The organism is Streptomyces sp. NPDC047515, from assembly GCF_040643055.1.
In the GTDB taxonomy this organism is placed as follows: domain Bacteria; phylum Actinomycetota; class Actinomycetes; order Streptomycetales; family Streptomycetaceae; genus Streptomyces.
Genome location: NZ_JBEYTM010000008.1, coordinates 112,306 through 168,517 on the forward strand (window position 1 = coordinate 112,306; position 56,212 = coordinate 168,517).

Annotated in this window: 51 protein-coding genes, 5 pseudogenes and 2 riboswitches; of the genes and pseudogenes, 30 read left to right on the top strand and 26 right to left on the bottom strand. The window is 69.9% G+C overall.

Features of this window, described 5'->3' with window-relative positions; genetic code table 11:
• Positions 1-261: 261 nt before the first annotated feature.
• Both ABZ826_RS09400 and ABZ826_RS09405 read right to left on the bottom strand, forming a co-directional pair.
• Complete coding sequence (locus tag ABZ826_RS09400; protein ID WP_361444685.1) at positions 262-1,710, bottom strand: amino acid permease; 1,449 nt, start codon at positions 1,708-1,710, stop codon at positions 262-264.
• A gap of 109 nt (positions 1,711-1,819) precedes the next feature.
• Positions 1,820-2,281 (bottom strand): universal stress protein, encoded by a 462-nt coding sequence (locus tag ABZ826_RS09405; protein ID WP_361444688.1) that lies wholly within the window; start codon positions 2,279-2,281, stop codon positions 1,820-1,822.
• A 165-nt stretch (positions 2,282-2,446) separates the two neighbouring features.
• Between ABZ826_RS09405 and ABZ826_RS09410 the strand changes: the two genes are divergently transcribed.
• Entirely contained in the window at positions 2,447-3,289 is an 843-nt protein-coding gene (locus ABZ826_RS09410) for a polysaccharide deacetylase family protein (RefSeq protein ID WP_361444691.1), read from the top strand.
• Between the two features lie 85 nt (positions 3,290-3,374).
• On the opposite strand, the pseudogene ABZ826_RS09415 reads toward ABZ826_RS09410, so the two are convergent.
• The 4 genes and pseudogenes from ABZ826_RS09415 to ABZ826_RS09430 all read right to left on the bottom strand — a co-directional run.
• Positions 3,375-3,515: pseudogene (locus ABZ826_RS09415) on the bottom strand (class F sortase); the annotation flags it as partial.
• A gap of 160 nt (positions 3,516-3,675) precedes the next feature.
• A complete protein-coding gene (locus ABZ826_RS09420) occupies positions 3,676-4,209 on the bottom strand; it encodes a hypothetical protein (protein ID WP_361444694.1) in 534 nt (177 codons plus the stop codon).
• Positions 4,210-4,390: 181 nt separating this feature from the next.
• Positions 4,391-5,158, bottom strand: a complete 768-nt coding sequence (locus ABZ826_RS09425) for a hypothetical protein (protein WP_361444697.1) — start codon at positions 5,156-5,158, stop codon at positions 4,391-4,393.
• A 15-nt stretch (positions 5,159-5,173) separates the two neighbouring features.
• A complete protein-coding gene (locus ABZ826_RS09430) occupies positions 5,174-5,305 on the bottom strand; it encodes a hypothetical protein (protein ID WP_351084420.1) in 132 nt (43 codons plus the stop codon).
• A gap of 600 nt (positions 5,306-5,905) precedes the next feature.
• On the opposite strand from ABZ826_RS09430, the gene ABZ826_RS09435 reads away from it, so the two are divergent.
• The 3 genes from ABZ826_RS09435 (at position 5,906) to ABZ826_RS09445 (ending at position 9,601) form a co-directional block, all read left to right on the top strand.
• A complete protein-coding gene (locus ABZ826_RS09435) occupies positions 5,906-6,211 on the top strand; it encodes a hypothetical protein (protein ID WP_361444701.1) in 306 nt (101 codons plus the stop codon).
• A 400-nt stretch (positions 6,212-6,611) separates the two neighbouring features.
• Entirely contained in the window at positions 6,612-7,430 is an 819-nt protein-coding gene (locus ABZ826_RS09440) for an SAM-dependent methyltransferase (protein WP_361444704.1), read from the top strand.
• Complete coding sequence (locus ABZ826_RS09445) at positions 7,427-9,601, top strand: EAL domain-containing protein (RefSeq protein WP_361444707.1); 2,175 nt, start codon at positions 7,427-7,429, stop codon at positions 9,599-9,601. Before ABZ826_RS09440 ends, ABZ826_RS09445 begins: the two co-directional genes overlap by 4 nt.
• A 49-nt stretch (positions 9,602-9,650) precedes the next feature.
• Here ABZ826_RS09445 and ABZ826_RS09450 read toward each other — a convergent pair whose 3' ends face one another.
• The 5 genes from ABZ826_RS09450 to ABZ826_RS09470 are packed head-to-tail and all read right to left on the bottom strand — an operon-like array spanning position 9,651 to position 13,273.
• Positions 9,651-10,541 carry a LysR substrate-binding domain-containing protein gene (locus tag ABZ826_RS09450; RefSeq protein WP_361444710.1) on the bottom strand — a complete coding sequence of 297 codons (891 nt, stop codon included), beginning with the start codon at positions 10,539-10,541 and terminating at the stop codon, positions 9,651-9,653.
• 9 nt (positions 10,542-10,550) lie between these two features.
• A complete protein-coding gene (locus ABZ826_RS09455; RefSeq protein ID WP_361444713.1) occupies positions 10,551-10,697 on the bottom strand; it encodes a hypothetical protein in 147 nt (48 codons plus the stop codon).
• 12 nt (positions 10,698-10,709) lie between these two features.
• Positions 10,710-11,504 (bottom strand): MerR family transcriptional regulator, encoded by a 795-nt coding sequence (locus ABZ826_RS09460; RefSeq protein ID WP_361444716.1) that lies wholly within the window; start codon positions 11,502-11,504, stop codon positions 10,710-10,712.
• A 12-nt stretch (positions 11,505-11,516) separates the two neighbouring features.
• Positions 11,517-12,311 carry an ABC transporter permease gene (locus ABZ826_RS09465; protein WP_361444719.1) on the bottom strand — a complete coding sequence of 265 codons (795 nt, stop codon included), beginning with the start codon at positions 12,309-12,311 and terminating at the stop codon, positions 11,517-11,519.
• A complete protein-coding gene (locus ABZ826_RS09470; RefSeq protein WP_361444722.1) occupies positions 12,308-13,273 on the bottom strand; it encodes an ATP-binding cassette domain-containing protein in 966 nt (321 codons plus the stop codon). Before ABZ826_RS09470 ends, ABZ826_RS09465 begins: the two co-directional genes overlap by 4 nt.
• Before the next feature lie 252 nt (positions 13,274-13,525).
• Here ABZ826_RS09470 and ABZ826_RS09475 point away from each other — a divergent pair, with 252 nt between their 5' ends.
• From ABZ826_RS09475 to ABZ826_RS09485, 3 genes are read left to right on the top strand one after another with little or no spacing between them, the layout of a single operon-like run.
• Complete coding sequence (locus tag ABZ826_RS09475) at positions 13,526-14,233, top strand: succinate dehydrogenase (RefSeq protein ID WP_361444725.1); 708 nt, start codon at positions 13,526-13,528, stop codon at positions 14,231-14,233.
• A 1-nt stretch (position 14,234) separates the two neighbouring features.
• Positions 14,235-16,184: a fumarate reductase/succinate dehydrogenase flavoprotein subunit gene (locus tag ABZ826_RS09480; protein WP_361444728.1), complete on the top strand. Its 1,950-nt coding sequence runs from the start codon at positions 14,235-14,237 to the stop codon at positions 16,182-16,184.
• Positions 16,181-16,927 carry a succinate dehydrogenase/fumarate reductase iron-sulfur subunit gene (locus ABZ826_RS09485; RefSeq protein ID WP_361444731.1) on the top strand — a complete coding sequence of 249 codons (747 nt, stop codon included), beginning with the start codon at positions 16,181-16,183 and terminating at the stop codon, positions 16,925-16,927. Before ABZ826_RS09480 ends, ABZ826_RS09485 begins: the two co-directional genes overlap by 4 nt.
• Before the next feature lie 72 nt (positions 16,928-16,999).
• Here ABZ826_RS09485 and ABZ826_RS09490 read toward each other — a convergent pair whose 3' ends face one another.
• The 3 genes from ABZ826_RS09490 to ABZ826_RS09500 form a co-directional block, all read right to left on the bottom strand.
• Positions 17,000-18,763, bottom strand: coding sequence for a glycosyl hydrolase family 18 protein (locus tag ABZ826_RS09490; RefSeq protein WP_361444734.1), 1,764 nt, complete (start codon positions 18,761-18,763; stop codon positions 17,000-17,002).
• Between the two features lie 238 nt (positions 18,764-19,001).
• Positions 19,002-21,425, bottom strand: coding sequence for an excinuclease ABC subunit UvrA (locus ABZ826_RS09495; RefSeq protein WP_361444737.1), 2,424 nt, complete (start codon positions 21,423-21,425; stop codon positions 19,002-19,004).
• A gap of 284 nt (positions 21,426-21,709) precedes the next feature.
• Positions 21,710-23,101 (bottom strand): polysaccharide pyruvyl transferase family protein, encoded by a 1,392-nt coding sequence (locus ABZ826_RS09500; protein WP_361444740.1) that lies wholly within the window; start codon positions 23,099-23,101, stop codon positions 21,710-21,712.
• Positions 23,102-23,360: 259 nt separating this feature from the next.
• On the opposite strand from ABZ826_RS09500, the gene ABZ826_RS09505 reads away from it, so the two are divergent.
• Positions 23,361-24,440 (top strand): hypothetical protein, encoded by a 1,080-nt coding sequence (locus tag ABZ826_RS09505; RefSeq protein WP_361444743.1) that lies wholly within the window; start codon positions 23,361-23,363, stop codon positions 24,438-24,440.
• Between the two features lie 12 nt (positions 24,441-24,452).
• Positions 24,453-24,941, top strand: a complete 489-nt coding sequence (locus ABZ826_RS09510; protein WP_361444746.1) for a hypothetical protein — start codon at positions 24,453-24,455, stop codon at positions 24,939-24,941.
• Between the two features lie 67 nt (positions 24,942-25,008).
• Here the strand turns inward: ABZ826_RS09510 and ABZ826_RS09515 are convergent, their stop codons facing one another.
• On the bottom strand, positions 25,009-25,224 hold the full coding sequence (locus ABZ826_RS09515) for a dodecin (RefSeq protein WP_351084395.1): 216 nt from the start codon (positions 25,222-25,224) through the stop codon (positions 25,009-25,011).
• A gap of 201 nt (positions 25,225-25,425) precedes the next feature.
• Here ABZ826_RS09515 and ABZ826_RS09520 point away from each other — a divergent pair, with 201 nt between their 5' ends.
• The 3 genes from ABZ826_RS09520 (at position 25,426) to ABZ826_RS09530 (ending at position 28,578) form a co-directional block, all read left to right on the top strand.
• On the top strand, positions 25,426-26,682 hold the full coding sequence (locus ABZ826_RS09520; protein ID WP_361444749.1) for an extracellular solute-binding protein: 1,257 nt from the start codon (positions 25,426-25,428) through the stop codon (positions 26,680-26,682).
• A 193-nt stretch (positions 26,683-26,875) separates the two neighbouring features.
• On the top strand, positions 26,876-27,694 hold the full coding sequence (locus tag ABZ826_RS09525; protein ID WP_361444752.1) for a GNAT family N-acyltransferase: 819 nt from the start codon (positions 26,876-26,878) through the stop codon (positions 27,692-27,694).
• The gene (locus ABZ826_RS09530; RefSeq protein WP_361444755.1) at positions 27,691-28,578 is read left to right on the top strand and encodes a 1-acyl-sn-glycerol-3-phosphate acyltransferase; all 888 of its coding nucleotides are present in this window, start codon (positions 27,691-27,693) and stop codon (positions 28,576-28,578) included. The genes ABZ826_RS09525 and ABZ826_RS09530 overlap by 4 nt, the downstream gene beginning before the upstream one ends.
• Here ABZ826_RS09530 and egtD read toward each other — a convergent pair.
• The 4 genes from egtD to egtA are packed head-to-tail and all read right to left on the bottom strand — an operon-like array spanning position 28,521 to position 32,888.
• The gene (egtD, locus tag ABZ826_RS09535; protein WP_361444758.1) at positions 28,521-29,483 is read right to left on the bottom strand and encodes an L-histidine N(alpha)-methyltransferase; all 963 of its coding nucleotides are present in this window, start codon (positions 29,481-29,483) and stop codon (positions 28,521-28,523) included. The two genes, ABZ826_RS09530 and egtD, sit on opposite strands and share 58 nt — an antisense overlap.
• The gene (egtC, locus tag ABZ826_RS09540; protein WP_361444761.1) at positions 29,480-30,235 is read right to left on the bottom strand and encodes an ergothioneine biosynthesis protein EgtC; all 756 of its coding nucleotides are present in this window, start codon (positions 30,233-30,235) and stop codon (positions 29,480-29,482) included. Before egtC ends, egtD begins: the two co-directional genes overlap by 4 nt.
• Positions 30,235-31,575 (bottom strand): ergothioneine biosynthesis protein EgtB, encoded by a 1,341-nt coding sequence (gene egtB, locus ABZ826_RS09545; protein WP_361444764.1) that lies wholly within the window; start codon positions 31,573-31,575, stop codon positions 30,235-30,237. Before egtB ends, egtC begins: the two co-directional genes overlap by 1 nt.
• Complete coding sequence (egtA, locus tag ABZ826_RS09550; RefSeq protein WP_361444767.1) at positions 31,572-32,888, bottom strand: ergothioneine biosynthesis glutamate--cysteine ligase EgtA; 1,317 nt, start codon at positions 32,886-32,888, stop codon at positions 31,572-31,574. Before egtA ends, egtB begins: the two co-directional genes overlap by 4 nt.
• 150 nt (positions 32,889-33,038) lie before the next feature.
• Between egtA and ABZ826_RS09555 the strand changes: the two genes are divergently transcribed.
• Complete coding sequence (locus tag ABZ826_RS09555) at positions 33,039-33,875, top strand: TIGR02452 family protein (protein WP_361444770.1); 837 nt, start codon at positions 33,039-33,041, stop codon at positions 33,873-33,875.
• Here the strand turns inward: ABZ826_RS09555 and ABZ826_RS09560 are convergent.
• A complete protein-coding gene (locus ABZ826_RS09560; RefSeq protein WP_361444773.1) occupies positions 33,860-34,327 on the bottom strand; it encodes a type II toxin-antitoxin system PemK/MazF family toxin in 468 nt (155 codons plus the stop codon). The genes ABZ826_RS09555 and ABZ826_RS09560 overlap by 16 nt on opposite strands.
• A gap of 267 nt (positions 34,328-34,594) precedes the next feature.
• Between ABZ826_RS09560 and ABZ826_RS09565 the strand changes: the two genes are divergently transcribed.
• Together ABZ826_RS09565 and ABZ826_RS09570 are read left to right on the top strand one after the other, a co-directional pair.
• Positions 34,595-35,617 (top strand): LacI family DNA-binding transcriptional regulator, encoded by a 1,023-nt coding sequence (locus ABZ826_RS09565; protein WP_361444953.1) that lies wholly within the window; start codon positions 34,595-34,597, stop codon positions 35,615-35,617.
• A 63-nt stretch (positions 35,618-35,680) separates the two neighbouring features.
• On the top strand, positions 35,681-35,986 hold the full coding sequence (locus ABZ826_RS09570; protein ID WP_361444776.1) for a hypothetical protein: 306 nt from the start codon (positions 35,681-35,683) through the stop codon (positions 35,984-35,986).
• 79 nt (positions 35,987-36,065) lie between these two features.
• On the opposite strand, the gene trxA is transcribed toward ABZ826_RS09570, so the two are convergent.
• Positions 36,066-36,437 carry a thioredoxin gene (gene trxA / locus ABZ826_RS09575; RefSeq protein ID WP_361444779.1) on the bottom strand — a complete coding sequence of 124 codons (372 nt, stop codon included), beginning with the start codon at positions 36,435-36,437 and terminating at the stop codon, positions 36,066-36,068.
• Positions 36,438-36,552: 115 nt separating this feature from the next.
• Between trxA and ABZ826_RS09580 the strand changes: the two genes are divergently transcribed.
• Positions 36,553-37,995 (top strand): NAD(P)/FAD-dependent oxidoreductase, encoded by a 1,443-nt coding sequence (locus tag ABZ826_RS09580; protein ID WP_361444782.1) that lies wholly within the window; start codon positions 36,553-36,555, stop codon positions 37,993-37,995.
• Between the two features lie 174 nt (positions 37,996-38,169).
• Here the strand turns inward: ABZ826_RS09580 and ABZ826_RS09585 are convergent.
• The 3 genes and pseudogenes from ABZ826_RS09585 to ABZ826_RS09595 form a co-directional block, all read right to left on the bottom strand.
• Positions 38,170-38,314 (bottom strand): annotated as a pseudogene (locus ABZ826_RS09585) (1,3-beta-glucanase); the annotation flags it as partial.
• Positions 38,315-38,480: 166 nt separating this feature from the next.
• Positions 38,481-40,805, bottom strand: a complete 2,325-nt coding sequence (gene metE, locus ABZ826_RS09590) for a 5-methyltetrahydropteroyltriglutamate--homocysteine S-methyltransferase (protein WP_361444785.1) — start codon at positions 40,803-40,805, stop codon at positions 38,481-38,483.
• A gap of 163 nt (positions 40,806-40,968) precedes the next feature.
• Positions 40,969-41,188: riboswitch (cobalamin riboswitch) on the bottom strand.
• 25 nt (positions 41,189-41,213) lie between these two features.
• Positions 41,214-41,843: a histidine phosphatase family protein gene (locus ABZ826_RS09595; protein ID WP_361444788.1), complete on the bottom strand. Its 630-nt coding sequence runs from the start codon at positions 41,841-41,843 to the stop codon at positions 41,214-41,216.
• Positions 41,844-41,965: 122 nt separating this feature from the next.
• Positions 41,966-42,059: riboswitch (adenosylcobalamin (AdoCbl) riboswitch) on the top strand.
• A 45-nt stretch (positions 42,060-42,104) separates the two neighbouring features.
• Between ABZ826_RS09595 and ABZ826_RS09600 the strand changes: the two genes are divergently transcribed.
• Both ABZ826_RS09600 and ABZ826_RS09605 read left to right on the top strand, forming a co-directional pair.
• Positions 42,105-42,320, top strand: coding sequence for a CbtB-domain containing protein (locus ABZ826_RS09600; protein ID WP_361444791.1), 216 nt, complete (start codon positions 42,105-42,107; stop codon positions 42,318-42,320).
• Positions 42,321-42,348: 28 nt separating this feature from the next.
• Entirely contained in the window at positions 42,349-43,119 is a 771-nt protein-coding gene (locus tag ABZ826_RS09605; RefSeq protein WP_361444794.1) for a CbtA family protein, read from the top strand.
• Positions 43,120-43,432: 313 nt separating this feature from the next.
• Here ABZ826_RS09605 and ABZ826_RS09610 read toward each other — a convergent pair whose 3' ends face one another.
• Positions 43,433-43,942, bottom strand: coding sequence for a GNAT family protein (locus ABZ826_RS09610; protein WP_361444797.1), 510 nt, complete (start codon positions 43,940-43,942; stop codon positions 43,433-43,435).
• A gap of 123 nt (positions 43,943-44,065) precedes the next feature.
• On the opposite strand from ABZ826_RS09610, the gene ABZ826_RS09615 reads away from it, so the two are divergent.
• Positions 44,066-44,347, top strand: coding sequence for a hypothetical protein (locus ABZ826_RS09615; protein ID WP_361444800.1), 282 nt, complete (start codon positions 44,066-44,068; stop codon positions 44,345-44,347).
• Positions 44,348-44,466: 119 nt separating this feature from the next.
• Here the strand turns inward: ABZ826_RS09615 and ABZ826_RS09620 are convergent, their stop codons facing one another.
• The gene (locus tag ABZ826_RS09620) at positions 44,467-44,835 is read right to left on the bottom strand and encodes a tetratricopeptide repeat protein (RefSeq protein WP_361444803.1); all 369 of its coding nucleotides are present in this window, start codon (positions 44,833-44,835) and stop codon (positions 44,467-44,469) included.
• Positions 44,836-45,003: 168 nt separating this feature from the next.
• Here ABZ826_RS09620 and ABZ826_RS09625 point away from each other — a divergent pair, with 168 nt between their 5' ends.
• The 11 genes and pseudogenes from ABZ826_RS09625 to ABZ826_RS09675 form a co-directional block, all read left to right on the top strand.
• Positions 45,004-45,969, top strand: a complete 966-nt coding sequence (locus ABZ826_RS09625; protein ID WP_361444806.1) for a pirin family protein — start codon at positions 45,004-45,006, stop codon at positions 45,967-45,969.
• 293 nt (positions 45,970-46,262) lie between these two features.
• A complete protein-coding gene (locus ABZ826_RS09630; RefSeq protein ID WP_361444809.1) occupies positions 46,263-46,886 on the top strand; it encodes a helix-turn-helix domain-containing protein in 624 nt (207 codons plus the stop codon).
• Complete coding sequence (locus ABZ826_RS09635; RefSeq protein WP_361444812.1) at positions 46,883-48,190, top strand: MFS transporter; 1,308 nt, start codon at positions 46,883-46,885, stop codon at positions 48,188-48,190. The genes ABZ826_RS09630 and ABZ826_RS09635 overlap by 4 nt, the downstream gene beginning before the upstream one ends.
• Positions 48,191-48,557: 367 nt before the next feature.
• Complete coding sequence (locus ABZ826_RS09640) at positions 48,558-48,731, top strand: hypothetical protein (RefSeq protein WP_361444815.1); 174 nt, start codon at positions 48,558-48,560, stop codon at positions 48,729-48,731.
• 118 nt (positions 48,732-48,849) lie between these two features.
• The gene (gene thpR, locus ABZ826_RS09645; RefSeq protein ID WP_361444818.1) at positions 48,850-49,446 is read left to right on the top strand and encodes an RNA 2',3'-cyclic phosphodiesterase; all 597 of its coding nucleotides are present in this window, start codon (positions 48,850-48,852) and stop codon (positions 49,444-49,446) included.
• Between the two features lie 94 nt (positions 49,447-49,540).
• A pseudogene (locus tag ABZ826_RS09650) lies at positions 49,541-49,717 on the top strand (IS982 family transposase); the annotation flags it as partial.
• Positions 49,718-49,940: 223 nt separating this feature from the next.
• Entirely contained in the window at positions 49,941-51,284 is a 1,344-nt protein-coding gene (locus ABZ826_RS09655; protein WP_361444821.1) for a hypothetical protein, read from the top strand.
• Positions 51,285-51,989: 705 nt separating this feature from the next.
• Positions 51,990-53,102 (top strand): annotated as a pseudogene (locus ABZ826_RS09660) (site-2 protease family protein); the annotation flags it as partial.
• Between the two features lie 243 nt (positions 53,103-53,345).
• Positions 53,346-54,101: a TRIC cation channel family protein gene (locus tag ABZ826_RS09665; RefSeq protein WP_361444824.1), complete on the top strand. Its 756-nt coding sequence runs from the start codon at positions 53,346-53,348 to the stop codon at positions 54,099-54,101.
• Positions 54,098-55,354 carry a M20 family metallopeptidase gene (locus ABZ826_RS09670; protein ID WP_361444827.1) on the top strand — a complete coding sequence of 419 codons (1,257 nt, stop codon included), beginning with the start codon at positions 54,098-54,100 and terminating at the stop codon, positions 55,352-55,354. The genes ABZ826_RS09665 and ABZ826_RS09670 overlap by 4 nt, the downstream gene beginning before the upstream one ends.
• 245 nt (positions 55,355-55,599) lie before the next feature.
• Positions 55,600-56,064 (top strand): annotated as a pseudogene (locus ABZ826_RS09675) ((5-formylfuran-3-yl)methyl phosphate synthase); the annotation flags it as partial.
• Positions 56,065-56,212 lie beyond the last annotated feature (148 nt).

The following is a 56,212-nucleotide window of genomic DNA, read 5'->3' on the forward strand; positions in this document are numbered from 1 at the left end:
GCCGCTTCGCTGCCGACTGGCGTATACGAACGCATCGGGGCGCCGAGGAACAGTCGATGGGCGGCTCCGTGCGACGAGCGGTCGCACAGTGCGGCGAATGGTGCGGTGAACGGTCGGGCGGCGGGCGGCGGTGGTGCGCACGGCCACCGCGCGATGGCCGCCGCGGTGGCCGTACGGGCGTCGGGCGGCCGTCGCACCCGGCCCCGGCGGCCCTCGCCCCGACCTCTCGGCGGACGGGGCGAAGGAGCACGGGGCGACGGATCACCCCGTTCCCGCCCCTGTTCCCGCCTCCGGTGTCCTCGCCATCTCCGACTTCCGGTACGAGTATCCGAAATAGATCACCAGACCGATCAGGAACCACACCACGAAGCGCACCCACGTCTGCCACTGCAGGAAGGTGATCAGCCAGATCGAGAACACCACGCCCAGGGCCGGCACGAACGGCATGCCGGGAGTGCGGAACGTACGGGGCAGGTCGGGCCGCTTGTAACGCAGCACGATCACCGCGATGCACACCACCACGAACGCCAGCAGAATGCCGATGTTCGTCAGTTCGGCGGCCTCGCCGATCGGCAGGAACCCGGCGATCACGGCCGAAGCCGCGCCGACGATCCAGGTCACCCGGGTCGGTACGTGCCGGGTCGGATGGGTCTTGGCGAACCACTTGGGCAGCAGCCCGTCACGGCTCATCGAGAACCACACCCGGGTCACGCCGAGCATGAAGGTGAACATCACGGTGAGGATGCCGATGATGGCGCCCACCGCGATCACATTGGCGAGTCCGCTGAGCCCGACCGACTTGAAGGCCGTGGAGAACCCGGATTCCGGGTCGATGTCCTTGTAGCTCTGCATCCCCGTGAGCACCAGGCACGCCGCCACATAGAGCACCATCGAGATGGCGAGGGAGTAGAGGATCGCCTTCGGCATGTGGCGCTGGGCGTCCTTGGACTCCTCGGCGGCCGTCGACATGGCGTCGTACCCGAACACCGCGAAGAACACCGTGGCCGCGCCGGTGAAGGCGCCGCTCACGCCGAACGGGAAGAACGGGTGGTAGTTGGCGGTGTTGATGTGGAACACGCCGACGCCGATGACCAGCAGGACGACCAGAACCTTCAGAACGACGACGATCGTTTCGAAGCGGGCGGCGTTCTTGATGCCGAGGGTCAGGAGGTACGCCACGAGCAGGCAGAGCAGCGCGGCGAACAGGTCGACCCGATGGCCCGACCCGGTGCCGGGCGCGCCCAGCATCCACTTCGGCAGTTCGAGCCCCATCTCCCCGAGCAGAAAGCTGAAGTAGCCGGAGATGCCGATCGCGACCACGGCGACGATCGCCGTGTACTCCAGCAGCAGGTCCCAGCCGATGAACCAGCCCACCAGCTCGCCGAGCACCGCGTATCCATAGGTGTAGGCGGAACCGGCCTTGGGGATCAGGCCCGCGAACTCCGCGTAGCTGAACGCGGCCGCCGCGCTCGCCACACCCGCGATCAGGAAGGAGAGCAGGACCGCGGGCCCCGCGGTGCCGTTCGCCACCGTGCCGGCGAGGGTGAAGATGCCCGCGCCGATGATGCCGCCCACGCCGATCGCCGTGAGCTGCCACAGCCCGAGCGATCTGGTGAGCCGAGTGGTGACATCCCCCGCCGGCCTCGTCTCGTCGATCTGTTCGATCGGCTTGCGGCGCAGCACACCCTCGCCCACTCGGAGCCTGGCCATGAGTCACCTCTCCGCTGACGGCTGTCCCTGACGGGCGCTCATGATGGCCCAGGCGAGGCAGGGACGAAAGACGGCGTGCCGTCCGCCGGAGGCGTGGGTTCCGCCGCGGCTACGGGACTACCGTGACGGGCCAACGGCCCGCCTTCACCAGCCGGATGGCCACCGATCCGATGAACCGGTGCCCGGCCGATTCCGACGCTCCCACCACGACGGCATCGGCCTTGAGCTCGTCCGCCGCCGTCACGAGCCCGTTGTAGGGATCACCGCGGAAGGTGTGGAACTCCCAGCGCACATCCCATATGTCCTTCATCCGCGCCGTCGCTTCCCGGATCTCGTTCACCAGCCCCTCCGCGACCTCTCCGGTCGTGTCGGCGACCGGTGCGCCGAGCGCGGCCCCGGCGGGCAGCACGGGCTGGACATAGACGAGGGCGAGCATGGCTCCCTGCCGACGGGCGAGTCCTGCCGCGTACGCCGCGGCACGCATGGACGAATCGGACCCGTCGAGGCCGGAGACGATCACTTTCGGGCCGTCTGTGCCACGTTCGAACTGGTGGGGCTGCTGGTCAGTCACGGCAGTGAGGCTATCCGCTCGCGGAGCCGGTTCCGGCCCGGGATGCGGCGCGACCTGGGAAGGGGTTGCCGGTTGCTCCGGAGTCCATCCCTCCATTGGGTACAAAACCCCACACGGCCGGTGTCGTTGACCGGCGCCCGCTCACCGACGTGCGAGCAGTTGGTCATGAAAAATGATCAGAGGCTTCCGGGACGCAGAACGCTGCTGAGGCTGGCTGCCGGACTCGGCACGGCCGGTGCCGTGCGTGTGATCGCCGCAGACCCGGCCGGAACACCGTCCCGGACCTCCGCACCGCTCGCGGCGGGTGCCGCGGGACCCCCCTCCACCCCCCGTGCGCGGCCCTCCGCCTACCGGCTCCGGCCGATGACCGCAGGCGCCCCGCCCCGCTTCCGGCCGGCGGCGCCCCCCGTCCGCACCAGGCCCTTCGAGAAGTTGTCCGAGATCGGGCACGCCATGGTGCTCACCTTCGACGACGGCCCCGACCCGCTCTACACCCCGCACATCCTCGCCACCCTGCGCGAACACGATGTCCGAGCGATGTTCTTCCTCTGCGGGGAGACGGCCCACGACAACCAGGACCTGGTGCGGGCGATCGCCGCCGACGGTCACACCATCGGCAACCACACCTGGACGCATCCTCTGATCACCAAGCTCTCCCGGGCCGACACCCACGACGAGATGGGCCGCACCAGCGAGGTGATCGAGAAGATCACCGGTGCTGCGCCCCTCTGGTTCCGGGCGCCGTACGGAGCGTGGAACCGGAATTCCTTCGAGATCGGCGCCGAGATGGGGATGGAGCCGATGGCCTGGACCGTCGACACGCTGGACTGGACCGAACCGGGTGCCCGCACGATCGTCCGCAGGGTCCGGGAGGGGGCGGCACCTGGAGTCGTCGTGCTGTCGCACGACGCGGGAGGCAACCGTTCGCAGAGCGTGTCCGCGCTGCGGCGGTACCTCCCCGAACTGCTCGACGACGGCTACCGGATCACGGTGCCGCAGCGCCGGTGAGCGCGCGGCCGGCGGACTGAGTCGCCGGGCGCGGCGTCAGGGCGCGGTCCCCCACGGGCCGTTCCGGGGCCGACGGACGGGACTCGGCCGCGGCGGCCAGCCGGGGAGGGCCCAGCGAGAAGTCCGCGCCGTTCTGCGCCAGCGCCAGGCCGGTGAGCACCAGCAGGGCGACGGCACCCCACGGTGACGGTCTGGTCCGTACGTCTCGCCGGCTGTCCCGGTCCATGGTTCTCCCTTCGTCGCGACGCTTGGAACGCTAGGTGCGAGGAGGCCGGGCGGCGATCGGGGAAGGGCGAACGGGTGGCGCCGATCCGATACGCCCGTCGCCCCGGATCCTGTCGACAGGACCCGGGGCGACGGGCATATCGGGCCGCACTGCCCTGCTCTCAGTGCGGGCGGCTCCCCTTGCGCAGGCGCACCACGTGGATGGCAGCGGTGGCCGTGACCACCGCCAGCGCCGTTCCGGCGGCGACCTCCGCGGCTCTCGTCCTGTCGACGCCGTCACCGAGCGGGCCCTGCACACCGGCCGGAGCGACCGGAGCGCCGGGGGTGGGTGCGCCGGAGGCCTTGCCGACCGTGAGGCCGACCTTCGCCGTGGAGTCCGGTGACGTGTTGCAGATGAACGTCACTTCGTAGGCGGTGCCAGGTCGTGCGTCCCGGTCGACGGTGGCCGCGGCGGTTCCGCCTCTGGGGATGGTGACCGTGTCGAACACTCCGGAGCCGGCAGTGGCGGTTGTGGAGCACCCCCGGGCGGCCAGGACGACCTGGCTCCCCGGCGCGATCACCGACGGAGTGACGGTGTATCCGGTCGCGGAGGACGCGCCTGTCGACGTCGCGGCGTACGCGGACGCGGCCGCGACGGTCGGGACGAGTGCGGCGGCGCCGAGCAGGGCGACGGGTGCGACACCTATTACGCGCATGGGTGAACCCTCCGGTCCCCGAGGAGCAGTTGCGGAACGGATTTCCACAGAGCGTCAGAAATGCACCTCGACGGGCCAAACGCTAGAAGTCGCACTTTCCTCCGTCGATCCGAGTGCGCCGCTCGGGGCACCGGCTTCGCCCGAGCGGCGCATCGCCCGCACTTCGGCTTTCGGCGGACGGCTATCCGCCCGCCGCGCCGGGAAACAGATCGAGGAACGGTGCCGAGGTGGCCGAGATGCCCCGGCCGAAGGGGGAGTCGAAGTCCCAGATCAGGAAGAGCAGAAAGGCGATCAGGACGCTGAAGAGGCCGGCCAGCAGCAGTTCGCGGAAGGTTCTGCGGATCTGCAGTGTGAAGATCAGCCCGATGGTCACCAGCGCCCCGGTGATCAGTCCGAACCAGACCACGCCCGGCATGGTCGCACCGGCGCTCTGGCCACGTCCGCTGCGCGCGTCGTCGGCCGCGGCCACCTCATCGACCAGTGGCTGATATGCCTGCCCCTCGTGGTCGTTCCTCGGCCGGTAGTCGGTGACGTCGGCACGAACCCGGCCGAGGAGCCGGGCCCCCTCGTCGGTGAGGGTGCCGTGGTCCGACATGGACCGCCACTCGTCGTGGAGGACGTGACGGACGTAGGCGTCGACATCGGTGCGGATGCGCGTGCGCACCTCGGCCGGGTAGACGGCGGAGCGGGCCTTCACCTCGTGCAGGGCCTGGGCCTCCTGGCGTACGTACTCCTGGGCCGCGCTGCGGCCCTCCCAGACGCCCGCGATGGCGAGGCCCAGCACGATCGCGTAGACCACGCCGATCATCATCGTCATGTACTCGATGACGTCAGGTGTCTCGGACGGGTCGTCATCGTCCGCGATCCGGCGGTTGCTGAGTACGGCGGTGGTCAGGACGACGGCACTGGCCGCGATCATGGCGAGGGCGAGAACAAGCCATTCCGACATGGGTTTCTCCGAAGGTCATCGGGAGCGGGGACGCAGCACGGCGACGGCGAAGACCGCGGGGGCCGTGATCATGAGGGTGAGGGTGACCAGGGAGGTGCCGCGGCGCGGGACCTTGCGTGGCGGCTTGCGGTAGGTGGGGAGCGCCACGGGCCGGGGCGCGGGGGGTGTGGAGCGTGCGGAGGGGGAGGGCGAGGGTGAGGGTGAGGGCGGAGGGGGCGGTGGCACAGGCTCCGGTTCCGGTGGCGGCGGCGCGTGGGTCGGCGGCGGCGGTGGCGGTGGCGGAGGAGGTGGGGGCGGCGGCGGTGGCGGGGGTGGCGGCGCCGGTTTCGGCGGTGGGGTCGGCTTGGGCGCCGGGCCCGCGTGACAGTGACCGTAGCCCGACACGGCGACCGCCGAACTCCCGCCGTCCTGCCCGATGGAGGCGTACGCGCAGTTGTCCGCCACCGCGGGCGCCGGGGCGCTCAGCAGCCAGAGGAGTACGACGGCCGCCGCGAGCCGTCCTATGAGTGATCCGTACACGACGGGGAGCATGTTCCGGCCCGTAGCGGCACACGCCGGGGGCGGACCGGATTCCCCTGATGGTGGGGACATGGAGCGCCGGATGTTTGCGGCTCAAGGAAACTCTGGGAACGTGTTGAACAAAGCGGGGCACCAGCCGTGCCCGGGGCTGTTGATGAGCGACTGCACGTCGTAATCGGGCCGGGGCGAAGGGGAGTTGTCGCGTACCGCTGGCGGAATGTCTCGCGCATGAGGGCGCCGGAGGCCCTCCTCGCGCTCACGGTGGCGGTGCGGTCGGGGCGAGGGGAGGCGCGGCGCCGGGCCGGCGATGTCCAGGGGCAGCAGGTGGGCGACCGCCGGTTCATGTCCGCGTCGGACGACGGGAAGGCCGCGGTGAACGTCGAGGGCCGGCCGGCGCCGAACCCGGTGAACTCGCGGGGCCCCGAGCGCGGCAGGACGGCCTATCGCTTCAAGAAGGATGTGGCGCAGTCGATGAACTCGGTCCGCACGGGTTCCCGCCGACGGAAGTGCCCTGTCGTCGCCCATGGGCGATGAATGATGTCAAAGGCGTCATCACCAAGGGTTTTGCCGCTTTCAATCGGCCCGGCGGAGGTGAACGGCAAGCCATCCACTGCTGTCAGGTCCGTACCTTCACCGCCGAGGTGAAGTCGGGGAGGACACCAACGGCCAAGGCGTCGGCAGCACATGGTACGTGGTGCCCCCCGGCGCGGAACTGCGAGTGCCCCCCGAGTATCCCGAAGTACCTCTGTGCGGCCGGTTCGTCGCCGAATGTCACACGTAGCGACAGGTCGATCGCACATGCCACTGGTGTGTGACCAATAACGGACGGCTAATTTCCGTTTCCGCTCGCTCTCTTGGCGGTCGATCAGTAGCCTCTGGACAACACTGACCATGAACATGGCCGGATCGCCGTGGCGACTTGTTGGAGACATCGATGGAGCGTCCCGCCTGGGCACCGCAAGGCATTGACATCACAGTGCCGAGCGTGTCTCGCATGTACGACTTCTATCTGGGCGGATCGCACAATTTCGAGGTGGACCGGGAAGCGGCTCGCAAGGCGATGGAGTTCATGCCGGGACTCCCCAAGATCATGCAGGCGAATCGCGCCTTTATGCGCAGGGCCGTGCGTTATGCGGTGAGCGAGGGCGTCACCCAGTTTCTGGACATCGGCTCCGGAATACCGACTTTCGGCAATGTGCACGAAGTCGCGCAGGCGGCCGACCCTGAGGCCCGGGTGGCATATGTCGATCACGACCCCGTCGCGGTCGCGCACAGCCAGGCCGTACTCGAAGGAAACGACCGGGCGGTGATCGCCGCCGCGGATCTGCGCCGCCCGCAGGAGATCGTGAAGAACCCGGAGATCTCCGAACTGCTGGACCTGAAGCGTCCGGTGGCTCTGCTCCTCGTCGCCGTACTGCACTTCATCGAGGACTCCGACGACCCGCGGAGCGCGCTCACCGAACTGCGCGAGGCACTCGCCCCCGGCAGCCTCATCGTCATCACCCACGCATCGTACGAGGGGATTCCGCTCCCCCAGGAGGAGGCGGGCGGCACGGTCGGCGTCTACAAGGACATCCGCAACCCCCTGATCATGCGTTCGCGCGACGAGATCAGCCGATTCTTCGAGGGGCACGAGATGGTCGAGCCCGGACTCGTGTCGATGCCGAACTGGCGCCCCGACACCCCTATGGCGCCGGAGCAAGAGGACCCATTCGCCTTCTCGGGCTTCGCAGGAGTGGGACGCAAGGCGTGAGCATTCCCGCCCAAGCGTCCGGAGCGCCCGACACGGAGCCCGACGGCCCCGAGGACCGGCTCCGGAGATTCGCCACGATCTGGAGCCGGGCCATCTTCCCGTCGACGGCGACCTCCATGACGCGCCCGGAGTTCGAACAGCATCTGCTGCCGCTGGCCCGTGCGCTCAGCGACATCCTGCACGCGCGGCCCTTCGACGCGGCTCCCGCGAGCGAGGTGGGCGCCGCCCTCGTCGCCGCGCACTGCACGGATCCGGACGCGCTCAGCAGCACGCTCGGCGTGGTCGACTCGTACCTCGTGCTCTACTGCGGCGGCAACGGCGAGACGCTGCTGTCGACCGAGGACGGCAGAGCCCGCTGTGCCCGGATGCAGCACGCCCTCGCGGGCGGCTTCACCCAGGCACTGCGCGAGCGGACACTCGCCGAACAGGAGGCCATCGCCCGCTCGGCACTCACCGCCCGCTCGAATGCCGAGCAGGCCCTGCACGCCACGGAGGCACGCTTCCGCGCCGTCTTCAAGGACGCGGCCGTCGGCATCGGGATAGCCGACCTGGACGGCAATGTCCTGGAGGTCAACGACACCCTGACCCGGATGTTCGGCGGGCTGGAGCACCATGTGCGCAGCCACAAGGTCAACGAGTGGGTCCACCCGGAGGACTCGCCGCAGGTCTGGAAGTACTACAACGAGCTGGTCCGCGGCGAGCGCGAGCACTACCGGGTCGAGAAGCCGTACTACCGCAACGACGGCACGGTCCTGTGGACCAATCTGACGGTGTCTCTGCTGCGCGACGCCGAGGGCAGACCGGAGTACCAACTGGCGCTGTTGGAGGACACCACGGAGCGTCGGCTGCTCAACCTGCGGCTTCGGTACGAGGCCACCCACGACGCTCTCACCGGCCTGCCCAACAGGACGCTGTTCTTCGAGCGGCTGGAGAAAGCGCTCTCAGCCGACGACGGCAGCCGCTTCGGCCTGTGTTACCTCGACCTCGACGGCTTCAAGGCCATCAACGACAGCCTCGGTCACGCGTCGGGCGACCGGCTGCTGGTCGAGGTCGCCGACCGGCTGCAGAGCTGTGCGACCGCGCCCGGCGAGATGGTGGCGCGGCTCGGCGGCGACGAGTTCGTGGCCCTGACCACGGGCCCCGACACCCGGACGGAGGTCGACGAGCTGGCCTGCCGGATCCTCGGCGTGCTCAGCACCCCGATCCGCCTGGAAGGCCGTGAGCTGACCGTACGCGGCTCCATCGGGGTCGTCGAAGGGCCCGCCGGTGAACGCAGCGCCGCCGAGGTGCTGCGCAGCGCCGACATCACGATGTACCGGGCCAAGTCGGCGGGCGGCAACCGCTTCGAGCTCGCCGACGCCGAGGCGGACGCCCGCGCCATCACCCGGCACGGGCTGACCACCGCACTGCCGGCGGCTCTGGAGCGCGGTGAGTTCTTCATCGAGTACCAGCCCCTGGTGCATCTGGGCGACGGTTCGGTGCACGGCGCGGAGGCGCTGGTGCGCTGGTGCCACCCGCAGCACGGAGTGCTCGGTCCCGACCGGTTCATCCCGCTCGCCGAGCACACCGGGCTGATCGTGCCGCTCGGCCGCTGGGTACTGGAGGAATCCGTGCGTCAGGCCAATTTCTGGCAGGAGCGGCACAGCGACGGCGGTCCGCTGCGGATCAACGTCAACCTCTCGCCGACCCAGCTGCACCACCCGGGGCTGGTCGCCGAGACCGTCGACGTCCTGGAGCGGTCGGGGCTCGACCCCGGGGCGCTGTGCCTGGAGGTCACCGAGTCCGCGCTCATCGGTGCGGACGACGATCTGCTCAAGCCGCTGCGGCAACTGTCCGAGATGGGCGTCGACATAGCGCTCGACGACTTCGGCACCGGGTACTCGAACCTGGCCAACCTGCGCCGGCTCCCGGTGAGCGTGCTCAAGCTGGACCGTTCCTTCACCCAGGGCATGCAGCAGCATCCGGTGGACCCGGTCGACATGAAGATCGTCGAGGGAATCGTCTCGCTGGCGCACAGCCTGGACCTCGCGGTCACGGTCGAGGGCGTGGAGACCAGGGCCCAGGCGGAGCAGCTGCGGGATCTGGGATGCGACACGGCGCAGGGGTGGTACTACGCCCGTCCCGGAGCGCCCGACCGGATCCACTCGCTGCTGCTGGCCGACGCGGCGTGAGGGACGCCGGAGGGCGTCGGCGCGGTTCTCGAAGGCCGGACGGGCCGGATCAGCCCGTCCGGCTGGCGAGCAGCACCTTCTGCAGCTCGCGTGCCGCGCGCGGCGGGGCCACATCGCTGCGGTGCGCGAGTGCGATCGTGCGCCGCAGGCCCGGCCGGGCCAGCGGTGTGGTCCGCAGGTCGTGGCCGGCCCGGACGGCGATCATGCTGGGGACCACCGCGATCCCGAGCCCGGCCCGGACGAAGCCGAGCACCGCGTCCATCTCCCCGCCCTCCACCGTGAACGACGGCTCGAAGCCCTCCGCGCGACAAGCGGCGACCGTCAGTTCGCGCAGGTCGTAGCCGTGCCGGAACATCACCAGTGATGCACCCTGGAGATCGGCGATCCGCACGCTCCCGCCCCGGCCGGGCCGTGGCGCACGCGCCGAGGACACCACGACCAGGTCCTCCTGGAGCAGCTCGACCGTGGTGAGCGCGGGGGAGGCGGCGGGCAGCGGCAGCACGACCAGGGCGAGATCGAGTGCGCCGCGCGCCAGCTCCCGTACGAGGTCCAGCGAGCCGCCCTCCTCCAGCAGCAGCTGGATCCCCGGGTGTCGGTCATGGAAGGCGCGCAGCACGTCGGGCAGGAGGCCCGTGCAGAGGCTGGGCGTCGCGCCGAGCCTGACCCGGCCCCGGCGCAACTGCGCCAGCTCCTGCACCTCGTGGCGTGCGGTGTCGGCGTCCGCGAGGATGCGGCGGGCCAGCGGCAGCAGGGCCTCGCCCGCGTCGGTGAGGGTGATGTTGCCGCGGGCCCGGCTGAAGAGCTCCGCCCCCAGCTCGTTCTCCAGCGCCCTGATCTGCTGGGAGAGCGAGGGCTGGGAGACGTGCACCTCCTCGGCGGCACGGGTGAAATGGCGCGTCTCCGCCACGGCCACGAAATACATCAGCTGCTGGAATTGCATACACGCAGCCTAAATAAGTATCGAGATCATCCAGCCGGTGAAGACGGGCATGCCGAGGTCGACCAGTTGGGGTCGGCCGTCGGCCGGAGCCCTCCGGCCGAGGGCCGCCAGTTTGCTGCGTGCGGCATCGAGGCCGATCCGCCAGGAACGCCGCACCGCAGCGTCTTCCTACTGTGTTCCGGCCGCACCCCGTGTTGGGTTCACGCGCTCAAGCTTGGTCCAGCCGGTCCAGCCTCGCTTCGTCAGCAGCTCGATCAGCCGACGGGTCGGCGGCAGGGTGTCGAACACATGTGTATCCAGCAGCTCGGCGAACGGCGGCTCGATGCCGGTGTCGTCGACGTAGAACTCGCCCTGCTCGTTGGCCATCTGCGTGATGTAGGCGGCCAACTTGTCGGCCAGTTCGACCAGCCGTGGGTCGTCGTCGGTGCGGTCGAGAGCTTTGCTCAGGGTGAGATAGAAGTCGATGATCTGCGGGTCGGCGATCTGCTCCCGCTTGCGTGCCATCCACTCCGGGACTTGCTCGGGTGAGCGCGCGGCCAGCGGGATCCAGCCGTCGCGCTCGACCTGGACAATCCGTTCGTCGACCCCGAGCGCCCGCAGCCGGTCAAGGTACTCGACCACCTCCTGGGGCAGTGCCAGGCTGTCCCCGGCGGCGAGGCGGGCGATCCGCTCGCGGTGTCGCTGCCGCTCCCGGATCTCCGCCCGCAGCCGCTTGTCGATATCTGCGACTGCCGCGGTGAACTCCTCCTCGTCGGCCTGCAGCAGCTCCCGCATGCGCGCCAGAGGGACCCTGGCCTCGGCGAGGGTCCGGATCTTGACCAACTCGACTACGGCGCCGGCGCCATACCTCCGATAGCCGGAGTGGTCCCGCTCCGGCTCCGGCAGCAGCCCCTTGGCGTGATAGTGCCGCACCGCGCGCACCGTCACTCCGGTATACGACGCCAGCTCGCCGATAGTCAGCATCAGACCAGTCTCCTAGTTCGCAGCCCGGGTCCGGTAGAGACGCCGCGACCAGAGGTAGCCGACCAGCCCGATCACCACACACCAGCCGATGGACCAGAGCACGTCCGAACCATCGGGCGATCCGGCCAGCAGACCGCGGAAAGCGTCCATGATCGGCGTGAACGGCTGGTACTCGGCGAACCACCGCAGCCCGGTCGGCATCGACTCGACCGGCACGAACCCGCTGCCCACGAACGGCAGCATCAAGAAGATCATCGGCCAGTTGCTCGCGGCCTCCGGGTTCGGGCTGGCCAGCCCCAGCGCCACGGTGAACCAGGTCATCACGAACGACAGCAGCGCGAACAGACCGATCAGGTCCAACCACTGCATCGCCGAGGCGGCGGTCTCCAAACCGAGCAGGAACGCCACGCCGAAGACCGTTGCGAGTGCCAGCGCAGTCTGGACCATCGCGCCCAGCACGTGGCCGGTGAGCACCGAGACCTTGGCGATGGCCATGGTTCGGAACCGGTCGATGATCCCGCCTGTCATGTCTGTGGCGACCGAGACCGCGGTGCTGATGGACACGCTTGCCACCGCCATCAGCAAGATCCCGGGAGTGATGAACGTCAGGTAGTCGCCGCGGTCCCCCGTCGGGGCTCCGGGCAGACCGGCGCCCATGGTGCCGCCGAAGACGTAGACGAACAGCAGCAGGAACAGCAGCGGCAGGCCGATCAGCATCAGCGTCTGCGACGGGTGCCGGGCCATGTGCTTCAGGTTGCGGCGCAGCATGGTCGCCGAATCGCGGACGGCATACCTTGCGGTATTCATGCCGGCACCTCCTCGGGAGGCGCGTCGGCGGTGGAGTGGCCGGTGAGAGCCAGGAACACGTCATCCAGGTCCGCGGTGTGCACGGCGAGCCCCGTGACCGCGTCGTCGTCGATCTCGGCCAACAGCCGTCGCAGCGTGGTCAGGCTGCCGTCGTGCGGCAGGGTCAGGGTGAGCGCCGCGGCGTTCGGGTTCGCCTCGGGGAACTGGCGCGCCAACTCGGCCAGCCGTTCACTGTCGGCGGCCTGAAGCTCGACATGACCGCCGGGAACCAGCCGCTTCAGCTCGGCCGCGGTGCCCTCGGCGACCAGCCGGCCCCCGTCGAGCACACCGATCCGGTCGGCGAGCTGGTCGGCCTCCTCCAGGTACTGGGTGGTGAGGACGACGGTGACCCCGTCGGCCACCAGCTCCCGCACGATCCCCCACAGGTCACGGCGGCTGCGCGGGTCGAGGCCGGTGGTCGGCTCGTCGAGAAAGATCAGCCGCGGCCCTGCCACCAGGGTCATTGCCAGGTCCAGCCGCCGCTTCATACCGCCGGAGTACGTCACCGTGCGCCGGTCGGCGGCATCAGCCAGGTGGAACCGCTCCAGCAGTTGCTCTACCACGCTCTCCGCACGGCGCCGGTCGAGGTGACCGAGGTCGGCCATCAGCCGCAGATTTTCCCGCCCGGTCAGTAACTCGTCCACGGCGGAGAACTGCCCGGTCACTCCGATCGACGCACGCACCTGGTCTGCCTTGCGGCGTATGTCGTACCCGGCGACCCGAGCCTCACCGGCGTCTGCGGGGAGCAATGTGGACAGGATCCGGACTGTGGTGGTCTTGCCGGCCCCGTTGGGTCCGAGCAGGGCGTAGACGGTGCCTGCGGGGACGGCCAGGTCGACTCCGGCGACTACCTCGTGGTCGCCGTACGACTTGCGTAGCCCGGCGACCTCGATCGCACTGGTTCTCGTAGTCGTGCCCACCATGCTGAGAGGTTGCCCCTGCGTCAGGGTCAACCGTTGCGGCTACATGGCCTCGCACCCTCCAGGCGTCGGCCTCTGCCTCACACCGGCCACGGTCGGCTGTCGTACGAGCGCGCCGAGTACCTGGTAACACGCCGCCAAGAAGCACGACCACCCCGTGATCAATTCCTTACGGGCATCGATAGCGAGAGCCTATGAACATGAGCTGCACCATGTCTTGGACTGATGGGGTCCTTCGGCCCTAGCGTCGTGTCCATGGCATTGGCAACACGGACGGACCGACGGCCGTCCATGACGCGTACGCTCTGGGACTCATCCGTCGGCAAGAAGATGATCATGGCCGTGAGTGGCCTGATCATGCTCCTCTACTTGGTCGTCCACATGCTCGGCAACCTGAAGATCTTCTTCGGGTCCGGCGAGTTCAACCATTACGCGCACTGGCTGCGGACCATGGGGGAGCCCTTCCTGCACTACGAGTGGGCCCTGTGGATCGTCCGCGTGGTGCTCGTCCTCGCCGTGGTGCTGCACGCCGTCTCCGCGTACCAGCTGAGCCGCCGCGACATCAGGGCGCGCCCCGCCAAGTACGTCCACAAGAAGCCGCGCGCCGGCTATGCCACCCGGACCATGCGCTGGGGCGGGATCATCCTCGCCCTGTTCATCGTCTGGCACATCCTCGACCTGACGACGGGCACCGTGCACTCCGGCGGGTTCCAGTCCGGGCACCCGTACCAGAACGTCGTCGACACCTTCTCCACCTGGTACGGCAACACGATCTACATCGTCGCCATGCTCGCCCTCGGACTCCATGTGCAGCACGGATTCTGGAGCGCCGCACAGACCCTGGGCGCGGGCCGGGCAACCCGTGAGCGCGTCCTCAAGACCATCGCCAACGTCCTCGCACTGGTGCTGACGGTGGGCTTCATCTCCGTACCCGTCGCCGTCATGACCGGAGTCGTGAGCTGACATGACCGACTACACGCACTACCGCACGGGCGCGCCCGTCGTCGACACCAAGGCCCCCGAAGGCCCCGTCGCCGAACGCTGGGACACCCGCCGCTTCCAGGCCAAGCTGGTCAACCCGGCCAACCGCCGCAAGCACACCGTCATCGTCGTCGGCACCGGCCTGGCCGGTGGTTCGGCCGGCGCGACGCTGGCCGAACAGGGCTACCACGTCGTCCAGTTCTGCTTCCAGGACTCGCCCCGCCGCGCCCACTCGGTCGCCGCGCAGGGCGGTATCAACGCCGCGAAGAACTACCGCAACGACGGTGACTCGATCCACCGGCTCTTCTACGACACGGTCAAGGGCGGCGACTTCCGGGCCCGTGAGTCCAATGTGCACCGGCTCGCCCAGATCTCCGTGGAGATCATCGACCAGTGCGTCGCCCAGGGCGTCCCCTTCGCCCGCGAGTACGGCGGCCTCCTCGACAACCGGTCCTTCGGCGGCGTCCAGGTCTCCCGCACCTTCTACGCCCGCGGCCAGACGGGGCAGCAGCTCCTCCTCGGCGCCTACCAGGCGCTGTCCCGGCAGATCGCCGCGGGCAACGTCGAACTGCACGCCCGCACCGAGATGCTCGACCTGATCATCGTCGACGGCAAGGCCCGCGGCATCGTCGCCCGCGACCTGGTCACCGGGAAGATCGACACCTACTTCGCCGACGCGGTCGTGCTGGCCAGCGGCGGCTACGGCAACGTCTTCTATCTGTCGACGAACGCCATGAACTCCAACGCCACCGCCGTCTGGCGCGCCCACCGCCGCGGCGCCTATTTCGCCAACCCCTGCTTCACCCAGATCCACCCCACCTGCATCCCGCGCACCGGCGACCACCAGTCCAAGCTGACCCTGATGAGCGAGTCGCTGCGCAACGACGGCCGGATCTGGGTGCCGAAGGCCAAGGGCGACAACCGCCCCGCGAACGAGATCCCCGAGCAGGAGCGCGACTACTACCTGGAGCGCATCTACCCCGCCTTCGGCAACCTCGTCCCCCGGGACATCGCCTCCCGCGCCGCGAAGAACGTCTGCGACGAGGGACGCGGCGTCGGCCCCGGCGGACAGGGCGTCTACCTGGACTTCGCCGAAGCCATCCAGCGGATGGGCCGGGCCGAGGTCGAGGAGAAGTACGGCAACCTCTTCGACATGTACGCGCGGATCACCGCGGAGAACCCGTACGAGACCCCGATGCGGATCTACCCCGCCGTGCACTACACGATGGGCGGACTCTGGGTCGACTACGACCTCCAGACCACGATCCCGGGCCTGTTCGCGATCGGCGAGGCCAACTTCTCCGACCACGGCGCCAACCGGCTCGGCGCCTCCGCGCTGATGCAGGGCCTGGCGGACGGCTACTTCGTCCTGCCGTCGACCATCAACGACTACCTGGCCCGCAATCCCCACCACGACGAGGTCGGCGCCTCGCACCCCGCCGTCGAAGAGGTCGTCGCGGACACCGAGGACCGGCTGAACCTGCTGCTCTCCGTCGACGGCGACCGCACCCCCGACTCCTTCCACCGGGAGATCGGTGAACTCATGTGGGAGTACTGCGGAATGGCCCGCACCGAGGAGGGGCTGCGCACGGCACTCGACCGGATCCCGCGGATCCGCGAGGAGTTCTGGCGTCGCATCAAGGTGCCCGGCACCGGCGACGAGTTCAACCAGTCGCTGGAGAAGGCCAACCGCATCGTGGACTACCTGGAGCTCGCCGAGCTCATGTGCCTCGACGCCCTGCACCGCGCCGAGTCCTGCGGAGGCCACTTCCGTGAGGAGTCGCAGACCCCGGACGGCGAAGCCGCCCGCCGGGACGAGGAGTTCTCCTACGCCGCGGCCTGGGAGTTCTCCGGCACCGGCGAGGCCCCCGTCCTGCACAAGGAAGACCTCGTCTTCGACTACGTACACCCCACCCAGCGGAGCTACGCATGAAGCTCACCCTGCGCGTCTGGCGCCAGAAGAGCGCCGACGCCCCCGGCGCCATGTCCACCTACGAGGTGGACGGCATCTCGCAGGACATGTCGTTCCTGGAAATGCTCGACACCCTCAACGAGGAACTCATCCTCGCCGGCGACGACCCCGTCGCCTTCGACCACGACTGCCGCGAGGGCATCTGCGGAGCCTGCAGCCTCGTCATCAACGGCGACGCCCACGGCCCGGAACGCACCACCACATGCCAGCTCCACATGCGGTCCTTCGAGGACGGCGACACGATCGACATCGAACCGTGGCGCGCCTCGGCCTTCCCGGTCGTCAAGGACCTGGTCGTGGACCGCTCGGCCTTCGACCGGATCATCCAGGCGGGCGGATACATCTCCGCCCCGACCGGCACCGCCCCCGAGGCACATGCCACCCCGGTGCCCAAGCCGGACGCCGACTTCGCCTTCGAGCACGCCGAGTGCATCGGCTGCGGCGCCTGTGTCGCGGCCTGCCCCAACGGCTCGGCGATGCTTTTCACCTCGGCGAAGATCAACCATCTCAACGTCCTGCCGCAGGGCGCTCCCGAGCGCGAGACCCGCGTCCTCGACATGGTCGGACAGATGGACAGCGAGGGCTTCGGAGGCTGCACGCTCACCGGGGAGTGCGCCACGGCCTGTCCGAAGGGCATTCCGCTGCCGTCGATCTCCGCCATGAACAAGGAGTGGCTGCGGGCGACCCGGAAGGTGCGCCGCTGAGCGAACGGCCGAGTCCCCGGCCCCGGAGGCCGCCCACCTCCGGGGCCGGGAAGTCTCAGCCGTTCCGCCGGGTCAGGACGTCACGGAGAGGTCGTCGCCGTAGACCGTGCCCTGCCCGTACCAGCCGTGCAGATAGACGGTCACCGCCCCGGTCGACCCCGTGGTGAACGCCACCGACTGCTTGGCGTAGCCGCTCGACGAGCCCCAGGTGCTCGCCGAGGCGTCCCCCCGTACACCGAGATAGCCGTAGGAGCCCTGCACCCAGCCGCTCAGCGTGTACGTGGTGTGGGGGGACAGGGTGAGCGTCTGTGTGCACTCGCCCGTCTGCGACGCGGTGGCCGCCGCCGCGAGCGCGTGCGAACCGCCGTGGACCGGGGTGGAGACGATCGAGCCGCCGGACTCACAGGTCCAGGGACTCAGCGAACCCGTCTCGAAGTCACCGTTCACCAGGGCGCCCGTGCCGCCGCCCGGACCCGACACCGTCAGGGTGAAGGCCGCCGCGTGGCTGAGTGTGCCCGCCGTGCCGGTCACATCGATCCTGTACGTGCCGGGCGCCGCGGACGCCGACGCGCTGACCGTCAGCTTGGACGTACCTCCCGCGGTGACCGCGGTCGGGCTGAGCGTCGCCGTCACACCCGCGGGAGCTCCGCTCGCTGCCAGCGCCACGGTCCTGGCGTTGCCGGAGGTGACTGCGGTGTTCACGGTCGCCGTGGTGGAGCCCCCGGGGGCGACCGTGGCCGAACCGGGTGCGACGGCCACCGAGTAGTCGTCCGTCACCGGACCCGAGCCGCTCGTGAACGGTGCGAAGGTGTGCGAGAAGTGCCAGGTGTCCTGGGCGATCCCGGAGCAGGTGTCGCTGCCCCCGGTGCCGGGGCAGCCTCCGTTGTCGCGCTGGAGTGCCCAGAACGACAGGGTGCTGACGCCCTTGGCGACGGCCCAGTTGTAGACCGAGGTCGCGTCGGCCGTGGTGAACGTCTCGGCCGGACCGTAGTCGTCGATGCCCGGCATCTCGATGACGCCGGTCATGCCCCACAGCTGGGCGTCGGTCTTCGACGGGTAGAGGCCGGCCAGCTGGCCCTTCAGACCCGTGATCGCAGTCTGGGTGTCCTGCGCCATGTTGTGCGAGGCGCCGTCGTAGTAGTCGAACGTCATCAGGTTCACCACGTCGACCTTGGTGCCGTTGGCAACGGCGTTCTCCAGCACCGCCAGACCGCTGTCCGCCAGTCCGCTCGTGGTGGTGGGCAGGGTGTAGGAGATCTGCACCGAGCGGCCGTTGGCTGCGGCCCAGTCCTGGACCTTCTTGATCGCCTTGTTGCGGCGGTCGACACCGGCGCTGTTCTCCAGGGAGTTGTCCTCGATATCCATGTCGAGGCGGGACACGTCGTAGGTCGTGATGACCTTCTCGTACGCTGCCGCGATGGAGTCGACGTTCGTACAGCTGTCGGCGATCTCGGTGCCGCCGTTGTCGGCCGTGTATCCGCCGAACGACGGGATCACATCGCCGCCGCGCGACCGCATGGTGGTGAAGTCGGCGCCGAACTCGGACTGGGCGATGGGGGTGCTCGAATCGCCGTTCCAGTAGGGGGTGCAGGAACCGCGGGCCTCCGTCTGGATGAAGGCCATGGTCAGGTATTTGGCACCGGACGCCTGCGCGAGCGCGGCCGGGCTGTCGCCGTTCCACGCCTCGAAGTACGGGGCGAAGACGTGCGCGGGCAGGGGAGTGGCGGCGGTCGTGGCGGCCTCGGCGCCGACGCCTGATCCGAGGACCAGTCCGGCGGAGGCGATGGTCGTCGCCAGGACACTCAGGACTGCGCCGAGTGTTCTTGGACGTCTCATGGGGTGCTCCCAGCGGGGTGAGACAACGGGCGGATCGCACGGCTCGGCCGCGCCCGGTCAGGGGCGCGGCCCGTTCCTGTGATTCCCGGCCGGGGGTCACATGCCGCACGGCATGGAGCGGCCGTGGGGCCTGCCCATGATTGGTCTGGACCAGCCTTCGGTCAATGCTCTTTGCCTTTTCATTTCCCATTGCTTGCCTGATGTGGCAACTCTCCATGATGGAAGGGGAGTTGAATCCTCAGGTCAGCCGGAGCGAGGCCCTGAGGTACGCCGCGGTGCGGCTGCCCTCCGCGCGCGCGACCTCCATGGGCGATCCCGCCGCCACGATCCGGCCGCCTCGGTCACCGCCTCCGGGGCCGAGGTCGATCACCCGGTCGGCGCCCGCCACCACCGCCATGTCGTGCTCCACGACCACGACGGTGTTGCCCGCGTCCACCAGCCCGTGCAACTGCCGCATCAGCATCTCGACATCGGCGGGATGCAGCCCGGTCGTCGGCTCGTCCAGCAGATACAGGGTGTGGCCCCGGCGCGTGCGCTGGAGCTCGGCGGCCAGCTTGATCCGCTGGGCCTCGCCGCCCGACAGCTCCGTGGCCGGCTGACCGAGCCGCAGATACCCGAGTCCGACATCGAGCAGCGTGCGCAGACTGCGCTCGGCGGCGGGCGTCCCGGCGAAGAAACCGGCCGCCGACTCCACCGTCAGATCCAGGACCTGCGCGATGTCCAGGCCGCGCAGGGTGACCTCCAGGGTCTGCGGGTCGTACCGGGCACCGTGACAGTCCGGACAGGGCGCGTACGTACTGGGCAGGAAGAGCAGCTCGACGGAGACGAACCCCTCGCCCTGGCAGGTCTCGCACCGCCCGCCCGCCACATTGAAGGAGAACCGCCCCGCCTTGTAGCCGCGCTCGCGCGCCGTGTCCGTCTCGGTGAACAGCTTCCGCACGACATCGAAGAGCCCGGTGTACGTGGCCAGATTGGAACGGGGGGTGCGGCCGATCGGCTTCTGGTCCACCTGCACGAGGCGGTCCACCGCCTCCAGCCCCTGCGCCGACGCGCACCAGGGCGGGGGAAGCTCCGCGGGCGGACCCGCGGCGGCGGACACCTGCCGGTCGGCGAGCACACCGGCCAGGACCTGACCGACCAGGGTCGACTTCCCCGACCCCGAGACGCCGGTCACGGCGGTGAAGACCCCCAGCGGGAACTCGGCGTCCACCCCTCGCACATTGTGGCGGTCGACGCCGTTCAGTTTCAGCCACCCCGACGGTGTACGCACCTGTCGCACCGGAGCGGGCCCGTCGTCGAAGAGGAAGCGCCGGGTCGCCGACTCCGTCACCTCCGCGAGCCCGGTCGGCGGACCGCTGTGCAGCACCCTGCCCCCGTGCTCACCGGCCAGCGGCCCCACGTCGACCAGCCAGTCCGCCCGGCGCACCACATCCATCTGATGCTCCACGACGAAGACGGAGTTCCCGGCTTCCTTCAGCCGGCCCAGCACCCCCAGCAACGACTCGGTGTCCGCCGGGTGCAGACCGGCCGACGGCTCGTCCAGCACATACACGACACCGAACAGGCCGGAGCGCAGCTGGGTGGCGAGGCGCAGCCGTTGCAGCTCGCCGGAGGACAGCGTCGGAGCCGTGCGGTCGAGGCTGAGATAACCGAGGCCGAGCTCGGTGACCGTCTCGATCCGGGCGAGCAGATCCGCCGTCAGGACCCGCGCCGTGTCGCTCCCGCCCGCCGTGCGCAGCACCTCGGCGAGGGAGGTGAGCGCAAGCGCGGCCAGTTCGGCGATCGAACGGCCGGCGAAGGTGACGGCCATCGCCTCCGGCCGCAGCCGGCCGCCACCGCAGACCGGGCAGGGGGCACTGGTCAGGAAGCGCTCGGCCTTGGCACGCAGCGTGCGGCTCTTGGAATCCGCGAAGGTGTGCAGCACATAGCGCCGGGCGCTCATGTACGTGCCCTGGTAGGGGCGTTGGATGCGTCCCGCCTCCCGCACCGGGTGGACCGTCACCACGGGCTGCTCATCGGTGAACAGGATCCACTCCCGGTCCGAGGCGTCCAGCTCGCGCCACGGGCGGACGATGTTGTAGCCCAGCGCGTCCAGCACATCGCGCAGGTTCTTGCCCTGCCAGGCCCCCGGCCAGGCGGCGATCGCGCCGTCCCGGATCGAGAGCGAGGGATCGGGGACCAGTAGTCCCTCGGTGGTGCGGTGGATGCGGCCGAGACCGTGGCACTCGGGGCAGGCCCCGGCGGCGGTGTTCGGCGAGAAGGAGTCGGAGTCCAGCCGTTCGGCACCGGGCGGGTAGGTCCCGGCGCGCGAGAACAGCATGCGCAGGGAGTTGGAGAGCGTGGTGACCGTCCCGACCGAGGAACGGGCGCCGGGCACCGAACGGCGCTGCTCCAGCGAGACGGCGGGCGGCAGCCCGGTGATCTCGCCGACCGCGGGCGCACCGACCTGGTGGATCAGCCGACGGGCGTACGGGGCGACGGACTCGAAGTAGCGGCGCTGCGCCTCCGCGTAGATCGTGCCGAACGCGAGTGAGGACTTCCCGGAGCCCGAGACGCCGGTGAACACGGTGAGGGTATCGCGCGGGATGTCGACCGAGACGTCCTGGAGATTGTGCTCACGGGCGCCGCGCACCCGGACGTACGGATCGTGGGGGGTGGACATGGGCGCGTGGACTCCGTACGGATCGGGGCAGCGGCGGCAGCCTGGGGACAAACACTCCGATTCTAGGCGCCGGAGGTGGTCCGGTGGGCGGCGAGGCCGCCGGGCGCGGGCCGCGAAAGCCGGAGGCCGGCCCTGTACGGACCGGCCTCGGACGACGGACGCACCCTGCCTGCAGGCAAACCACCCGCCGACCGCGTCCCCGACCTCGCAGGGCAACACACCTGAGGGCTGTGCCGTCATCCGTGGCTGACGCCGCGCGCCCGCCGGGGGTTACGGGACAGCCCTCAGCGCGAGGGACGCAGCGCGCGCTTGATGGGCCGCCCGACGACACTGCGGGCCCGCTGGTACGTGGAGCGCTGGACCGGCACCGCGGAGTTCTTCGCGAGCTTCCGCTTGAGCTGATTGTTCTGCTCGGTCAGGTCCGTGAGCTGGGACTGGAGCCAGCCCAGGCGGGCGCTCATCGTGGCGGCGTCGGCGCCGACCCACGGGCGGATGCCCGGAGGGAAGGCCAGCCCGCTCATCCGCGACTCGAAGGCCGCACCGCCGTCCCCATGGGTGAAGGTGTTCTCCAGGCCGTTCTTGTCCAGGAAGTTCATGAACCGGTCGAACCGCTCCTGGTGACCGCGTGTCAGCGGCCCGAAGTCGGCCTCGGCGCAGAGATCGGCGGGGTCGAGATCGGAGGGGGTCTTGGCGAGCATCCGGTGCGGGATGTCGAAGTAGCGGCACAGCTCCAGCGTCCGGGAGTCGCCGCAGAGCACGGTGGCGGGCGTGCCGGCCAGCAGCGCCGCGATGTTGCCGTGGATCCGGGAGCCGAAGGAGAAGTCGAAGCCGCGAAGGTCATCCATCCAGGCGGCCGGGTCGACATAGACGCGGACCTTGTCCTCCCGGTACATGGGGTGGTCGGGGTGGGTGGGGATGCTGGTCAGCGAGGCGTTCTGATGGGAGAGGTCGCGCCAGTGCAGCTGACGTGCTTCGGAGAGGTTCTGGCCGATGAACCGGAGATGGGGGTAGCGGGCGTGGGCGCGGTTGATGATCTGCCCGAGCTTGTGCTTCCGCACGGCGTCGTGCGATCCGTTGACGGAGATCCGTGAGTCGGGCCCGAGCGTCCGGCTGCTCTCGCGGATGTCGAGCCTGGTGCCGTTGAGGAACATCGAGGGGCAGCCGATGACGTCCACGTCACGAAAGCCCATGTCCCGCAGATACCGCTCGGTGAACTCCCCGCGCACACCGATCGAGGCGCTGTGGTCGAGCACGGCGGAGACGAACGCGTAGACCGTGGACTGCATGGGGCGCAGCCGGTCCGCGGAGTAGTTGACGCCGGTCTGGGCACCTACGCCCGGCACGACGACCGGGATCTTCAGCTTCGAGATGAGCTGGGTCAGACGCTCCAGTTGGCGCTCGAAGGACGGCCTGAAGGCGTTGGCGAGCGGGATGACGAAGACGTCGTACTCGCTGTTGATGCGGTCGGCGTCGGCGACCCTGGTGGTGATGCCGTTCGACACCACTTCCGAGCCCGGCGTCTCCAGGATCTTGTGGGCGGCATCGCTGAAGATCAGGTTGCCCGAGTTGGTGGCGAACACGTCCTCGTGGAGAGCGCGCTCGACAGGGACGACGTCGTAGGGGCTCTTCCCTGAACGCAGGAGTATTCGCTTCACATGGTTAACGTTTGATGCCACAAACCTGAATATAGCTTTGCGAATGCTTTTGATTCCATGCGCATCCTGTACAACCTTTTACGATCTACGCGGAACGTGAGGACATGATCACACATCCGCGCGCGATCGGGTACGCCGGGGGTCCGAGGTGCGACTCCCCGGAACCGCCCCGCGAGGCGCCGGTGACGCTCTTTCGACGCCCTCTTGAGTGCCGGGCGGCCCCCGCCGTACGCTGCGTTCCGCGCGCGGGCGCGCCTACCGGGGAGGTGGAAGCGCCGTCATGGCCGACGCACTGTCCGAGGGCGACATCCTCGAAGCCGTCGCCCGGCACACCGGCCGGCCGGGACGCGGGGCACAACTGCGGCGGGCCGGCGCCGACATCACCCGGCTCCCGCTGCTCGACCTGCGCATCGTCCGCTGCGTGGAGACCCGCGCCACGCGGCCGGAGTCCAGGCCCGGCACGTACGACACGTCGCGGCGGCCCGAGTACGAAGGCGAGCTGCGCGACCATCCGGTCGACCCGCCGAAGGACCCGACGGTGTCGCGGACGGTGGAGTTCGTGCTCCGCGGCTCGGTCAGAACGGTGCCCTGTGGCTGTGACGACGGACGGCAGCCCTGCTCGCGCTGCCGGGCCAAGGGAAGGCTGCGCTGCGACATCGGCCCGGTGTGCCCGGCCTGCGAGGGCGTCGAGCCGTGCACCTGGTGCGACGGCACGGGTGAACGCCGCAAGGACCGCTCGCCGTCCGGCTCGCCGCGGGAGAAGCCCGCTGCCGGCCGGACCGCCTGTGAGAAGTGCCGCAAGCCTCGCACTGCTTGTCCGGAATGTCGCGGATGGGGTGCCAAGAGGTGTCCCAAGTGTGATGACACCGGCTACAGGGTCTGCCCGGTCTGCTCGGGTGAGAGATCGACGGAGCACGGCCCCTGCGACGGCACGGGCCTGGTCACCCTCTGGACCGCGGGATCGGTCGGACAGGCTCCCGAGCAGGCCTCGTTGAAGCTGCCGGAGCCGGCGCCACCGCTGCGCTTCAGGCAGCAGGCCGGCCGCACCGGCGCCTGGGAGCGGGTCACTCTGAGCTCGGCCGGTGACCCGCTGCCCGACGGCCTGGATCCCGCCCATCTCAAGGCGGTCGAATCGGCCCTGACGCAGTGCCGGGGCGAGGTGGCCAGACGCGTCGACATCGGCTGGCTGCAATCGGCCGCGGTCACCGTCCCCGACGATCCCGACCATGTCTTCTACGTCTTCCCCGGCCGCGAGGGGCCGGAGGTCCTGGCGATCTGGTCACGGCGCCGGTCCCTGCGGGTCGCCGCGGTGGTGGCCGGTGTGGTGCTGCTGGTGCTGCTGGTGGTGGCGTTGGTCTGATTTGCTGGGGATGTGAGAAGCGACCACCGGCCCCTGGCCGTATTCGACCTGGACGGCACGCTCGCCGACAGCGGCCACCGGCAGCACTATCTGGAGGGGGCCCGGCGCGACTGGAACAGCTTCTTCTCCGCAGCCGTCGACGACCCGCCGCTGCCCGAAGGTGTCCGGCTGGCGCTCAGCAGCGCCGAGGACTGCGAGATCAGGTATCTCACCGGTCGGCCCGAGCGGTGCCGTCGCGACACCGTGGCGTGGCTGGTGGAACAGGGCCTGCCCGAGGGGCGGTTGTACATGCGCCGCAACGACGACCGCAGGCCCGCCCGGCACACCAAGCTGGAGATCCTGCGACGACTGGGCCGGGAACGTGAGGTACGGATGCTGGTCGACGACGACGAACTCGTCTGCGACGCGGCGGAGCAGGCCGGCTTCGCCGTGGTGCGGGCCCGCTGGGCGAAGGTGTCGCCGGCGCTCAAGGACGCACAGGAGCGCGAGGGTCGAACCTGAATCCCTCGGTGCCGGCCGGAGGTGAGCCGATGCGGTTGTGATGCCCTCGTGATGCCGTCGTGCCCGATCAGCTCGGTTCATCGAGTCGGAAGCCGACTTTCAGGCCCACCTGATAGTGCTCGATTCGGCCATCCTTGATCTCTCCGCGAACCTGCGTGATCTCGAACCAGTCGAGATTGTGCAACGTTTCCGAAGCTCTGGCGATGCCTCTGCGGATGGCGTCGTCGACGCCTTCATGGGAGGTTCCCACGATCTCGGTGACCCGATAGGTGTGATTCGACATGCTATGTCTCCTCTCCCCCTTACTACGGTGCCCCACACGCACCGGGTGCGCGAGGGGTCGGTGTGCAGAATGTGTGATGAACGGGCCTTGACCAAACCAATGGTCCATACCAAAATCCAGCCACGCCCGTGCGAGCTCCGCCCGCAGTCCCCCACACCGGGTCCTCGATTTCGTCGTGCCGTTTCGCAGAAGGTGAACCTGGTGAAGAACCGCATACTCGTCGGAGCCGTCGCGCTCGTTTCCACCTTCGCGCTGGGCGGATGCGGCTTCGTCTCGGGCTCGGAGGCGTCCGGGGACAAGAAGGTCACGATCTGGCTGATGAAGGACAGCGTGTCCGCCGATTTCCTGGAGCGATTCACGAAGGCGTACCGGGACGAGCACCCTTCCATCGAACTGGAGTTCAAGATCCAGAGCTGGAGTGGCATCGGCCCGAAGGTCATTGACGCGCTGAAGGGCAAGGACACCCCGGATGTCATCGAGGTCGGCAACACCCAGGTCTCCCAATACGCGGAGAGCGGCGGGCTGAGCGACCTCACCCTGGAGTCCGTGCGCGACCTCGGCAGCGAGGAGTGGCTGCCGGGTCTCGCCGACCCGGGCAGCATCGAGGGCGTCCAGTACGGCATTCCCTGGTACGCGGCCAACCGGGTGGTGATCTACAACAAGGACCTCTTCGAGCAGGCCGGTATCACCAGCCCGCCGAAGACCCGGGACGAGTGGATCGCGGACAGCGCCCAACTGAACCGGAACGGCAACCAGGGCATCTACCTCGCGGGCCAGAACTGGTACGTCCTCGCCGGATTCATCTGGGACGAGGGCGGCGAACTGGCCGAGGAGAGGGGCGGCAGTTGGGAAGGTGCCCTGGACAGCCCCGACGCGCTGAGGGGCATGAGCTTCTACAAGCAACTCCAGGCGCTCGGTGACGGCCCCAAGAACGCGGACGAGGAAAGGCCCCCGCAGGCCAAGGTCTTCGCCAAGGGCGACGTCGCGCAGATCATCTCGGTGCCCGGTACCGCCGCGCAGATCGAACAGCTGAACCCTGAACTCAAGGGAAAGCTCGGGTACTTCCCGATCCCGGGCAAGACCACGAATTCTCCCGGCTCCGTCTTCACCGGGGGGTCCGATCTGATCGTGCCGGAGAAGGCGAGCCGGCGCGCCGCGGGCATCGACGTGATCAAGGCCCTCGCCGGCCAGAAGTGGCAGGAAGAACTCGCGAAGGCCATGAGCTACGTGCCGAACAAGCCCGGTCTCGCACGTGTCATCGTGGGGCAGGAGGGCACCGCGGCGATGGCCCGGGGCGCCACGAAGGGACGTGCGACTCCCAACTCGCCGCAATGGGCGGATGTCGAGGCCGTCAACCCGATCAAGCCGTACATGACAGCGGTCCTGGAGGGCGGCGACCCGCAGGCGGAGGCGAAGGCCGCGTCCGAGAAGATCACCGAACAGCTCGCGGGCGGCTGACCCACGCGGCTCCGGTCCGCGGCCGGGATACCGGTCCCGGCCGGGCACACCCGGGATTCAGCCTTCGCACATCCCGGCTCTCCCATGCGGTCATGTCGAATCCAGCCGGTCACGGAAGAAGTAAGGGGCCGGGCCTTCGCAGCACCGCGACGGCCCGGCGGCCGCCCTTGCCGATCCGTCCCCGGAGACCGTCATGAACGCGCTGCCCGTCACCTCCCTCCCCGCCGCCCCCGTCGTTCCCGTGCAGCCCGTCCCTCCCGCCCCGCCGCGCTACCGGGTGTCGCTCGCCGTGGACCAGGAGGAGGTGCGCGCCGCCCAGCGCCTGCGCCACCAGGTCTTCGCCGGTGAGCTCGGTGCCCGGCTGGACGGAGCGGAACCCGGCCTGGACAGCGATGCGTTCGACGCGTACTGCGACCATCTGCTGGTACGGGAGCAGACCACCGGCGATGTCGTCGCCACCTACCGCCTGCTGCCGCCCGGCCGGGCACGGATCGCCGGGCGTCTCTACGCGGAGAGCGAGTTCGACCTCGGACGGCTCGGCCCGATCCGCGACGACCTGGTGGAGGTCGGCCGGTCCTGCGTCCACCCCGCCCACCGGGACGGCGCCGTCATCGCGCTGATCTGGGCCGGACTCGCCCGTTACATGGAACGCACCGGGCACAACTGGCTGGCCGGCTGCTGCTCGATCCCTCTCGCCGACGGCGGCGTCGCGGCGGCCGGGGCGTGGGAGACCGTACGGACGAAGTACCTGGCACCCGAGGACCACTGGGTCACTCCGCACCGCCTCTGGCAGCACACCGCCGCCGGAGCCGAAGGAGAGGGAGCGGTGCGCACCGGACTCGCCACCCTCCCGCCCCTGCTCCGCGGCTACCTGCGACTGGGCGCATGGGTCTGCGGTGCCCCCGCGTACGACCCCGACTTCAACGTCGCCGACCTGTACGTGCTGCTGTCACTGCGCCGCACCGACCCCCGCTATCTGCGTCACTTCCTCGCCCTCGCCCCGGTGCGATGAACCCCTGGCTGCCCACCGCACCCTGCACCCCGCTCGCCTGCGCCCGTCACGACGGCCGCGTGCGGGGCCGACCGGCGGCCGTGGCCCTGTTGCTCGCCGGGTGCGCGTTCGTCCTGGCCGGGGCGCTGGCTGCCCCGTTCGCGCTGATGCTCGGCGCGGCACCGCGGGAGAGGCTGATCCGGCGCTGGGCGTACGGGGTCGTGCGGGCCTTCGGAGTGCGCGTGCGGGTCGTCGGTGCGCCCGAGGCGGGCGCACCGGGCGCGCTCGTCGTCGCGAACCACATCTCGTGGCTGGACATCCCGCTCGTCGCGGCCGTGTTCCCGGGCCGGATGCTGGCCAAGAGTGAGATACGCAACTGGCCGCTGTTCGGCCGGCTCGCCGCCGCCGGCGGCACGCTCTTCGTGGAACGCGACCGGTTGCGCGTACTGCCCGCGACAGTGGGCCGCGTCGCGGCGGCGCTGCGCGGTGGTTCACGGGTGGTCGTCTTCCCGGAGGGCACCACCTGGTGCGGGCGCGGCGGCGGCAGGTTCGGCCCCGCCGTGTTCCAGGCCGCGATCGACGCGAACACCGCCGTCCGGCCGGTACGCATCAGTTATCGCACCCCGCCGCCGCGCGGCTCGGCCGCCGCCCGGCCGTTCGGCCATGACGGCTCCGCACCGGCGGAGCACGACGCCCCGGCCGGTGCGGCCGCCTTCGTCGGCGACGATCCGCTGATCGCCTCGCTGTGGCGGGTGGTGACGGCGGCGGGGCTGACCGCCGAGATCCGGGTCCTGCCACCGATCCCGGCGGACAGCGGGCCGGACCGTCGCGCCCTGGCCCGGCTCGCTCAGACCGCCGTCGCCAACGACAGCGCGAACCGGTCGGCGGAATCCGTCCACCACTGATCCATCCTGAGGCCGGCCGCGGCGAGTTCGGCCCGCACGCCCTCCTTGCGGAACTTGGCCGAGACTTCCGTACGCAACTCCTCGCCGGCCTCGAAGGACACCACCAGATCCAGGTCGGGGATCTTCACCGTGAGCGCCTCACGGGCCCGCAGCCGCATCTCGACCCACTCCCGCTCCGGATCCCACAGCGCCACGTGGTCGAAACCGGACGGGTCGAAGCCCGCGCCCAACTCCCGGTTCACCACCCGCAGTACGTTCTTGTTGAACTCGGCCGTCACCCCGGCCGCGTCGTCGTACGCGGCGACCAGCACCTTCTCGTCCTTCACCAGATCCGTGCCGAGCAGCAGCGCGTCGCCCGGGGAGAGCAGCGACCGCACCGATTTCAGGAACACCGACCGCTCGGCAGGCAGAAGGTTGCCGATCGTGCCCCCCAGAAACGCGATCAGCCGCGGCCCCGGGGTGCCCGGCAACGCGAGACCGCCCGTGAAGTCGGCGATCAGGGCGTGCACGGAGAGACCGGGCCGCTGCGCGAGCAGGGTCTCGGCGGCTTTGCGCAGCGCGCTCTCGCTCACATCGACCGGTACGTAACTGCGCAGCTCGGGCAACGCGTCCAACAGATGCCGGGTCTTCTCCGACGATCCCGACCCCAGTTCGATCAGAGTCCGCGCCCCGGACGCCCCGGCGATCTCCTCGGCGCGGTCGATCAGGATCTCGCGCTCGGCGCGGGTCGGGTAGTACTCGGGAAGCCGGGTGATCTCCTCGAACAGTTCACTGCCGTGCGCGTCGTAGAACCACTTGGGCGGCAGTGTCTTCGGTTGCCGGGTCAGGCCGTGCAGGACGTCGGCGCGCAGCGCCGCGTCCGTGGCGTCCACGGGCAGGGTGCGGGTCAGCAGAAAGGGACTCACTCGGCGGGCTCCTTGAGTGGGGTCAGCAGGACTTCGGCACGGGTCGCGGTCAGCAGCGTCCGGTCGGGGACCGCGCGCCAGTGCGGATCGTCGTCGTACGGCTCCGAGGCGACGACCGTGCGCAGGTTGGGCTCCGTGAGGTACCACAAGGTGTCGCCCCAGGCCGTCGCCACGATCGCCGTGCCATCGGTGAGCAGGAGATTCAGCCGCGATTCCGGCGCCGCCGCCGCCACGTCGAGCACGGTGTCGGCCACGGCTTGCGGCAGTTCGTCGCCGTCGGCGAGCCGGTGCCGTACGAGGGCCCAGACCAGGGCCGAGTCGCAGCGGGCGGTGAGCGTCAGCAGTGCGGCCGGGGGCAGCGCGGCGGCGAGCGGTGCCATGGACCCGGGCCAGCCGCTCACCGCACCGTTGTGACTGAACAGCAACCGTCCGTCGGCGAACGGCGCGGCGGCCGCCTCGCCGTCGGTGCCCGCCTCGGTGGCGTCGCGCACCGCGGCGAGCAGCGCCGGAGTGCGCACCACTCTGGCCAGGTCGGCGAATGTCTGATCGCCCCAGACTGGACCCTCGCGCCGGTAGCGTCCGGGCACCGGATCGCCGTCCGCGTACCAGCCGACGCCGAAACCGTCGGCGTTGACGGTCCCGTACCGTTGGTGCCTCGGTGCCCAGGACTGGCGCACAAGGCTGTGGGGCGGGCGTGTCAGCAGTTCACCCAGGGCGACGGGAGGCCCCAGATAGGCGATATGACGGCACATCAGATATCCCTCGCAGTACGGAACCCGGAGAAGATCTGACGCCGCACCGGCAGGTCCCAGTTGCGGAACGTGCCGCGGCACGCCACCGGGTCCACTGCGAACGAACCACCGCGCAGCACCTTGTGGGCCGGACCGAAGAACACCTCGGAGTACTCCCGGTACGGGAACGCCGAGAAGCCCGGATAGGGCAGGAAGTCGCTGGACGTCCACTCCCACACGTCACCGATCAACTGCCCCACGCCGAGCGGTGACCGGCCGGCCGCGTACGCCCCGGCGGGAGCGGGCCGCAGATGGTGCTGGCCCAGGTTGGCCCGCTCGGGGGTCGGGTCCTCGTCGCCCCACGGATAGCGCAGCGAACGCCCCGACGACGGGTCATGGCGTGCCGCCTTCTCCCACTCCGCCTCCGAGGGCAGCCGGCGCCCCGCCCACCGGGCGTACGCGTCCGCCTCGTACCAGCTGACGTGGAGCACCGGCTCGTTCCCGGGCACCGGCTCGGTCACTCCGAAGCGGCGGCGCAGCCACTGGTCGGCGTCCCGGTGCCAGAACAGCGGACCGGTCAGTTCGTGTTCACGGACCATCGCCCACCCCTCGGGGGCCCACCAGCGCTCCTCGGTGTAGCCGCCGTCCTCGATGAACCGCTGGTACGCGCCGCAGGTGACCGGCGTCGTGTCGATGAGGAAGCTCGGTACCTCGCGCACATGGGCGGGGCGCTCATTGTCCAGTGCCCAGGGTTCGGCGGACGTGCCCATGGTGAACGGGCCGCCAGGGACCAGGACTTCGACGGCGAGCTCCGTCGCGTCGGCGGGGGGCAGTGGTGCGGTCAGGACGGCGGGCCCCGATCTCAGCTGATGGGTGATCAACATGGTTTCGTCATGCTGCTGTTCATGCTGGGCGATCATGCCGAAGGCGAACCCGGCCCGTACCAGCGGAAGATCGCCGTGCAGCGCCGTGCCGTCGAGTACGTCCAGTGCGCGTCCGCGCACCTCCGCGGCATAGGCGCGAGCCTCCGCGGGCGGCAGCAGCGGCAGCGAGGGGCGGGTCGCCCGGGGATGCTCGAAGGCGTCGTACAGCCCGTCGATCTCCGGCCGCATCGCCTCCCTTCCGGCCACCCCGCGCAGCAGCCACAGCTCCTCCTGATTGCCGATGTGCGCGAGGTCCCACACCAGCGGGGACATCAACGGCGAGTGCTGGGTGGCCAGTTCATGGTCGTCCACGCTGTCGGTGAGAAGCGTGGTGCGTTCGCGCGCGGTGAGCAGTGCGGAGAGTGCACGCTGCCGGAGTGCCTCGGTGTCCGCCTCGTCGGTGGGGCCGGACGACGCGGGCGTGGGGGAGTCGGTCATGAGAGGAGCCCCTCGACGTGGTGGCCCGAGCCGCCCGCCTCACCCGACGCGAGCAGACTCGGAAGATCGTCCGCGGGGCATCGGCCCCGGGCGACGTAGCGGTCGTTGAAGTCCGCCACCGCCTCCTGAACCGCCGTGGTCGCGCCGATCCGGGGCAGCGCCTCCAGCGCGAGCCGGAAACAGACCGTGGCCGCCGCCCGCAGTTCCGGATCGGTCAGGGCGTCACGGGCGGCGCCCGTCCAGAGCGGATTGCGCGGCGCGGGCCACGGCCCGGCCGTCTCAGCCAGTGGTTTGACGGTGCGGTACACGGTCTCGGCGGCCTCCGGGTCGTCGAACAGAGCGGTGGTGACGGCGAGCGGCACCAGCCAGCCGTTGGCGCCGTGCTGCGCGTCGATCATGCGGAGCTCCAGATGTCCGCGCGGGCGAACGGGCGGGAACAGGGTGCTGATGTGGTAGTCGAGGTCGTCGCGCACCGGCGGTCTCGGCACGCCGGTACGGATCCACTCGCGGAAGGTCAGACCCTCCGGCACGGCCCATGGCCCCTCGTCCTGCCGGACGCACATCACCGGTGTGTCCAGGACATGCGCGGCCCAGGCGTCGCGGGGCCGCAGATGACCGGACGGCGCCAGGGGGCGCCATGGGTCGAGGTCGGCCCAGAGCGACTGCCGGGTGGACCGCCACGGCGTCGGGCGCCCGCACTGGAGAGGAGAGTTCGCGAACACCGCGACCAGCACCGCCCCCAGCAGATGACACAGCTGCCAGCGCCGCGCGTAGCCGAGCGGACCGGGTTCCTCCTCTCCCGCGTCCAGACAGACCTGGACGGATGCGGTGGTGCACATCATGGCGCGGCCGGCCGGTCCCGACCGGTCGAACGAGATCTCCATGGCGTCGTATCGGGGCTCGTGCAGCAGACGGCGCGGGGGATGCCACGGATCGACGCCGAGCCCCACCGGTACGAGATCCACCCGGTCCAGGGCGTCACGCACGGTGGCGAGATCGGCGGCGGTGGCATCGATGCACGCCATCAGGGAGTCGGCGGGGCGCGAGCTGAGCTCCAGCTGGCCGCCGGGTTCGAAGGTGAGTGCCGCGCTCAGGGGCAGGGCCCGGAGGATCGCGGCGGCCGCTTCGAGACGGCGGTGGGGGACGGGGACGCGAGGTTGATCGCGGTGGTGAATGAGCCATTCGAGTTCAACGCCGACCGTCCGGGGCGGCCCGGTCTTGAAACAGATGCAGCGCAGTAAGTCCTCCGTCTCGCCCTCGCCGAGGGGCCGGGCCTGGCCGGGCGGACCGTGGCCGGGTGTGTCGCATGACATGCCGGGGCCTCCTTGTTCTCGGTTCGTCCGTCCCAGCCAAACCCTTACGAGGGGATCGCACAAGAGTGCCCCTGTGCGTCATAAATTCGGTTGCATCCATGCCGCTGAAGCGCCGAGCATGCCCCGTATGCACCACACGGGGGAGTACCGATGAGCGCACGGCTGCGTGCCATCGCGCGCGAGACCGAGGCCATCGTGGCGGCCGGCCGCTACCGCACACGGGAGGGGCGTGAGGTGAGCATCGAGCGCGCGCTGTCCGCCGCACTCTCGGGGACCCGGCTGTACGGTCCCGAGCCCGTGCCGGTCGCGGCACTCGACTCCGACCGCACCCCGGTCGTCGAGGTCACCGGTGAGAGCAGCCTGTGCGCGGCGCGCCGGATGACCGGCGAAGGGCCGGGCAAGGTCGGCGTTCTGAACTACGCCTCCGCCCGCAATCCCGGCGGTGGATACCTCAACGGCGCGCAGGCCCAGGAGGAGGCCCTGTGCCGGGGCTCGGCCCTCTACGCCACGCTGCTGCGCGCCCCCGAGTACTACGCCCACCACCGCGCCGAGCGCAGCGCCTTCTACACCGACCGGGTGATTCATTCGCCCGGCGTGCCGGTGTTCCGCGACGATCGGGGCCGGCTGCTCGACACCCCGTACACCGCGGGCTTCCTCACCTCACCGGCGCCCAACGCCGGGGTCATCCGCAGCCGCACCCCCGAGGAGGCCCACCGCATCCCCGCCGCGCTCGCGTCCCGGGCCGAACGGGTGCTGGAGGTTGCGGCCGTGCGTGGGTACCGCAGACTGGTGCTGGGCGCCTGGGGGTGCGGTGTGTTCCGCAACGATCCGGCGCAGGTGGCCGGTGCGTTCCGGGCGTTGCTCCTCGACGGCGGCCGGTTCGACGGGCACTTCGAGCAGATCGTCTTCGGCATCCTCGACCGCAGCCCCGAATCCGCCATCCGGTCCGCCTTCGCCCGGACGTTCGGCGGTCAGTGCCAGCCGTAGCGCTCCCGCAGGCGGCCGGTGACCAGATCGAACCGGTCCTGGTCCAGCGCGCACGCCTCACGTCGCATCCCCTCCTCGTGCAGCCGCAGCACCCGGTCCAGATCGGCCCAGGACGGGCGGCCCGAGCTGTCCCACGGTCCGGCCCCGAGCGCCACCCACTCGCGGTCCCGGTCGTGCTGCTTGCTGGACAGCTGTACGGCGAGCAGTGTGCCCGCCGCCTCGCGGGCCACGACCAGCACGGGGCGGTCCTTGCCGCGCCCGTCGTTCTCCTCGAACGGAACCCACGTCCAGACGATCTCGCCGGGGTCGGGATCGCCGTCCCGGTCGGGGGCGTACGAGGTGCGGACGGGGCCCACCTTGCGCGGATCGGCCTCACACGTCGCCGTCGGGCCGGTGCGGCCGGGGAACTCGGCCGTACCGTCGGTGCTGTCGTCACGGTGCTGAAGGGTCATCCCTCCACCGTAGGACCTGTACGGCCCAACCCGAGGAGCGGGTCCGGGGTGCGGACAGCGGGCCCGCACCGTGATCGAGGGAAGCCCCGCCCGCGCCGGACACACCGTCACCATCGCCGCCCTGACCATCCGTCACCGGGACGCACCGCCCGCGCGGCGGGGCGGGCGGGCCGGCATCCCGTCGTCCCGTCGCGCCCCGTCGTCAAGGAGTCATCCATGCCCCGGGGCGTACCCCTGGAGCACGGGTCTGGAAGACTGCCCGACGCCATGAGCCAGTTATCGAACCAGCCCGCCGAAGGCCCCGTTCCGACCAGTGCAGATGTGGCACGGCTTGCCGGGGTCTCGCGCGCCACCGTGTCGTACGTCCTGAACAACAACGCGACCGTACGGATCAGCGAGACCACCCGCCGCCGGGTCAGGGCAGCGGCCGCCGAACTCGGCTACGTACCGCACGCGGCGGCCCGCAGCCTGCGTGCCGGGCACACCCGCATGGTGTTGCTGCCCACCGTGAACCTCCCGGCCGGGCCGCTCCACCACCACTTCTTCCACGAGCTGGAATCAGGGCTGCGACGCCTGGACTACACCGTCGTCCAGTACGGCAGCACGAGCCTGGACGCCGACGACGCGCCCCGGGTCTGGGCCGAGCTGCGCCCCGTCGCCGTCATCGTGCCCGGCACGATCGCCCTCACCCCGCAAGGCATAGCGGTACTCAGGCGATCGGGAGCCAAGGCCGTCATCACGCTCGGCCCGCGACCGGTGGACGGTGCCCACGCGCTGGTCGTGGACCAGCGGGAGGTCGGCATCCGGGCGATCGGACATCTGCTGGAGCGCGGCAGGCGTCGCATCGGCGTGGTCATGCCGGAGGAAACCGGCCTCGCCCTGTTCGCCGAGCCCCGGCTCGCCGGGGCCCAGCAGGCGGCACGGAGCCACGGAGCCCGTATCGACCCCCTGCCGTTGCGGTACGACGAGGAGTCCGCCGCCCGGCTGGCCGCCCGCTGGCGCACCCTGGGCCTCGACGCCGTGTTCGCGTACAACGACGAGTACGCGATGCTTCTGATGCGGGCCCTTCAGGACACGGGTGTCGAGGTGCCCCGCGAGGCGGCCGTGGTCGGTGCCGAGGACCTGATGCTCGGCAGACTGCTGCGGCCCCGGCTCAGCACCGTGCGGATGGAACTGGCCACGGCGGAGCCGCTCGCGGACATCGTGGACCAAATGGTGCGGCACCCCGGCGGCGCCCCTGTGCGTCACGACCTGCTGCGGGCCGGAGCCGTCCACCGCGAGTCCAGCTGAGGAGCCGGATCCGCACGGAGCGGCAACGTGCGCACCACGCGCCGCTTGCCTAGCGTCAGGACCATGAGCCATCCGCAGAGCTACGAGATCCTGCTGGTCCCCGAATTCACCGAGGACACCACCGACGCCGTCGAGCCCGGCGGTGCCATCCGCTCGGCGGTCGTGGCGGCGACCGGAGAGACGGGGGCATCGGGCTACCCCCGGTACGCGGGCGAAGGCATCGTGGCGGACATCGACACGGCGACCCACACGGTTGAGGCCCTGCTGGTCGACGGTGCCGAGCTGGACTACGGCCTCTCGGTCCGGATCAAGGAGCAGGGCGCCGGGAGGAACACCCGGAGCGACGCCGGGATCGACGCGGACGGCTGACCGGGCGGGCCGCTTCCGGACACGGAAAGGGACCCGGCCGTCGACCGGGCCCCTCACCCCGCTTCTGCGCGCGCGGAGCCTACTTCTGTTCCTTCTGCTGCCCCTCGATGGACTTGCGCACCTCGTCCATGTCCAGCTTCCTGGCCTGCCCGATGACGTCCTCCAGCGCCGCCTCCGGCAGCGCGCCGGGCTGTGCGAACACGGCCACATTGTCCCGGACGATCATCAGCGTGGGAATGGAACGGATCTCGAAGGCCGCCGCCAGCTCCTGCTGCGCCTCCGTGTCGACCTTGGCGAAGACCAGGTCGTCGTGGCGCTCCGAAGCCGCGTCGTAGACCGGCGCGAACTGCCGGCACGGGCCGCACCAGGAAGCCCAGAAGTCGATCAGGACGAACTCGTTGTCGCTGACGACCTGATCGAAGTTTTCCTTGGTGAGCTCTATGGTGCTCATGCTCTGCTACCTCTTCCTGTGCCCGCTCGGACCTGTCCGGCACAACGGTGCCCGGACCTGCGCTATTCCGCCTGCCCATGTGGCCGCCGCGCACACCCGCGATCAGACTGTCCTCATGACAGATGCATCCCTCAATACCGAGTACGACGTCGTGGTGATCGGAGCGGGTCCGGTGGGTGAGAACGTCGCCGACCGGGCGCGGGCCGCCGGACTGAGCACGGCGGTCGTCGAGACGGAACTTGTCGGCGGCGAGTGCTCGTACTGGGCCTGCATGCCCAGCAAGGCCTTGCTGCGTCCGGTCGTCGCCCGCGCGGACGCGCGCCGTGTCCCGGGCCTCAGCGACGCCGTACAGGGACCGCTGGGCTCAGCGGCGGTCCTCGCCCACCGCGACGACCAGGCCGCGCACTGGAAGGACGACGGGCAGGTCGCCTGGCTGGAGGGCACCGGAGCGGACCTCTACCGCGGCCAGGGCCGGCTCACCGGCGAGAAGGCCGTCTCCGTCACCGCCCCCGACGGCACGGAGCACCGGCTCACCGCCCGGCAGGCCGTCGCCGTCTGCACGGGCAGCCGTGCCGTCGTACCCGCCCTGCCCGGCGTCGACGGGGCCCGTCCCTGGACCAGCCGGGAGGCGACGAGCGCCAAGAAGGTGCCCGGCCGCCTCGTGATCGTCGGAGGTGGCGTGGTCGGGGCCGAGATGGCCACGGTCTGGCAGGCACTCGGCTCCCGGGTGACGATGCTGATCCGCGGCAAGGGACTCCTGCCGAAGATGGAACCCTTCGCGGGAGAGCTGGTCGCGCGGGCGCTGACGGAGGCGGGCGCCGACATCCGTACCGGAGTCTCCGCCACCTCAGTACGGCGAACGGCTCCGGACGGGCCCGTCGTCGTGGAGCTGGAGGACGGTGAACGCGTCGAGGCCGACGAGATCCTCTTCGCCACCGGCCGAGCCCCGCGCACCGAAGACCTCGGTCTCGAAACGGTGGGCCTGACGCCGGGCTCCTGGCTCACCGTCGACGACAGCTGCCGCGTCGACGGCACCACGTGGCTCTACGCGGTCGGCGATGTGAACCACCGCGCGCTCCTCACGCACCAGGGCAAGTACCAGGCACGCATCGCGGGCGCCGCGATCGCCGCCCGCGCGGCGGGCGTCCCGCTGCTGGAGACCGACCGCTGGGGCGCCCACACCGCCACCGCCGACCACGCGGCCGTCCCCCAGGTCGTCTTCACCGACCCCGAGGCCGCCTCGGTCGGTCTCACCCTCGCCGAGGCCGAGCGGGCCGGACACCGCGCACGCGCCGTCGACCACGACCTCGCCGCCGTGGCGGGCTCCGGCCTGTACGCGGACGGCTACCGGGGCCGTGCTCGCATGATTGTGGACCTCGACCGGGAGATCCTGCTCGGTGTCACGTTCGTCGGACCGGGCATCGGTGAACTGCTGCACTCGGCGACGGTTGCGGTCGCAGGCGAGGTCCCCATCGCCCGGCTGTGGCACGCCGTCCCCTCCTACCCGACGATCAGCGAGATCTGGCTGCGCCTGTTGGAGACGTACCGGGACGAGTGAGCTCCGGCCCGGACACCGGCGACGCGACGACGTACACGCCATGCGGCGGCGCGTACGTCGGCCGGTGCACGTCCCGACGGTCGCCCCGCCGTCGGCACAGCCGGCAACCACTGGCGAGGACGCGGGGTGACCGGTGGGACGAGCCGGGCGGGGCGGTCAGACCGGCGGCCGGAGATCGCTGGTGGTGACCCGTACATGGTCGACGACGAGTTGCTGCGGGAACGAGGTGCCGCCGTCGGGGTCGCCGGGCCAGTAGCTTGTTGAACACCCAGGCCCCCCCGAGATCGGCGGGTGTGCGCCGCTGGTAGACATTGCCGTCCCACCGACCAGGTCACCGAAGGGGAACGGAGGAGAAGGCTTCGTTCGTATGCGATTTAAGAAGTGAACCAAGATGCGGTCAAGACTTTGGTACGGACCACACTTCTTGCACGGAGGTGTGCTGTGCGCGGCCCGGGACGGGCGCCCGTCCCGGACCGCGCCCCGGGTCAGTGGGCGGTGCCGGCCACCGTCGCCCGTACCTCGACGGCCGCCGAGACCAGGTTCTCCAGCGAGGCGCGCACTTCGGGCCAGCCCCGCGTCTTCAGGCCGCAGTCGGGATTGACCCACAGCCGTTCGGCCGGAATCGCTTCGAGTCCCTTACGGAGCAGGGCGACCGCCTCACCTGTGCTCGGTACCCGGGGGGAGTGGATGTCGTACACGCCGGGGCCGATCTCCCTCGGATAGCCGGCCGAAGCCAGCTCGTCGGCCACTCGCATGTGGGAGCGGGCCGCCTCCAGGCTGATCACATCGGCATCCAGGTCGGCGATGGCCCGGAGGATGTCGCCGAACTCCGCGTAACACATGTGCGTATGGATCTGGGTGTCGGCACGGACACCACTGGTGGTCAGCCGGAACGCCTCGGTGGCCCAGTCCAGATACCCGGCGTGGTCGGCGGCCCGCAGCGGCAGTGTCTCGCGCAGGGCGGGCTCGTCGACCTGGATGACGCAACCACCCGCGGTCTCAAGGTCGTTCACCTCGTCCCGCAGCGCGAGGGCGACCTGGCGGGCGCTCTCGCCGAGCGGCTGGTCGTCGCGGACGAAGGACCAGGCGAGCATGGTGACGGGACCGGTGAGCATGCCCTTGACCGGCCGATCGGTGAGCGACCGCGCGTACTCGGTCCAGCGGACCGTCATCGGTTCCGGGCGGGAGACGTCCCCGGCCAGGATCGGCGGCCGGACATAGCGTGTGCCGTACGACTGGACCCAGCCGTGCCCGGTGGCGACGTAGCCGGTGAGCCGCTCGGCGAAGTACTGCACCATGTCGTTGCGTTCGGGCTCGCCGTGCACCAGCACATCGATACCCGCCTTCTCCTGGAACGCCAGCACCTCCTGGATCTCGGCCTCGATCCGCTTGTCGTACGCGGCGGTGTCGATGCGTCCGGCCCGCAGATCGGCGCGTGCGGTGCGCAGTTGGGCCGTCTGGGGGAACGAACCGATCGTGGTCGTGGGCAGCGGGGGAAGCCGCAGGCGCTCGCGTTGGGCCGCCGCCCGCCGCGGATACGACGGTTCGCGGCGTACGTCGGACTCCGTGACGGCCGCGGCCCGTGCCCGTACCACCGGGTCGTGGGTGAGCGCCGATCGGCTGCGCGAGGCCAGATCGGCACGGTTGGCGGCGAGTTCGGCGGCGATCGTCTCCGTGCCCTGTGCGAGCCCCTTGGCCAGGGTGGCGATCTCGGCGGACTTCTGCCGGGCGAAGGCCAGCCAGCGGGCCACCTGCGGATCGAGGTCGCGTTCGGCGTTCACATCGAGGGGAACGTGCAGCAGGGAGCAGGAGGCCGCGACATCGACCCGGTCGGCGAGACCGAGCAGGGTGCCGAGCGTCGCCAGGGACCGCTGGTGGTCGTTGATCCATACGTTGCGGCCGTCGACGACTCCGGCGACCAGCCGCTTGCCCGGCAGACCGCCGACCGCGGCGAGATCCGGCAGATTGGCGGACGCCGGGCCCGTGAAGTCGAGCGCGAGTCCGTCGACCGGCGCCTTCGCCAGAACGCCGAGGGCCTTGCCGAGCCGGTCGAAGTAGGAGGCGACGAGGAGTCGCGGCCGGTCGGCGAGCGCGCCGAGGCAGCGGTAGGCATGTGCGGTGGCGCTGAGCTCCGCCGCGGTGCGGTCCTGGACCAGGGCCGGCTCGTCGAGCTGCACCCACCGGGCGCCGGCCGCGCGCAGATCAGCCAGCACCTCCGCGTACACCGGCAGCAGCCGGTCGAGCAGGGTCAGTGGTTCGAAGTCGGCGGCGACGCCCGGAGCGGGCTTGGCCAGCAACAGATATGTCACCGGGCCCACGAGCACCGGCCGGGGGCTGAGCCCGAGGGCCAGCGCCTCCTCGAACTCCGCGACCTGCTTGGCGGAGTCGGCGGTGAAGACGGTGTCGGGACCGAGCTCCGGCACCAGGTAGTGGTAGTTCGTGTCGAACCACTTGGTCATTTCGAGCGGCGCCACGTCCTGCGTACCGCGCGCCATCGCGAAATAGCCGTCCAGCCTGTCGGCTTCGACGGCGTCGCGGTGCCTGGCGGGTACGGCACCGACCATCACGCTGGTGTCCAGTACGTGGTCGTAGTACGAGAAGTCACCGGTCGGGACCTCGTGGATGCCGTCGTCGACGAGCCGGAGCCAGTTGGCGCGGCGCAGGCCGGCGGCGGTCTCCCGCAGGCCGGCCGCGGTGACGCGGCCGTTCCAGTACCCCTCGACGGCCCTCTTCAGTTCCCGGTCTCCCCCTTGGCGGGGATAGCCGTACACGGTGGCACGGGCTGCCGCGGCTGCGGACTTGCTGGTCACGGGACTCTCCTTCGCGAGCGTGTGTCCTGGTACGACCCCGGGACGTGTCGAAGGCGCGAAGGAAGGGCGGACCGGACCGAACCGCCGCGTCGTGCCGACGCGCGTGCCCTGCCCGATCCGTACGCCGACCCGCCCACGAGGTCACCGGGATCACCGTGCGCGTCCGGCGCGCACGGGCAGTGGCAGGTCTTCGGACTCGTGGGCGCGTCTCGCGTACGAGACACCTACTGGCCGTCGCTTCCCGGAGCCCGTCTCGGACCCAGTGCTTGATGACGGCGGTCGTTCCCACTCACCGCTGCGGGGCAGTCCCGGATTCCCACCGGGTTCCCTCTTGCGACGCGTCTGTCTGGCGGACAGGGCGAACCAGCTGCGCCAACAGACTATGCGCTGACCACGGTTGCCGGCACCTCAGTTGTCCCGGCGAGTGGTGACGGACCGAGGAAGTCGGTTCCGTGGAGCGGGGTACAGCGGCTGACCGCAGCGCAGGTTCCACCGTCCTGACCGGCCGCTGAGCCCGGTCAGGGTGAGCGGGGCGACATCCAGCCGCCAGAACGCCTCCGCCGGCAGAGCGAGCGCCCGTACGACCACCGCCCGCACCACGGCGGGCTCGACGACCGCCAGCACACGACCGCCCTCCTCGCCGTCCCCGGACTCGAGCGCGTCCAGCAGGCCGCCGATCCTGGCGCAGAACTCCAGCAACGACTCGCCGCCGTGCGGAGCCGCCGACGGATCGGTCATCCAGAGCGACACCGCGTCCGGCTCGCTTCCGCTCACCTCGGCCAGCTGCCGCCCGCTCCATCTGCCCATGTCCCAGCCACGGAGCGCGGGTTCGGGCCCGGTGCGCAACCCCAGCGCGTCGGCGGTCCCGGCACACCGTTCGGACGGCCCGCGCACATACCGGTCGGCCGAGGGCACCGCCGCCGCGGCGGCGCGGGCCAGCCGGGCGCCGGTCGCGTCCAGCGGGGCATCGTCGTCGAAGCGGGCCTCGCGCAGCGCGGCGTTGAGCGCCGGTGAGATCAACATCACCTGTACCGTCATGGCCCGGTCAACTCCCTGAACTGTGGTCTCTCGCGTGCGCTCACCTTGGCATGCGGGCGTCACGGCCCCGCCGACGGCACCGTGGCCCTGCCCGCCCCCAGGAGGTATCGTCCGACGGACATGACGAAGGTGTGACGGAAGTCCGGTGAGAATCCGGCGCGGTCGCGCCACTGTGTACCCGTACCCGTACGGGAAGTCAGACCCGGCACCTTCGTCCCAGGCACCACAATCGGGACGCGTGTTCCCTCAGGAGGTTCTGCCATGGCACAGAGTGCTGCCCCCGCCACCGTCGTACCGGCGATCACCCCCATCTCCCTAAAGGCCATTGCCCCTTGGGCGGTCTTCTTCGGCATCGTCATGCTCGTACTGCTGTACTTCGTCGGCGCGGAACAGGGCGCCACCGCGGTCATCTCCGGCGAGGGCGTCCACGAGTGGGTCCACGACGGTCGCCATCTCCTCGGTTTCCCCTGCCACTGACGTACCGTCCGATCCAGGGGAAGACCTCATGAACTCCATATCTGTCAGAGCAGTGCTCGTCCGCGGCATGCTGGCCGGCCTCGCCGCGGGCGCGCTCGCACTGCTCGTCGCCTACCTGCTCGGTGAGTCCCGGGTGGACGCGGCCATCGCGCTCGAAGAGTCACACAGCCATGACCACGGCGGTGGTGAGGAACTCGTCAGTCGCGCCGTGCAGTCCACCGCGGGTCTTGCCACCGGTGTGCTCCTCTTCGGTCTGGCGATCGGCGGGATCGCCGCCCTCGTCTTCTGCTACGCCCTGGGCCGGATCGGCCGATTCGGCCCACGGGCCACGGCCGCGCTGATCTCGGGTGCCGCCCTGCTGACGGTGTACATCGTGCCGTTCCTGAAGTACCCGGCCAACCCGCCGGCCGTCGGCGATCCCGACACCATCGGCCGCCGCACCGCCCTGTTCTTCCTGATGGTCGCCCTCAGCGTGCTGCTGGCGGTCGCCGCCGTCATCCTCGGCAAGCGGCTGGCTCCCCGTCTGGGCAACTGGAACGCGACGGTCACCGCATCAGCCGCCTATGCGGTCGTGATCGGGGTCGCCTACGCGTTCCTGCCCTCGTTCAACGAGGTCGGAAAGGACTTCCCGGCCACCCTGCTCTGGGAGTTCCGGCTCGCCACCCTCGCGGTACAGGCCACCCTCTGGGTGACCTTCGGTCTCGTCTTCGGTCACCTGACGGAACGGCTTCTCGTGCCGAGGGCCGACACCGTCGCGACGGGAGGCGGTACGGCGAACCGGGCCGCGGCAGCCGGCTGACCGGCATACCACTCACCACCAGCGGACATCGGAACCCGCCGGGTGCCTCCCCGGCGGGTTCCGCCGTCCTTCCGGCGCAGCCGTCCCAGGGAAACGGACGGTCGCGTACGTGGAGGAGCTCACACCAGGGGCGCCCGGCTCGCGACGCCTGGCACGCACGCTCGCTGCGTGGCCGGAATGCCCTGGTAGCTCCTTCCCCAAGCTCTCAGCTTCGTTCGAGCAGGGGAGACCCCGTCCGAGGACCTTCCAGCGCCTTGCGATCGCACGCACCAGACGCCGCGAGCTGATCGGACTCCCATGGTGTGAGCTCCTCTTACTGCTCCTTGCCCTGCCGGCGCCAGTCGATCCGGTAGTGCTTCAGCTTCGCGTCCTCCTTCACCAGGCGCATGCCGACGGCTGTCATGACGTGCTGCGACGCGAGGTTGTCCAGGTCCGTGTCACCGTGGACACAGATCACCCCCTGCTCGCGGGCGAACAGCAGCAGCGCCCGCAGTGCCTCGGAGGCGTAACCCCTTCCCTGAGCCGAGGGAACGAGGCCGTAGCCGATCGTGACGTGCCCGTTCTCGTCCGGGGCGCCATGGAATCCCAGCCCGCCGATCACCACTGAGTCCTCACGGCGACATATCTCGTACGAGCCGAAGGGGCTCGGATCCCCCGTCGTCGCGCAGGTGCCGAGGAAGCGCTCGGCCGCGGCCATCTCGCCGGCGGACGGGTATCCCGGCGCCCAACGTGCACCCTCGCCCGGCGTGCCGGCCATCACCTGCAAGGCATCGGAGGCGCTCATCAGGCGGAGCAGGAGGCGGGGAGTCTCAAGGTCGGTCATGACCGAGTGAAGTATCACGCGGGGCGGGCGGACGGCATCCGGATTCTCCGGGACGAGTGTCCGGTGGGCGGCGGGGCGGGGTCTTGCGGGGTCCCCGAACGGGGACATCTCCCCCCGGGCCGTGTGCGAGGCCGCACCAGGGACCTGGAGCGGGCCGCGGCGACGGGCAAGCTCCGCATCGCTCCCGAACCGGCCGCGCACATGGCGATGTCGGCCCATGTGGAGGTGGCGCCGATGCTCGTCGCCCGCCCCGCGATCTTCGGCGACGCGAGCATGTCGCGGAGGGGCCGCGCCGCCGGGCACGCCGCCGTCTTCTCTCCGGACGTCTCCGGCGCCGCCGCCGACACGGACGACGCGGGGCCGCCGCGTCCGAGGCCCACGTGCCGGCCACCGCGGCCCGGCTGAACGCACTGCTGCGGCAGTCGCCCACCCCGGCAGTCACCGCGGCCGAGGGCGCCCTCCTGACGGAATGGCTGAACCGTCTGTCGAACGCCCCTCACGACCGCTGAGACCTCTCGCGACCGTCAGGCGCCGGCCCTCCGGTCACCGTCGAAGTCGAAGTCTCCGGAGAACGCCGCCGCCATTCGCAGATGGCCGGTCGCCTCCGCGCTCCGCCCCTGGCGCTCAAGCGTGCGGCCCAGCATCAGCCGGGCATAGGGCTCCACCGGGTCGCGCTCCAGAACCGCGCGCAGTTCCGTCTCGGCCCTGCCGAGCCGCGCCGAGTGGTAGTAGGTCCGGGCCAGCAGCAGACGCGGGGAGACCTGCTCCGGCACTTCCTCGACCAGCCCTTCCAGAATCCGGGCCGCAGTCATGTACTCCTTCGCCTCGAAGAACATCTGCGCACGGTCCCAACGGTCGGCAGCCGTACCGAACTCGAAATAGGTGTCGCTCACTTGACCTCCACGTTCACGGACCGTCCCCGGACCCGCCCTGGCGCTGACCCAGCCATCTGCCCGGCCACGCTTCACTGACCCGAACATGGCACGCTGGTTGAATATTCCACTAAATTATCGGCGTGGGTACCGGCACCCCCGGGCCCGCACGGGAATAGGTTGAGCCCCATGAGCAATCTCGATCGCCAGGCCGCACTCTCCGTCTGCGGAGGACGGGGCTTCGTCGTCGCCGAGCCCGTACGGGAACTCCTCACCCCCCGCCACGTCCAGCTGGGTGAGTCCACCGAGGTCCGCAGACTGCTGCCCAACCTGGGCCGCAGGATGGTCGGTGCGTGGGCCTTTGTCGATCACTACGGTCCCGACGACATCGCCGGCGAACCCGGGATGCAGGTACCGCCCCACCCGCACATGGGTCTGCAGACGGTCAGCTGGCTGCACGACGGCGAGGTCCTGCACCGGGACAGCCTCGGCAGCCTGCGGACGATCCGCCCGCGCGAGCTGGGGCTGATGACCTCCGGCCGGGCCATCAGCCACTCCGAGGAGAGCCCGAAGTCCCATGCGAGGTATCTCCACGGCGCCCAGCTGTGGGTCGCCCTGCCGGACGCCCACCGGCACGTCGAGCCGCACTTTCAGCACCACACCGAACTGCCGGCGGTCACCGCGCCCGGTCTCACCGCGACCCTGATCCTTGGCGAACTCGACGGCGCCACTTCGCCCGGCACCGCCTACACCCCGATCGTCGGTGCCGACCTGTCCCTGTCCGCCGGTGCCGAGGCCCGCCTGCCGCTCGATCCGGACTTCGAGTACGCGGTGCTCTCGATGTCCGGCCAGGCCGAGGTCGACGGCGTACCCGTGCTGCCCGGCTCCATGCTCTATCTCGGCTGCGGCCGCTCCGAACTCCCGTTGCGCGCGGACGCCGACGCGGGTCTCATGCTGCTCGGCGGCGAGCCGTTCGAGGAGGAGATCGTGATGTGGTGGAACTTCATCGGGCGTTCCCACGAGGAGATCGAGGAGGCCCGGACGGGCTGGATGAAGACGTCCCGCTTCGGAGAGGTGAAGGGCTACGACGGCGACCGGCTGCCCGCTCCCGAACTCCCGCCGGTGGCACTGAAACCACGGGGCCGGGTGCGCTGACCTGGCGCCATGCGTCCGCCCGGGGTCCCCGGCGCGTGCCTTCACCGAGCCCCTTCGCCGAAACGGCGAAGGGGCTCGGGTGTATCCGGCGTGTGCTGACTTCCCGTGTGGTCGGTGCCTTCCGCCACAGGCACCTGTGACCAGGTCTGATCAGACACTTGCTGACCTTTGCCGACTCTGCGGATGGTTCATCGAATGGGTGGAGTGGCTGGCCCTCGGCGTCTGGTCACGGGTGTGCCGGGAGGGCATGGCAACGGCCTCCGGCAATATGTGAGAGTTGACTCTCACATATTGTGAGAGAATACTCTCAGGTTATGGACCATGGTAATCGCCTGGGCGATATTGAGATCACCGACCCGAAAGCCATGCGGGCGCTGGCGCACCCCGTGCGGCTTGCGATCCTCGAACGCCTGCAACGGCACGGGCCTGCGACGGCGACGCAGCTGTCACCGGATGTCGGGGCCACTCCGTCCGTGACCAGCTGGCATCTGCGCCACCTGGCGGGCTTCGGACTGGTCCACGACGCCGAGCCTGGAACCGATCGCAGGGAACGGAGGTGGGAGGCTGCGGCACGGGGGTTCCGGTTCGAGGTACCGGAGGACGAGGAGGGCCGGTCGGCCGCACGGGTGCTGTCCCAGGAAATGTTCGCCCGCTCCGCCGACCTGCCGCATCGCTGGGCGACTGAGACCGAACCTGGACTGGATCCGGTGTGGGGCAGGTTGGCTGGGTTGGCCAACACCCGCGTTGTGGTGTCCGCCGAAGAACTCGCGGCAATCGAGGATGCGATCGAAAGTGTCCTCGCCCCCTACGTGATGCGTGATCCGGCACAGCGGCCGAGCGGTGCCCGTGGCGTCCGGCTGCTGCGCTACTTGCTCCCGGAGGGCGCCGATGAGGAGCCGGCAGGCGAGATCGCATGAACTCCCTGCAGACATCACTGTGGCGGGACCGGCGGTTCCTCCGCTTCTGGGCCGGGCACTCGGTTTCGCAATGCGGGGACCGCATCTCCGAGCTCGCGCTGCCCCTGATCGCCGCGACGACGCTGCACGCCTCGGCCAACCAGGTCGCGTGGCTGACCGCCCTCGTCTGGGCCCCGAATCTCCTGGCCATCGTGCTGGGCGCCTGGGTCGATCACCGGGCCCACAAGCGCCGCCTGATGGTCTTCGCCGATTTGGCGCGTGCGTGCGTCCTACTCACCCTGCCGGCCGCATATTTCCTGTGGGACGCCGTGACGCTCGGCCAGTTGTATGCGGTGGCACTACTGACCGGCGCTGCGTCGGTGCTGTTCAATACTGCCTATCCGCCCTTCTTCGCCCACCTTGTGCCGCGCTCGTCCTACGTCGACGCGAACAGCAAGCTCAGCGCCAGCCGGTCCGCCTCCTACGTCGCGGGCCCCGCCATCGGCGGTGCACTCGTCCAGGCCCTGACCGCACCAGTTGCCGTGATCGCTGACGCCCTGTCCTTCCTGGCTTCTGCGGCCCTGCTGAGGCCGATCCGGGTCGACGAACCCGCCACTGCTACCGGTAAGGCAGCGGAGCCATCACTGCTGCACCGTGCTCGAGAGGGGCTGGCCTTCGTAGTTGGTCACCCAGTGCTGCGGGCGAGCCTCGGCTGCGCGACGACCGTCAACTTCTTCACGTTCGTGTCGGGTACCGGCCTGACCGTGCTGTTCGCCGACCGGGTCCTCGCCCTGTCCCCGGGGACCATCGGGCTGGCCCTCGGTATCGGATCGACCGGAGCTCTCCTGGGCGCGGTGACAGCCCCGAGGATCTCGCGATGGATCGGCGTGGGACGAAGTATCGCGGTCGGCGCGGTCCTGTTCCCAGCCCCCATCGCCATCGCCGCCGTAGCGGACGGTCCGACATGGGCCCGCGCTGGGGCCCTGGGCGTTGCGGAGTTCCTCGCCGGAATCGGCGTCATGCTGTTCGACGTCAACCTCAACTCCCTGCAAGCCGTGGTGATACCGGACGGCATGCGCAGTCGCGTGGCCGGCGCCTACAGCACGGTCAACTACGGCATCCGCCCCATCGGCGCCATCGTCGGAGGCGCGCTGGCCACCTTCATGGGGCTCAGGGCAACCCTGATCACGGCCGCCGTCGGAGGAGCCCTGTCGCTGCTCTGGCTCCTTCCCTCACCCATACCGCGCATCCGTTCCCTGGTTCCCGACGACCCACTCGCCATCGACGGCGGCACCGAGGCAGAGAGCCGACCGGCACCTCGATGACACATAGGTGAAGCTTCCGGCCGCCCTGCCCCTCCAAGGGCACGCAAGCCGCTCGTCAGGCTTGAATCAGATCTTGAATCTTCGGCGGACGGCGGCCGCCTGCGGGCCGGCCGGGAAACCCTGGGGATGAACCGCGGCGGTGGCGAACGTGGACGCCGTGCAGCCGGGTCGGGATGCGCTCGCGGATACCCGGCATCGGCCGCCCGCGCACCGAGCCCGGCTTCCTGCCGACGGTGATCGACCTGATCATCCCGTACCGGACGAGGCGTCCATCGCGGCCATGCGGTGGCTTCGCACCACTGTCGGTATCGAGGCCGGACCGGCGACCGGCACCAATGTGTGGGGAATGTGCCCTCTCGTTGCCCGCATGCACGAAGCGAGGACGCGAGGCAGCGTTGTCACTGTCATCGGCGACACCGCCGATCCGTACCGGAGCACCCACCTCGACCCGGAGTGGGTGCGGGCGCAGGGACTCGACCCCGCGCCGTACGAAGCGGACCTCGCGCGCTTCTCCCGGGCCGGGCGATGGCCGACGGCGTGAACGGCCCGGCTGTGACGCCGCCTGCCGGAAGTGGCTTCCTCGGCATCGCGACCGCGAGCACCTCTCCCGCATCACCTGGGCTTCGCGTCAACCATCCGGATACGGTACGAAGTCCGGTATGAGCGAACAGACTCAGCCCGCGACCGTTCGCGTGTTCATCGCCCTCGCCCCGCCCGACCACGCGAAAGAAGAACTGGCCCGGGAACTGCGCCCCGCCTATGACACATACCCTCACATGCGGTGGAACCGCATCGAGGACTGGCACATCACCCTGGCGTTCCTCGGGGAGCTACCGGCCGAGACGGTTCCGCTCCTGCGCCCGCCTCTCGCCGACCTCGCAGCGGACTACCAACCACCCTGTTTGGCACTGCGCGGCAGCGGAACCTTCGACGACCGGGTGCTGTGGAGCGGAATCGACGGAGACCTCGATGAGCTGCACACGCTTGCCGCCGATGTGCGTACCACGGTCAAGAGCTGCGGTGTCGCCTTCGAGGATCGACCCCTGCGCCCACATCTGACGTTGGCCCGTGCCCGCCGAGGAGATCGATCCTCGGCAGGAGAAATCGCCGAAAGCGTCGCCGGATTCACCGGCCGCCGATGGCCCGCCGAACGTCTGCACCTGGTCGGCAGCAACGTCGGCCGTAGCCGTGGACCGATCCACTATCGCGACATCGAGGCTTGGGCGCTCGGCAACGGGCACCGCACCGGATGGTGAACGAACCAACCAGGGCCGGCCGACAGGCTGTGGACGAGTAAGTCCGAAGTCTTCGCCTTCGCGTGCAGGAGGCGGGGGTCTCGTTGGTTTGTTCGTGACGACAAACCTGCAGACCCTCGCGACTGCGCTGTACGTGAGGATCGATGGCTCTCCGGCAGGAACGCGGCGAATGGGCCGTCCTCCGCGGCTGACGGATGCCGAACTGTTGACGCTCGCGGTGATGCGGGCAGTCCTGGGCTTCGTCTCCGAAGCCCGCTGGCTGCGGTTTGCCCGCGGCCCCCGCCCGTCGCGTACGAGGGGCAGGTGCGGTCGAACCGGTCGGAAGCGCAGAAACCAGGCCGACGACAGCGGACGCGTAACGGGATCCGTGAGGCTGTCAGGTTCCGGACATGCCGGTTTCAGACAGTGAACGACATTTCTTGATCCGGGAGTTGGGCTTACAGACTGGGCGTCGCCCTTGGGTGCCCTACCGGGCACCCTCGAAAGGAGACCCCGTGAAGAAGATCCTGTCTGCGGCAGCGAGCCTGGCGATCGCCGCGACCTGCGGCTTTGGCATGGCGCTTCCCGCGCACGCCGCTGACGCGACCGGCGTCACGACTGCGGCGAGCCGGTCGCTGCAGTCCTCCCTCGACACCTCCTCCATGGACCCGCAACACCAGGCCATCGTCGACCGGATCCTGGCCAAGCTGCCCGCCGACTGGGAGGCACGCCTCGACGCGGCCAAGGCCAAGTACGGCCTGAAGGGCGAGGAGTGGCAGCAGATCCGCGACAGCGCGATCAACCCCGGCGACTACCAATGCCAGACGACCGACCTGTCGAAGTACGCCAACTCCCTCCTCGATGGCGCCCAGGACCCGTGGACCATCTTCATCCTTTCGCTCTTCGGCGGCTTCGACATGCCCACCTACGACGCGCTGATCTATGGCAAGGAGTCGTCGTCGAACACGTTCGGCGTCAAGGGTGAGTACACCCAGCAGCTCAACTCCGAGATGAAGAACCTCAAGCGCTTCTGGGACATCGACTCGGCGCACATCGAGCTGATGCCCATGCACGACGACACTGTGGCGTCCCGTACGGTTCGGGGCGGCGATGGACACCACGGCGAAACGGTCGTCACGGACCAGCACGTTCAGCGCGACATCGGGGAAGACCCGGGCCTGTTCTCCCTGGGCGACGCACTCGTGCGCCACGTCCAGCGCCTTGGGGTCCTGCAGGATGTTGGCGCTGTACACCACCCGGTAGGCGATCCCGCGGTCCAGCGTGTCCAGCGTGCCAGGGCCTACCTCCGGCACCCGGTCGCTCCCGCCCACCGGCCCTATCGACAGCGCGCGCACCTGGGACACGGCCCCGTTGTGCACCCGCGACTGGATCTCCCCGCGCCGCTCGGAGGTGTCGACGGCCTCGACGTAGCTCGCTCCGGCGGTGTGGTCGAGCCAGTACTGCGACAGGGCTGTGGCGCTCTCGTAGGCGATCCGGGCCTGGCGCGCGCGCCGCTCCGCGACCGCCTCCAGCACCGCGCGGGGCGGCTGGGCAGTCAGTCTGCCGTCCGTACGGGACACCAGGCCGATGTCGCTGAGTTCGGCGACGGCGTCCTTGAGGCCGTCGAGCGGCGACCCGACCAGCGCCGACCGGTCGGTGAGCTCGGTCAGGGTCTGCGGACCCCGTTCCACGAGCGCGAGGTAGGCGGCCTCCGCTGTCGCGGAGAGACCGAGAGCCTGCAACGGGCGCAGTGTGCGCATACCCCCCCAACACGGCGGCGCCGCACGGCACCACCCACCGACCCCATTTCTACGGTGGCTGTCATTCCGCAAAAGATCGTCAGCCTAGCACCGGCATGATCACGCGGACCGGGAGCGGGCGGCGTGACGAGCGGCGCCGGCGGAAGCGCCGAAAGTCGGTCCGCGCCCGCCGCTGTCGTGGGCGCCCGACCACCCGCCGACCCACCCGGCGCCGCCCACCCTCAGCCGCGACGCTCGCGGCCTGGTCAGGCGCCCTGGCGCACGATGATCGTGTCACCGACGCCGACGCCGACGCCGACGCCGACGCCGACGCCGACGACGACGGTGTCCTGCGTGGCGGAGGTGAAGGACGAGCCGTCGCCCGGCTCACTCGGAGACCGTGATCCGTTGGGCCGTGATCGGCATCCTGCTTCGGCGGCTCACGCGCAACGGACCCGCTGCACGACCGGGCCCCCGAGCGCTCACGCGGATCTTGTGAGATGACCAGGCCGTCCGCTGCCCGCGGATCTCTCACCCCGCCTCGTCACGCAGGAGCAGGGTCTCCAGTACGAGCAAATCCGCGTCGCTGAGCCGCGGAACCGCCCAGTCGTTGCTCTGTGCGTGTGCGATGAACCGGGGGTCGAGCCAGGTGATGACGCTCGACGTAGTGGGCCGGGGCGGAGGAGGGAACGCCGTCCTTGGCGCCGGCCGACTGCGGGGGGTTGTGAGAGTGAGAATTGGGGTGGGTGCCGAGGTGGTCGGTTCATGGAGTCAGGTCACGAGGTCCTGCCCATGGACCGGGTGCCGAGCAGGTGGGAGACGACGATGAACGGATCGGTCCGTGTCGGACAAGTTGTCGGGGTACCACTGCGGATGCACTGGAGCGTGCCGCTGCTGGTGGTCCTGTTCGCGTACGGTCTTGGTCGCCAGACCCTTCCGGCATGGACTCCAGGGCGCTCGGATGCGGTTTACACCTTCGCCAGTGCCGTGGGGGCCGTGCTGCTCATGGGAAGCCTTCTGCTCCACGAGACGGCACACGCCGCCACTGCCCGCAGGAAGAAGATCGCGGTACAGGACGTGACGCTGTGGGCGCTGGGCGGGATGACCCGGATGGGGCGACCGCAGACAGCCGCGGTGGCTTTCGCAGTGGCGATCAGCGGGCCGCTCACCAGCATGGTCATCGGAGGCACCGCGCTCGGAGTGGGAATCGGGCTGCACGCGATGTCGGGCTGGGTGGTGCCCGCCGCCGTTCTCGTGTGGCTCGGCTGGACGAACCTGTTCCTGGCCGCATTCAATCTGCTGCCCGCTGCGCCGCTCGACGGCGGAAGGGTGGTGCAGGCGCTGTTGTGGTGGCGTACCGGAGACCGGGAACGTGCGGATCGGGCGGCCTCCCGAAGCGGTCAGGTCGTGGGCGGGCTGCTGATGGCCTTCGGCTGGATCTCCTTCCTCCGTGGGGTGCCGGGCGGGCTGTGGCTCGTCTTCGTCGGTCTTTTCATCACGGTCGTCGCCGGCGCCGAACGGCAGCGCGCTGTGATCCATACAGCACTGCGGGGCGTCAAGGTCACCGATGCCATGTCCAGCCCGGTGACCACCGGCGCCGACTGGCTGACCATCCGGCATTTCATCGACGAGGTGGTGGTGAACTCCAGCCATTCCGCCGTGCCGCTGCTCGATTTCGAAGGCCGTCCCAGCGGGATCGTTCAGGTACGCAAGCTTGTCCGGATACCGGAAGCGCGCAGGGAGACGCTGCGCGTGCGTGAGGTGGCGATCCCGCTGTCACAGTGCGCGGTTGCCGCCCCGAGTGATCTTCTGAGTGAGGCACTCGACAAGCTTCGCCCAGGCAGTGGCATGCGCATTCTCGTCGTGGACGGGGGCCATCTGGTGGGGTTCGTCACTGCGAAGGACATTTCACGGCTGATCCAGCGGCACACACTGAGTGCCAAGGGCCCGACTGAGCGCGGGTCCCGCAATGTCGGCCCGGGTGCTGCCGAGAGGCTGAGTCGCCAAGGGCTGTCCCGTAATCCCTGGCGGGCGCGCGACGACAACCACGGCACCTCGCCGCGTTGTCAAGACGTCCGCCTACATCCAGCATGCGGATGTCCCTACGCCTTGCGAGGCACCGCATCCGACGCCGCGCGCTGATCCACCACGCATTACGGGTCAGCCCTTAGGCTCGTCGTCGTGTCCACCGCGTGCGTGACGTCGGCTTCCCTGATTCCCGCCGGTATCACGGTCGCGACCCGGTATCTCGACCTTGCAGGTGTCTTCTCGTGCGCGCTGCTGGGGGGTGCCGTGGCCCGTACGGCGGGCCTGGACCTGTTCGGGTTCCTGGTGGTGGGCATCATCTCCGGTCTGGGCGGAGGCATGATCAGGGACGTGCTGCTGCAGCACGGCACACCTGTCGCGCTGACCGACTACGCCTATCTGCCGACCGCCGTCGCCGGGGCCGTGGTGGTTTTTCTCATCAAGCTGAGTGAGGAGTCCTGGAGCCGGCTGTTCACCGCGCTCGACGCCGCGGTCATCGGGTTCTGGGCGGTCACCGGAGTGAACAAGACGCTGGCCGTCGGCCTGGGCTGGTTGCCGGCCGTCCTGCTGGGCACCGTGACCGCCGTCGGCGGCGGCGCCTTGCGCGATGTCGTCCTCGGTCGGGTGCCGGCTGTCTTCGGCGGTAACGGTCTGTACGCCACTGTCGCCGTCGCGGCCGCTGGAGTCACGGTGATCTGCGTGTACCTCGGTGTGCCGGGGGTCGGCGTCGGCCTGGGCGTCGCCCTGGCCCTGGCCTTCCGGCTCACCGCCGTGCGGTTGGGCTGGAACCTGCCCAACAGCCTGGACTGGCAGTCCCGGTCCAAGGTGGCTGCGACGCTGCGGCGCCGCACCGATCCCGATTCCCGGAACGGGAAAGAAGAGCGGTCCCACCCGCGCAAGGAGTCATCGTGACCGACTGTACCCATGCCGTGCTGTCCGGCCTCGCCGAAATCCGTTTGGACCTTGAGGACCTCTACCAGGATCTGCACAGGCATCCCGAACTTGGCCTGCGGGAGCACCGCACGGCGAAGAAGGCGTCCGACGCCCTGCGGGACTTCGGTTACGAGGTCACCGACGGCATCGGCGGCACCGGCGTGATCGGCGTGCTGACGAACGGCGACGGACCCACCGTCATGGCCCGCGCGGACATGGACGCCCTCCCGGTACGCGAGCAGACCGGTCTGCCCTATGCCTCCACCGTGACCCTGACCGGTCCGGACGGCACCGAGCAGCCGGTCATGCACGCCTGCGGGCACGATGTGCACGTAACCGCTCTGATCGGCTGCGCACGGCTGATGGCTCAGGCCAAGGACGCCTGGCGCGGTACCTTCGTGGCGCTCTTGCAGCCCTCGGAGGAGAACGGCGACGGCGCCCACGCCATGATCGACGACGGGCTCACAGCAAAGGCGCCCCGACCCGACGTGGTGCTCGCCCAGCACGTCCTGCCTTATCCGGCCGGCTATGTCGGCACCCGTCCGGGGCCCTTCCTGTCGGCCGCGGACAGCCTGCGCATCACCGTCCACGGTCGAGGGGCGCACGGCTCCATGCCCCAGGCCGCGGTCGACCCCGTGGTGATGGCCGCCATGATCGTCGTGCGTCTGCAGACCATCGTCTCCCGGGAACTCGCCGCCACCACCCCCGCCGTCGTCACCGTGGGTAGCATCCACGCGGGCAGCAGCCCCAACATCATCCCCGACAGCGCCGTCATCCAGCTCAACGTCCGTACCTACGACGATGGCACGCGCAGCCAGGTCCTGAAGGCGATCGAACGCATCGTCCGGACCGAGTGCGAGGCGTCCGGAGCGCCGAAGGCACCCGAGATCGAGAAGACGGCCGCCTTCCCGCCCACCATCAACGACGAGGACGCCACGCGGCGCGTCGCCGAGGCGTTCGCCGCCCACTTCGGCGACGACGCGCACACCATCGACCTGCAGACCGCAAGCGAGGACATGAGCGAGCTCCCCCGAGCGTTCGGCGCGCCGTTCACCTACTGGGGCATCGGAGGCATCGACGCCGGCCTGTACGCCGAGGCCGCCAGGAACGGCACCATCGCCGAGGACGTCCCGGTCAACCACAGTCCGACGTTCGCTCCCGTCATCCAGCCGACCCTGGACACCGGCGTCAGGGCCATGACGGTGGCGGCCTTGGCCTGGCTCGGCAGCTGACGCCGACCCGGCATCTCCGGCGAGCCGTTGGGGGAGTCGGTCGCGGGGTATGTCGAAGCGGGATCGATGGCGAGGCACGGGGCGAGCGGTACGCGTCGCTGACCGGAACTCCGGTACGGAGACGGTCAAGGGTTGCCCGCTCCGCTCGTACCCTCTTCGTCGGAATCTCGCGCTCGGCCCACTGTGCGGCAACGGGCCTACCTGCGCGAGGCTGGTTCGAAACCGGCGTGGAAGGAGCCCACTAGTTGCTTCTCATCTCCCCGGACAGCGTCGAGGAGGCTCTCGACTGCGCGAAGGCGGCGGAGCACCTCGACATCGTCGACGTCAAGAAGCCCGACGAGGGCTCGCTCGGGGCGAACTTCCCGTGGGTCATCAGGGAGATCCGCGAAGCGGTCCCGGCGGACAAGCCGGTGTCCGCCACTGTAGGAGACGTACCGTACAAGCCCGGCACGGTGGCCCAGGCGGCGCTCGGTGCGGCTGCGTCCGGAGCCACGTGCATCAAGGTCGGGCTCTACGGATGCACGACGTCCGAACAGGCCATCGACGTCCTGCGGGGGGTCGTCCGGGCAGTGAAGGACTATCGGCCAGACGCGTTCGTCGTCGCCTCGGGCTACGCCGACGCCCACCGGACCGGCTGCGTCAATCCGCTCGCACTGCCCGACATCGCCCTCCGCTCCGGCTCCGACGCGGCCACGCTCGACACCGCGATTGGTACAGGCGCCGGGGTCGGCCCGCCAACTGCGCCAGGCCTCGTGTGCGAAAAGGCGGATCCGCGGTGAACGCGCGAGCCGAATCCGGTCGAGTGCGGTTCTGAGCTCCGACCCAAGACCCTTTGAGCGGTGGGGGCCCGTCTTTCAG

Excerpts from the sequence above, each read along its gene's own strand:
- egtB (WP_361444764.1), bottom strand. The coding sequence starts at position 31,575 with ATGACCGACTCCCCCACGCCCGCGTCGTCCGGCCCCACCGACGAGGCG.
- ABZ826_RS09495 (WP_361444737.1), bottom strand. The coding sequence starts at position 21,425 with ATGTCCACCCCCCACGATCCGTACGTCCGGGTGCGCGGCGCCCGTGAG.
- ABZ826_RS09600 (WP_361444791.1), top strand. The coding sequence starts at position 42,105 with ATGGCACAGAGTGCTGCCCCCGCCACCGTCGTACCGGCGATCACCCCC.
- ABZ826_RS09485 (WP_361444731.1), top strand. The coding sequence starts at position 16,181 with ATGAAGCTCACCCTGCGCGTCTGGCGCCAGAAGAGCGCCGACGCCCCC.
- ABZ826_RS09530 (WP_361444755.1), top strand. The coding sequence starts at position 27,691 with ATGAACCCCTGGCTGCCCACCGCACCCTGCACCCCGCTCGCCTGCGCC.
- ABZ826_RS09420 (WP_361444694.1), bottom strand. The coding sequence starts at position 4,209 with ATGCGCGTAATAGGTGTCGCACCCGTCGCCCTGCTCGGCGCCGCCGCA.
- ABZ826_RS09480 (WP_361444728.1), top strand. The coding sequence starts at position 14,235 with ATGACCGACTACACGCACTACCGCACGGGCGCGCCCGTCGTCGACACC.
- ABZ826_RS09640 (WP_361444815.1), top strand. The coding sequence starts at position 48,558 with ATGCACGAAGCGAGGACGCGAGGCAGCGTTGTCACTGTCATCGGCGAC.
- ABZ826_RS09465 (WP_361444719.1), bottom strand. The coding sequence starts at position 12,311 with ATGAATACCGCAAGGTATGCCGTCCGCGATTCGGCGACCATGCTGCGC.
- ABZ826_RS09505 (WP_361444743.1), top strand. The coding sequence starts at position 23,361 with ATGGCCGACGCACTGTCCGAGGGCGACATCCTCGAAGCCGTCGCCCGG.
- ABZ826_RS09450 (WP_361444710.1), bottom strand. The coding sequence starts at position 10,541 with ATGCAATTCCAGCAGCTGATGTATTTCGTGGCCGTGGCGGAGACGCGC.
- ABZ826_RS09610 (WP_361444797.1), bottom strand. The coding sequence starts at position 43,942 with ATGACCGACCTTGAGACTCCCCGCCTCCTGCTCCGCCTGATGAGCGCC.
- ABZ826_RS09425 (WP_361444697.1), bottom strand. The coding sequence starts at position 5,158 with ATGTCGGAATGGCTTGTTCTCGCCCTCGCCATGATCGCGGCCAGTGCC.
- ABZ826_RS09560 (WP_361444773.1), bottom strand. The coding sequence starts at position 34,327 with ATGACCCTTCAGCACCGTGACGACAGCACCGACGGTACGGCCGAGTTC.
- ABZ826_RS09440 (WP_361444704.1), top strand. The coding sequence starts at position 6,612 with ATGGAGCGTCCCGCCTGGGCACCGCAAGGCATTGACATCACAGTGCCG.
- ABZ826_RS09555 (WP_361444770.1), top strand. The coding sequence starts at position 33,039 with ATGAGCGCACGGCTGCGTGCCATCGCGCGCGAGACCGAGGCCATCGTG.
- ABZ826_RS09400 (WP_361444685.1), bottom strand. The coding sequence starts at position 1,710 with ATGGCCAGGCTCCGAGTGGGCGAGGGTGTGCTGCGCCGCAAGCCGATC.
- ABZ826_RS09490 (WP_361444734.1), bottom strand. The coding sequence starts at position 18,763 with ATGAGACGTCCAAGAACACTCGGCGCAGTCCTGAGTGTCCTGGCGACG.
- ABZ826_RS09435 (WP_361444701.1), top strand. The coding sequence starts at position 5,906 with ATGAGGGCGCCGGAGGCCCTCCTCGCGCTCACGGTGGCGGTGCGGTCG.
- ABZ826_RS09625 (WP_361444806.1), top strand. The coding sequence starts at position 45,004 with ATGAGCAATCTCGATCGCCAGGCCGCACTCTCCGTCTGCGGAGGACGG.
- ABZ826_RS09605 (WP_361444794.1), top strand. The coding sequence starts at position 42,349 with ATGAACTCCATATCTGTCAGAGCAGTGCTCGTCCGCGGCATGCTGGCC.
- ABZ826_RS09460 (WP_361444716.1), bottom strand. The coding sequence starts at position 11,504 with ATGCTGACTATCGGCGAGCTGGCGTCGTATACCGGAGTGACGGTGCGC.
- thpR (WP_361444818.1), top strand. The coding sequence starts at position 48,850 with ATGAGCGAACAGACTCAGCCCGCGACCGTTCGCGTGTTCATCGCCCTC.
- ABZ826_RS09635 (WP_361444812.1), top strand. The coding sequence starts at position 46,883 with ATGAACTCCCTGCAGACATCACTGTGGCGGGACCGGCGGTTCCTCCGC.
- ABZ826_RS09580 (WP_361444782.1), top strand. The coding sequence starts at position 36,553 with ATGACAGATGCATCCCTCAATACCGAGTACGACGTCGTGGTGATCGGA.
- egtA (WP_361444767.1), bottom strand. The coding sequence starts at position 32,888 with ATGTCATGCGACACACCCGGCCACGGTCCGCCCGGCCAGGCCCGGCCC.
- ABZ826_RS09515 (WP_351084395.1), bottom strand. The coding sequence starts at position 25,224 with ATGTCGAATCACACCTATCGGGTCACCGAGATCGTGGGAACCTCCCAT.
- ABZ826_RS09565 (WP_361444953.1), top strand. The coding sequence starts at position 34,595 with ATGAGCCAGTTATCGAACCAGCCCGCCGAAGGCCCCGTTCCGACCAGT.
- ABZ826_RS09595 (WP_361444788.1), bottom strand. The coding sequence starts at position 41,843 with ATGACGGTACAGGTGATGTTGATCTCACCGGCGCTCAACGCCGCGCTG.
- ABZ826_RS09410 (WP_361444691.1), top strand. The coding sequence starts at position 2,447 with ATGAAAAATGATCAGAGGCTTCCGGGACGCAGAACGCTGCTGAGGCTG.
- trxA (WP_361444779.1), bottom strand. The coding sequence starts at position 36,437 with ATGAGCACCATAGAGCTCACCAAGGAAAACTTCGATCAGGTCGTCAGC.
- ABZ826_RS09475 (WP_361444725.1), top strand. The coding sequence starts at position 13,526 with ATGGCATTGGCAACACGGACGGACCGACGGCCGTCCATGACGCGTACG.
- ABZ826_RS09470 (WP_361444722.1), bottom strand. The coding sequence starts at position 13,273 with ATGGTGGGCACGACTACGAGAACCAGTGCGATCGAGGTCGCCGGGCTA.
- ABZ826_RS09570 (WP_361444776.1), top strand. The coding sequence starts at position 35,681 with ATGAGCCATCCGCAGAGCTACGAGATCCTGCTGGTCCCCGAATTCACC.
- egtC (WP_361444761.1), bottom strand. The coding sequence starts at position 30,235 with ATGTGCCGTCATATCGCCTATCTGGGGCCTCCCGTCGCCCTGGGTGAA.
- ABZ826_RS09525 (WP_361444752.1), top strand. The coding sequence starts at position 26,876 with ATGAACGCGCTGCCCGTCACCTCCCTCCCCGCCGCCCCCGTCGTTCCC.